This window comes from Streptomyces sp. NPDC102360, assembly GCF_044766085.1.
GTDB lineage: Bacteria > Actinomycetota > Actinomycetes > Streptomycetales > Streptomycetaceae > Streptomyces.
In genome coordinates, this window is record NZ_JBIWLG010000003.1 from 225,689 (window position 1) to 279,580 (window position 53,892).

The window sequence follows — 53,892 nt, forward strand, 5'->3', positions numbered from 1 at the left end:
GTGTACGTCGCCCACCTGCCGTCGATACGGATCGGCGCGGGCGGCCTCAACTCGCGGTGGCGGGACGAGAGCGCCCGCAGGCTCGGCGCGGCGGTCGCCGCCGAGAAGACGGAGACCGTGCTCGTCCTCGGCGACTTCAACGGCACGGTCGACGACCGCGGCCTCGCCCCGCTGACCTCACAACTGGACGTGCCGGACCGCGGGTTCGCCTTCAGCTACCCCGTCGCGTTCCCCGTGGCCCGGATCGACCAGATCATGGCCCGCTCGGCGACCGTCGGCCGCATCCGCACCCTGCCGGACACCGGCAGCGACCACCTTCCCGTACTCGCCAGGATCGTCCTGGACCCGCTCAGCGCCGCACCCGCGGCATCCCCAGGCCGATCCACGAGATGATCTCCCGCTGGATCTCGTTGTTGCCGCCGCCGAAGGTGAAGATGACGGCGGAGCGGTAGCCGCGCTCCAGCTCGCCGTGGAGCACCGTTCCGGCGCTGCCCTCCTTCAACGCGCCCGCCGCGCCCACCACTTCCATCAGCCATGCGTACGCGTCCCGGCGGGCCTCGGAGCCGTAGACCTTCACAGCGGAGGCGTCCTGCGGGAGGAGGGTGCCCTGCTGGACAGCGTTCACCATCTGCCAGTTGAGGAGCTTCATCGCGTCGAGCCTGGTGTGGGTCTGGGCAAGGCGCTTCCTGACCCAGCCGAGGTCGATGACGCGGCGGCCGTCGGAGAGTTTCGTGTCCATGGCCCAGCGCTGCACGTCGTGCAGGGCACGGATCGCCATGGTGCCGTGGGCGGCCAGTGTGACCCGTTCGTGGTTGAGCTGGTTGGTGATCAGGCGCCAGCCCTTGTTCTCGTCGCCGACGCGGCGGGAGACGGGGACGCGGATGTCCTCGTAGTAGCTGGCCGTGGTGTCGTGCGAGGCGAGGGTGTTGATGACGGTGCAGGAGTACCCGGGATCCGTCGTCGGGACGAGGAGCATGGTGATGCCCTTGTGCGGGGGCGCGTCCGGGTCGGTGCGGACGGCGAGCCAGACCCAGTCGGCGGTGTCCCCGTTGGTCGTCCAGATCTTCTGGCCGTTGACGACGTAGTCATCGCCGTCCCTGACCGCACGGGTCTTGAGTGCCGCGAGGTCCGTGCCCGCGTCGGGCTCGCTGTAGCCGATCGCGAAGTCGAGCTCGCCGGAGAGGATCTTCGGGAGGAAGAACTCCTTCTGCTCGTCGGTGCCGAACTGCATGATCGTCGGACCGACGGTGTTCAGCGCCATCAGCGGCAGCGGCACGCCCGCCTGGGCCGCCTCGTCGAAGAAGATGAACTGTTCCATCGGGGAGAGGCCACGGCCGCCGTACTCCTTCGGCCAGCCCACGCCGAGCCACCCGTCGCTGCCGAGCCGGCGCACCGTCTCCCGGTAGAACCGCTTCTGGGCGGCCGGGTCCTCGTAGCGCGCGTACGCGTTCTCGGGTACGAGCTCGGCGAAGTAGGCGCGCAGCTCGGTGCGCAACTGCTGCTGCTCAGGCGTGTATTCGAGGTGCACGGCCCCTCCTGGCGGTCGACTGCGTGGTCTCCGGGAGCCGGCTTGCGCCAGCCTGACGGCGCACACAGTAGAACGCGTTCCAGAAATAGGGAATGCCGTGGACCGCAGGAACTGATGATGCGTCAGCCCGTCGGGCCCGAAGCCGACCGGCCCCTAAGTCGACCGGCCCCGACGTCAGCCGAGGGTCGCGAGGAAGTCCGTGCAGGCACGCGCGCAGGCCCGGCACTGTTCGGCGCAGTCGGCCGCTTCGCGCGTACGGTCGCAGGCGTGCGCGCACTCCAGGGTGACGGCCCGGCACCATTCGACCTGGAGCCGGATCCCGTACTCGTCCTGGTGGGCCTCCTCCGACAGCAGCCGGCAGGTCGCGTCGCACACCTCGACGCTGAGCAGCAGCGCGCGCCGCAGGCCGTGCGGCGCCTCGGCCTGCGGCGGGGCTTCGTTCGGGACCGGGCGCACGGGCCCGTGCATCTGCGGGGCGACGGGGCCCAGGTCGGTGGAGCTCACCAGCAGGGCGCAGGCGCGGGCGCACTCCGTGCACGACTGCGCGCAGGCGAAGCGGTCCTCGAGGAAGCGGACGAGGTCGTCCTTGGGCGGTTCGGTCATCAGGGCACGGTCGGCACCCGTGCGGTCCTCGGCGTATGGGGACGGATACTTCGCCAGGGAGGTCACCGGCCCAGCTCCTTTCAGGGAACGTACGGCTTCGGTGCGAGTAGCCGGATCGGCGGGCGGCAAACCGCATGGCCGGTTACGTCACCCGGTATTCCTCCGCCTCCTCGGTTCTCAGGGTCAGGCCGTTGCCCGGGCCGTTCCGGCCGGGGCGCACCGTTCCGCCCGAGGGGTCAAGGACGCCCGCGAAGAACATCGACTCGATCCGGACGTGGTCGTGGAACCACTCGACGTGGCGGAGGTTCGGGACCGACGCCGCCACGTCCGCGTGGGCGTGCGGGGCGCAGTGGGCCGAGATCTCCAGGCCGTGGGCGTGCGCGAGGGAGGCGGCGCGGAGGAATTCGGTGATGCCCCCGCAGCGGGTCACGTCGACCTGGAGGCAGTCGACGGCGCCCGCGGCGATCATGCGGGCGAAGTACGGGAGGTCGTAGCCGTACTCGCCGGCGGTGACATCGCAGACGAGGGCGTCGCGGACGAGTCGGAGGCCGGTGAGGTCGTCGGAGGAGACGGGTTCCTCGAACCAGCCGACCCCCTGGGCGACGAGCGCCTCCCCCACCCGGATCGCCTGCTTGCGGTTGTAGCCGCCGTTGGCGTCGACGTACAACTCGGCGTCCGTGCCGATGACTTGGCGGGCAGTGCGGACCCTTTGGAGGTCGCGGGGCACGGACCGGCCGCAGGCCTCGCCGATCTTTATCTTGACCTGGGGGATGTGCTGGCCGTGCACCCAGCCACTGAGCTGCGCGGCCAGGTGGCTGTCGTGGTACGTGGTGAAGCCGCCGCTGCCGTAGACGGGGACGGTGTCCCGCGCCGCGCCGAGGAGGCGGACGAGCGGGAGGTCCATGAGGCGGGCCTTGAGGTCCCACAGGGCGAGGTCGACGGCGGAGATCGCGCAGGACGCGATGCCGGGCCTGCCCGCGTTGCGGACGCCCTGGCACTGCGCCGTGTGGGCGGCGGGGATGTCGAAGGCGTCGCGGCCCTCGACGAGCGGGGCGAGTTGGTGGCGGACGACGTCGGCGGCGGCCGGGGGTGCGTAGGTCCAGCCGATGCCGGTGAGTCCGCAGGCCCGGGCCTCGACGAAGACGATCGTCGTGCTGTCCCAGGCGAGGGTGGCGTCGGCTTCGGGGGCGTCGGTGGGCACCGTGTAGGCGCTGGCGTCGAGGCGTTCGACGGGAAGGCAGGTGCTCGAGGACTTCGGGGTGTCGGTCATCATGGTCGTCTGCCGTGCCTCACCGTGCCGAGCCGCTGCTCGCACCGCTGGGTGCGCCGTTCTTGAGCTGCGGCAACACCGTCGTCCGGTAGAAGTCGAAGAACTCCTGCTGGTCCGGGCCGATCTGGTTGACGTAGACACGGTCGAAGCCGGCCCGCGCGAAGGCGTCGAGGGCGCTCACGTGCTCGCCGGCGTCGGGGCCGCAGGGCATCGCGCCGTCGACCATCTGCTCGGTGACCAGGGTCTCGGCCTGCTCGAAGTGGCGGGATGTGGGCAGCACCTGGCCGAGCTCCCCGGGCAGCAGCTGGCTGGCCCACAGCCCGTGCGCCCGGCGCACGGCCGCCGCCCGATCGGGTCCGTAGCAGACCTTGAGGCCGCCCGCGACGGGCTTCGCGCCGCCTCCGCCCTTACGGAACTGGGTGACCAGCTCCTCGTCGGGGCTCATCGTGATGTAGCCGTCGCCGACGCGGGCGGCGAGCGCGGTGGCCTGGGGCCCGAACCCGGAGATGTCGATGGGCACGGGGCCTTCGGGCCGTGTGTGGATGCGGGCGTTCTCCACCGTGTAGTGCTCGCCGCGATGGGTGACCTCGCCGCCGTCGAGGAGCTTGCGGATGACCCCGATGGCCTCTTCGAGCATCTCCATGCGCACGTGCGCGGAGGGCCAGGGGCCGCCGAGGATGTGTTCGTTGAGCGCCTCGCCGGTGCCGACACCGAAGCGGAAGCGGCCCTTCAGCTGCACCGCGCTGGTGGCGACGGCCTGGGCGAGGACGGCGGGGTGGATACGGACCGTGGGGCAGGTGACCGCGGTCTCGACGGGCAGCGACACCGCCTCGGCGAGCGCGCCGATCACGTTCCAGACGAAGGGGCTCTGGCCCTGGGCGTCGTTCCACGGGTGGTAGTGGTCGGAGATCCACAGGCAGTCGAAGCCCGCCTGTTCCGCCATCCGGGCCTGCTCGACAAGCTCGTGCGGCCCGAATTCCTCCGACGCCAGAAAGTAGCCGTACTCGGGCATGCCGTCCTCCCGGGAGTGTGGGTTGTGCCAGGCCTTCCGGGTATCCCCGGCCCACTCCAGGAAACCCGCCGTGCCACGACACAAGTGCCGTCCAGGCCGGTATTCCGCGGATCATTCCCGCCGGCCTGGACGGCACTTCAAAGGTTTCGTGCCGGGGTTTATCGGTACCTGGTTCGGTTACTCACCACCGGTACCATCGCGACCTCGATCCACTCGTCGTGGTACTGCGCATCACGAATCCGAGCAGCCACACGACCAGCACGGCAATAGCCACCCACCACAACAGTTTCACGGCGAATCCCGCGCCGAAAAGAAGCAGCGCGAGCAACAGGACCAGCAGAACAGGAATCACGGTGAATACCTCCTTGAGGCGCCGAGTTCCCGAGAATTCCCTCCGTACTCCACTCACCCCTCTGCGAGTTGACGTGACCGCGAAGAATTCCGAGGAAACCGACCGAAGGACCAGGACCACCGTCCTGGTGGCGCTCGCCGCCAATCTGCTGATCGCCGTGGCCAAGGCCGTCGGCGGTCTCATCGCCGCGTCGCCCGCGCTGCTCTCGGAGGCGGCGCACTCGGTGGCCGACAGCCTCAACGAGGTGTTCCTGCTGGCGGCGCTGCGCCGCAGCCGTCGGCCCGCGGACCGCAGGCATCCGTTCGGGTACGGCAAGGAGCGGTTCTTCTGGTCGCTGCTCGCCGCCGTCGGCATCTTCGTGATGGGCGGCTGCTTCTCGTTCTTCCAGGCGTTCGAGGCGCTGACGTCGGGCGGCCAGGAGGAGTCCCGCAGCGGGTACGTCGCCGGGCTCGTGGTCCTCGGGGTGGCGCTGCTCGCTGAGGGCAGCTCGCTGGCCCGCGCCGTGCACCAGGTGCGCGTGCAGCCGGGCGAGGGCATCGGCTCGGACCCGGCGCTGCGTACGGTCCTCGCCGAGGACGGCACGGCGGTGATCGGCGTGCTCCTCGCGGCGGGCGGGATGGTGCTGCACATGGTGACGGGGCGGGTCGAGTGGGAGGGGGCCGCCTCGTTCTGCATCGGCGTGCTGCTCGTGTACGTGGCGTACCGGCTCGGCAGGAGCGCCCGCGACCAGTTGATCGGCGAGGCCGGCGACCCCGAACTGCACCGCGGCATCCGTGAACTCCTCGCCGCACAGCCCGAGATCGACAATGTGGCGGCGCTCCACACGATGCAGCTGGGAACGGACTCGACGCTGGTCGCGGCCCGGATCGACCTCGCGCCCGGCATCGAGAGCGAACGCCTGGAATTGGTCCTCGAACGCATCAAGCGGGCGGTGCGGGAGCGCTGGCCCGAGGCGGACCAGGTGTTCCTGGACGTGGTGAACGCGCCGAAGCCGGTCCATGAACGCTGATCCCGGCCGGGTCGCATCACCCGGAGCAGATCGGCGGTCGGGTCAGATCACACGGAACAGGTCGGCGGCCGCGTGCACGTCGGTGAAGTCCTCCACCGAGCGCAGGTTGTCGCACAGCGCGTCCAGGACGGAGTCGCTCTCGGCGGCGGGCGGCGCGCCGACGGCCACGCCGAAGACGCGGAAGCCCAGGCGGTGCTTGGCCGCGTTCCAGCCGCGCATCCACTCCTCCGTGACGCCGCAGTCGTCATCGGTGAGGAGCACGATGTCGCCGCGGGCGCGGGCGGCGTCGTCGAACTCCCGCTCAAGGAGGTCGCGGGCGGCGCCGAGCGGCGCCTGATAGCTGGTGCCGCCGCCGAGGAAGGTCTCCGCGAACTCCAGGGTCGCGTCGAGTGCCGCGGGCCGGTCGGCGGGGAAGCGGAAGACGCGGACCTTGTCGGCGGCGGAGAACAGGATGCCGACGAAGTCGCGCCCGGCGGCGCGGGCCTGATCGAGCAGCGCGAGCGCGCACGCCTTCGCCCACACCTCACGGGTGACTCCGCCGGGCCCCGCCTCGTACATGGAGTGCGAGGTGTCGACGCATGCGATGACGGCGCCGCGTCCCGTGGGCTGCTCGCCCCGGCTGTCGTAGAGCATCAGCTCTCCGGCGGCGTACCGGGCGGCGAACACCGCGCGCAGGGCGGGCACGCCGAGTCCGGCGAGTTCGGAGGGGACGAGGCGGGACAGGTCGTCGCCGAGGGTGACGCCGACGAGTTCCCCGGTGGCGTTCTCCACCTTGCGGGCGCGTTCGCCAGCGGCCATCTCCCGGAAGCGGCCGATGAGTTCGGCCCATTCGGCGAGCCGCCCACTGCGCAACCGCTCTGCGAGCCGGGCACGCTCCTCGAACGACATCCGCTCCAACTCACCCGAGCCGACGCCCCAGGCCCGCGTCAGGGCGGCATCCTGCCGTACGGCGCGGGAGGCTTTCGCGGCGGCGCTACGGGCGGCGGCGCGGATGCCGGGGGTGCCCGGGGCGCCTGGGGCGCCTGGGGCGCCTGGAGTGCCGGCGGTCGCCGCGGCGGCACCCTTACCGTCCCGCCGCACCGTCTCACCCGTTCGATCCTGCGCCTCCCGCTCCAGCAGCCCCCGCAGTGCGGACCCCTGAGCCAGCAGAGCCATGGCGGCAGCGTACGGGTCGCCCACGGTGTCCCGGCGAACCTCCGCGAACTCCGGTGACTCCACGAGCGCGCTCACGAACTCGTGGTTGAGCAGCCGCGAGCGCGCCATCTCGGGACGCTCGCGCACCTGCACCCGCGACGTGTACGCGGCCAGGAAGACGTCCGCGAGCAGATCCTCCGCACACTCGTGGCCGGCGGCGAGTTCCGACGCCAACTCCCTTACTCCGGCGGCCTGTTCGTACGTGTCGCGCCACGTCAGCCGGTCGAACCGGTCCGCCGCGACCACCGCGCGGGCGGTTCCGGGCGCGTTCAGGGCCCCTCCCGCACCATGTTGGCGTCCACGCCGAGGGCCTCGGTGAGGATGCGGGCGCGGACGGCGCGCTGACGTCCTGTGACCCGGTCGATGGCGGCGGTGGAGCGGCCCTCACCCGCCGCCTCCTCGCGGAGCTTGTCCAGCCGCTGCCCGGCCGTGGCGAGTTGGTGGTGGGCCTTCTTGATGACCCAGTCGCTCAGCGCCTCGCGGGACTGCCCGGCCATGGAGTCGAGCTGGGTCTCCAGCTCCTCGATGGTGTCGGCCAGGTCGAGCGCTTCCTTGGCGTTCGGGTTGACCAGGTGCAGCACCTCGCGCTCGACGGTCGGGCGCTGGGCCGGCGAGTCCCACAGGACGTGGGTGAGCACCGACAGATCGGTGTCGGCGACCTCGGTCCTGCCGTCGAGGTACGCGGAGGCCTGGAGCAGTCCGACCGCCTGGCGCCAGCGCCGGTCGGAGGCGACGAGTTCCTTGCGGCGCAGCGCGGCCCGCAGTGTGCACACCGCGTCGACGATGGTGTCGGGTACGTCCACGGCGGGAACGGTCTCGGTCACCGCCCTTTGCAGGTCGGCCAGTTGGACCGTGGTCCGGGCCACGGCCCCGGCCCGGCCGCCGACGGCCGAGCGGACGAGGGCGGCGAAGTTCGAGGGGTCCTCCAGGTAGCCGACCTCGATCCGTACGAGGAGCCGGTCGTAGATCGCGGCGGAGTCCTCGCCCTCGGGCAGCTCGTTGCTGGCCGTGATGGCGCCGATCAGCGGGCAGTGGATCGGGGCGCCGCCGTTCTCGGGGTGGTAGATCCGCTCGTTGAGGTAGCCCAGTGTCTCGTTGAGGGCGGCGGTGGAGCACTTGAAGATCTCGTCGATGAACGCGATGTGCGCGGTCGTGGCCCGACCGTCGTAGACCTGCCGGTACTCACCACGGGCCAGCGCGGCGACGTCGATGGGCCCGAACATCCGGGTGGGCGCGGTGAACTTGGACAGCAGGATCTCCCAGTACGCCGCCCCCTCGACGCGGCCGGTGAGCTCGCGGGCCAGCTCGGACTTCGCGGTGCCGGGCGGCCCGAGCACGAGGGAGTGCCGGCCCGCGAGCAGGGCCGTCACCAGCGTGCGTATGACGTCGGCGCGTTCGTAGAAACGCTCCGCCAACTCGTCACAGATGGCACGCAGCCTCTTGGCCGTGTCGTCCCGCTCCCCCAGCGCATCCCGCGCGTCCACTGCCGCTCCCCCTGCCCGCAAGGCCCCACCGATGTCGGATCGGACCCCAAAATACGTCAGTGGCCGCGCTTGCCGACGCCCGGCATGAACTCCTGCACCTTCGCCTTGAAGCCCTGCCTGACCATGTCCGTGCTCTGCGGATCGCCCTCCAGGATCGCCTCCGCCGTGGACTCCATCCGCTCCCACGTCGCGTGCGGGCGTACGGGACGCCGCAGCCCATGGTGGCGAGGGTGCCGGACAGCGAGCCGCGCAGGGTGATGTGTCGGGCGTACCAGTTGGCGGCGGAGTGTGGCGCGGGCGTCGCCGACGAGGTTCACCTCGTACGGGTACCGCATGGCCCGGTGACCGGTCAGGGATCGCGGAAACCCGGTTGGTGCGGCACGCGCGGGGTACTCGGCGCCCCGACGCGCCACGGGGTGCGACGGAGGAGGAGACATGAGCCTGGTGCGGGCGGGAGTGCTGGTCCTGGACTGTGCGGAACCCGAGGAACTGGCCGCGTTCTACCAGTCGTTGCTGGGCGGCGAGATCGAGACACTGCCCGGCAGCAACCGCATCGACGTCGTCGGCGAGCAGGGCATGCGGATGGCCTTCCGCCGCGATCTGAACGCCGCCCCGCCCAGCTGGCCGCGCCCCGACGACTCGCAGCAGGCCCACCTCGACTTCCTGGTGGACCAGGAGGACCTCGACGAGCTGGAGCGCCTCCTCATCGGCCTGGGCGCCCGCCCGCTTGAGACCCGTGGCGCGCGCGGCCCGAACGAGATGCGCCTGTACTCCGACCCGGCCGGGCATCCGTTCGCGACGCACTGCGCCCGGCACCCGGCACCGAAGACCGGGTGAGCCGAAACGCCTTCGAATGTGGCGTCCACAAAACCGTCTACAACCGAACTCGACCGATTCCCACCGGATTTCGGTCGGAGAAGGATCGGATCATGAACACAAAGGAGCGCGCTCCGCACCCCGCTGAGACCAAGCGCGAGGTCAAGGGCAGGATCCGCACCTACAGGGCCGCGCGGCGCGACGGACGCGAGCCCTCCGGTGGCACGAACGACCATGACACGGACTGGAATCTGGTGCGCGGAGAGGACTGAGCGAGCCCTTCCCTCCGGCCGATTCGGGCATATGCTGGCGGTGCCGACGAGGGGAGGCGCTTGGCGATGCCCACCACTGCACGGCCGAGGATCCTCGTCGTCGACGACCGGGACGACACCCTCTTCGCGATGGAGAGCGCGCTGGCCCCGCTCGGCTATCCGATCGACCGGGCCAAGACCGGGGACGACGCACTCAAGGCAGTACTGCGCGGCGGCATCGGCCTGGTCCTGCTCGACGTGCTGATGCCCGACGTCGGCGGCTTCGAGGTCGCGCACTACATGACGCGCCTCGAACAGACGCAGGACATACCGATCATGCTGATCACTGGCGCGGGCCAGGACACCAAGCTCGCCTTCAAGGCCTTCGAGCTCGGCGTCGCCGACTACGTGGTGAAGCCGATCGAGCCGTGGGTGATGCGGACGAAGGTCCGCTATCTGTACGAGACGAGCCTGCGCATGCACGCGCTGCGTGAACGCCTTCGGACGTACGAGAACGGCGGCGACCAAAAGCCCGCGCCACCGGCGCACGCCGTCGCGGGCCACCCGCTGTCCCGCCCCGCCTGACCTGCCGATTCACCGCCGGGTGGCCATGGTCACACCCGTTCAGGGACTTCCGACCCCTCCATGGTTGTAGAGTACAACTGCACCAAGAGTTGTAAAAGCCAACCGAATCGATACGTGGAGGTCCTGCTCATGAGCGGCACGCGCGAACCTGCGCTGCGCCACGTCCTGACGCATCTGCTCACCCCGCTCCTGATGTGCGTCGGCATGGGCCTCGCCTATCTCGGCGCCTTCGCCTCCCCCGAGCCGCACCATCTGCCGATCGCCGTCGTCGGCTCGGGCCCGGAGGCCAAGGTCTTCGCACAGACGGTGAAGGACAAGGCGGGCGACGCGCTCGACGTCCGCACGCTCGCCTCCCGCTCCACTGCGGTCGACCAGCTCGGGACCCGGCACATCGACGGCGCCTACGTACTCGGGGACAAGCCCGAGCTCGTCGTGGCCTCGGCCGGGTCCGACACCACCGTCTCCGCCGTCGAGAAGATCTTCACTCCGGTCGCAGCCCAGCAGGGCGCGCCGCTGAAGGTGACCGACGTGGCCCCGACGGTGGACGACGACCCGACGGGTCAGGGCCTGTTCTTCCTGCTCGTGGCGGTCAGTATCGGCTCGTACGCCTCGGTCGCGGTGATCGGCGGCGCGGGCGGGGTGCTGCGGATGCGCACCCGCGCGGTGCTCGTCGTCGGTGCGTCCGGCGTGGTCAGCCTGATCGGCGCGGCCTTCGCGGGACCCGTCTTCCACCTCGCGCACACCCACCTGTGGGGCCTGTGGGGCATGACGTGGCTCTACTCGGCGGGCGTCCTGCTGGTCGGCGTAGGACTGCACACGTTCCTGAAGAAATGGACGACACTCGGCGTGATGGTGCTGTTCGTGATGCTGAACTTCACCAGTTCCGGCGGGATCTTCCGGCCCGAGCTCCAGAACGGCTTCTTCGCCGGCCTGCACAGCTTCTGGAACGGCGCGGGATACGTCGAAGGCGCCCGCAGCCTCCTGTACTTCGGCCAGTACGGCCTGGCCCGCGACATCTGGACGCTGGTGGCCTGGCTGCTCGCGGGCGCCGCCATGATCACGGTGGCGGGCCTCGCCGAGCGCCGGCGCTCCACCCCGGCCGCCGTCGAGCCGGCCCCCGCGCACAAGCACAAGCGGGAGTCCGTCCGCGACCAGGAACGCAACCAGGAACGCGACCAGGAACAGGAAGAGGAGATGGAGGAGGCCGTGGGCGTCTGACACGCCCACCGCCCTGAGCCACGCGCACCCACCTCGCACACACCGAGGGCCCCGCTGGAGCAGCGGGGCCCTCGGTGTGTGCGAGGTGGGTGCGCTACGCGCGGTCGGCTGCGGTCACATCCCGGCCGGGATGTCCTTCGCCCGCTTGCGCACCGCGAACGACGAGCCGATCTCCACGACGCCGACCACGAGCAGCCAGATGCCGGTGACCAGCGTCAGTACCGCCAGGGTCTCGAACGGCGACACGATCAGGACGACGCCCGCGAGCCCGGTGATGACGCCGAGGAAGACCTGCCAGCCACGGGCGGGCATGGCCGGGTCGGAGGCCGCGGCCACGGTCTGCGTGATGCCGCGGAACAGCCAGCCGATGCCGATCCACAGGGCGAGGAGCAGCGTCGACTCCATCGCGTCGCGGAAGCAGAACAGGCCGAGCAGCACCGACAGGGCGCCGCTGATGAAGCCGATGACACGCATCCCGGCCGTCGCGTGCGTACCGAACGCGGCGACGAGCTGGAAGATGCCGCTCACCAGCAGGTACAAGCCGAACAGGATGCCCGCCACGCGGAGCGAGACACCCGGCCAGACCAGGACGAGCACCCCGAGGATCACCGAGGCGACGCCCATGAGCAGCACGGCCTGCCATGCGGACTGGGCGAGTCTGCCGAGCGGCCCCTGCCCCTGCGGGGTGTCGCCGCCGGGCGTCCGGTGGGGAGTCTGCGGGTCGTACGGTGCTTGGGTCATGCTCGACCTTCGCTACGGAACACCGGGCTCCGCCATCGCGCGTGGGCCGAACGGCTGACACCGGGCGCCCGCCGTCTCACCGACGTGCCGACGACGCTCGGCGGAGGAAGCCAGCACAATGGCTCCATGACCGCACATCATGGCTCCGGCCCCTTCGCCGTCCGCCGTGTCTACGACCCGGCCGACCCGGCCGATGGCACGCGCCTGCTGGTCGACCGGCTCTGGCCGCGCGGCATCTCGAAGGAGCGCGCCGACGTCGACGAGTGGCTCAAGGACATCGCTCCGTCGAAGGAGCTGCGCTCCTGGTACCACGAGGACAAGGAGGGCCGGTACGACACGTTCGCCGAGCGCTACGCGGCGGAGCTGGCCGAACCGGAGCGCGCCGAACTCGTGGACCGGGTGCGCGGTCTTGCCGAGCACGGGCGGGTGACGCTCGTGACGTCGGTGAAGGACATCGAGCACAGCCACGTCCCTGTGCTGCGACGCCACCTCGAAAAGGGCTGAGCCCGGCTCAGGCGGCGAGACAGACCGTCCCCCGCGAGCCGTGGCCGGACGCGGTGACGCCGGTGGTGGAGACCAGCCGGACCGGCCGCACGGCCTGCGCCAACTCCCCCTGCGCGAGGCCGAGTACGTCGACGAGCCCGAGCCCGAGCGCTCCCGCCACGGCGGCCAGCATCTCCGACGACGCCTCCTTGCGACCGCGCTCGACCTCCGACAGGTAGGGCATCGAGATCCCGGCGACATCCGCCACGTCCTGCAACGTCCGCCCCTGCTCCCGCCTGCGCCGCCGCAGCACCTCGCCGACGACATGACGCCACAGGGGCTCCTGGGCCGGAGCGGGCCGGGTGCTGCGGTTCTCCTGCATTCTCATCGGCCCACCGTACGAGCGGGCGCCACGGCCGCGCCCCGCACTTCGCCCACGGCGATATCGCTCAGGTCCGGTCCCGCTCGTGCCGCAGCAGGACGACCCCGTTCCCGAACGTGTGCGTGTCCACGAGGCGCAGCGGGCGCTGGTCGAAAGTCTTTGCCGGGTGGAACATCGGGGTGCCCGCGCCGATCAGGACCGGATGGACGTAGACCCGGAACTCGTCCACGAGGTCGTGCTCCAGGAACGTCGTCGCCAGGTTCGCCCCGTCGATGACCAGGTCGCCGCCGGGCTGTTCCTTGAGCGCGCGGATCGCCTCGGGCACCACCTCCGGCATGACGGTGGTGTGCCACTCGGCGGGCCCCGGCTTCAGCGTCCGCGAGAACACGATCTTCGGGATCTCGCGCCAGATGCCCGCGAAGTCGAGGGCGACCGGCGAGGCCTCGGGATCCTTGTCGACCGTGGGCCAGTGGTCGGCCATGAGCTCGTGCGTGACGCGTCCGCTCAGGATGCCGCCGAGGGGCCGGCACACGTCGTTCATGTGCTGGTGCAGTTCCTCGTCGACCCGGTGCCAGCCGATGTCCCGGCCGGGACCCTCCATATAGCCGTCCAGGGACATGCCCATCATGAAAGAGATCTTGCGCATCGGCGCTCTCGCCTCTCGTCGCTACTCGCGCTCCCAGTCACACGGAGGTGAGGGGCAGGCGTGCGCATCGTGTTCCTTCAGGGCGACGCTCACCAGGCTCAGCAACAGCTGCACATCCGTGTCGCATTCGAGAAGCACGGTAATCCAGGAGGCCCCCGGTTGCACCCTGATGGCAGTGTTGTGTCGCAGTTGGGGCAGCAGTCGCTGCACGGCCGACGACGTCAGGTAGAGATCGGCGCAGTCGTCGGCATGGAAGTGCACAAGATCGTGGCCCGCCGCGCGGAACGCGTGCCCAACCGAGCACTGGGGCGGGCCACTTACCAGGTTCGGCCATGTCCCGAGCTCGGTCATGGCGCGCTGGGCCGCGGTCATGCCGCCATCCTCGCGCACGCTTCACCTGGAGGACCACCCCCATCCATCACGCCGTTACAGCGGGCCCGAGCCGACGAGTTGGCCGCCGTCGACGACGAGGGTCTCGCCGGTGATCCAGCGGGCGCCCGCACCTGCGAGGAAGGCGACCGCCTCGCCGATGTCCTCGGGTTCACCGATCCGGCCGAGCGGTGTCGCGCCCGCGACGGCCTCCTCGTTGTCCTGCCAGAGTGCCTCGGCGAGACGGGTGCGCACGATACCGGGAGCGATGGCGTTCACCCGTACCTTGGGGCCGAGTTCGAGGGCGAGGTGCTTGGTGAGGTGGATGAGGGCGGCCTTCGAGACGTGGTAGATCCCGACGTCCTTGGCGACTGAAAGCCCCCCGATGGAGGCCGTGTTGACGACCGCGCCGCCGTGTTCACCCATCCAGGCCTTCACCGCGAGCGACGTCCACATGATCGGCGCCCACAGGTTGACGTCCATGGTCTTGGCGAAGCGCGCGTGGTCCTGGTCGACGATCGGACCGTACGCCGGGTTCGTACCGGCGTTGTTGACGAGGATGTCGAGGCGGCCGTACGTCTCCACGACGTGCTCGACGCAGGCGCGCGCGGCGTCCTCGTCGGTGGCGTGCGCGCCGAACCCCTCGACGTCGCCGCCGAGTTGGCGCGCAGCCTCTTTGGCCCGTTCCTCGTCGCGCGAGGTGACCACGACGCGGGCGCCCTGGTCGCGCAGGGCGCCGGCCGCCGCGAGGCCGATGCCTCGCGACGCGCCGGTCACCACCGCGACCTTCCCCTCCAGGGAAGAGGTCACTTCTCACCCCATTCCTTCTGCCGGCGGCGCAGCTCGCGCCGGGCGATGGTCCGCTTGTGCACCTCGTCGGGGCCGTCGGCGAGGCGCAGGGTGCGCAGGTGCGCGTACATGCTGGCCAGCGGGAAGTCGTCGGAGACGCCGCCGCCGCCGTGCACCTGGATGGCGCGGTCGACGACCTTGAGCGCGACGTTCGGCGCGGCGACCTTGATCGCGGCGATCTCGGTGCGCGCTTCCTTGTTGCCGACGGTGTCCATCAGGTGGGCGGCCTTGAGCGTGAGCAGTCGCGCCATGTCGATCTCGATGCGGGCCTCGGCGATCCAGTCCTGGATGTTGCCGCGGTCCGCGACCGGGGAGCCGAAGGTCGTCCGCGCCTGCGCCCGGTCGATCATCAGGTCCAGGGCGCGCTCGGCCATGCCGACGGCGCGCATGCAGTGGTGGATGCGGCCTGGACCGAGGCGGGCCTGGCTGATCAGGAACCCGTCACCCTCGCCGGAGAGCAGGGCGGTGGCCGGGACCCGTACGTTCTCGAAGAGGACCTCGGCGTGGCCCTCGCGGTCCTGGTAGCCGAAGACGGGCAGTCCGCGCACGATGGTGACACCGGGGGTGTCGATCGGCACGACCATCATCGACTGCTGGCGGAAGGCGGGCCCGTCGGGGTCCGTCTTGCCCATGACGATGAGGACCTTGCAGTTGGGGTGCAGGGCGTTGGACGTCCACCACTTGCGGCCGTTGAGCACGTAGTCGTCGCCGTCGCGCTCCATCCGCATCTGGATGTTACTGGCGTCCGAACTGGCCACGGCGGGCTCGGTCATGGCGAACGCGGAGGCGATCTCACCGTTGAGCAGCGGCTTCAGCCACTTCTCCTTGTGCTCCTCGGTGCCGAAGAGGGTGAGGACCTCCATGTTGCCAGTGTCCGGTGCGTTGCAGTTCGTGGCCTCGGGGGCCAGGCCCGCGCTGCGGCCCATGATCTCGGCGAGCGGCGCGTACTCGAGGTTGGTGAGTCCGGGGCCCCACTCGGGGTGCGGGTGGAAGAGGTTCCACAGGCCGCGCTTCTTCGCCTCGGTCTTCAGCTCCTCGATGACCGGCGGGTGGAAGTGCGGGTCGCCGGACTCGGCCATCTGCGCGGCGTAGACCGCCTCCGCGGGGTAGATGTGCTCATCCATGAAGGCGAGCAGCTTCTCCTGGTACTCCTTGCCCCTGGCGGACTGTTCGTACACGAGTGGTTCCTCCCAAGTCATTACGTACGGTGTCACACGCGGCTCGACGCACCCAGTAGGCGGTCGAGTTCGGCGGCGGTCGTGGCGGCGTCGCGGTGCACGACGCCTGCGATGCCGATGCGGGCCGCGGACGTGATGTTCTGTTCCAGGTCGTCGACCATGACGGTCTGTTCGGGTGCGACGCCGAGGCGTTCGCAGGCGATGGCGTAGGCGCGCCGCGAGGGTTTGCGGACGCCGATCTCGCCGGAGATGGTGACGGCGTCGAAGAGCGCGGGCAGGTCGAAGCCCGCGTAGCAGTCGTCGCCCAGGGAGTTGGAGAGCAGCCCGACGCGGTGTCCTTCGCCGCGCAGCTTCACGACGAGCGCGACCATGTCCGGGTCTGGGCGCAGCCCCGCCTGCATGCGGGTGACGAGTCCGGCGGCCTCGACGTCCGCGCCGTGGGCACGGAGCCGCGCTGCGAAGCCCTCCTCGAACGCGCGCTGCCCGATGAGCCCCTTCTCGTGCTCGACGAGCAGGGCGCTGCTCTCCTTGTCGTGCGTCAGCAGACGCAGCAACAGGCCGGGCTCGCCGGTGAGTTCACGCCCCAGACCCTCGAACGCGTCGATGAGGCTCGTGGTGAGAACGCCACCGAAGTCGAAGAGGACGGCGCTGCGCGCGGTCATCGCACGGACTTCTGGTAGCGGCGCATGCCGCGCAGCCACCGGTCGTAATCGCTGCCCTTGTGTCGGTAGAAGTCGAGCACCTGCGGATGCGGCAGCACGAGGAAGCGCTCCTCGCCGACGGCGGCGACCACTTCGTCGGCGACGTCGAGCGGCTTGAGCAGGTTCCCGGCGTCGAGCACGGCGCGGGCGGCGGCCTGCTCGGTGGGGTCGGAGGAGCGGGTGCCCGCCATGAGCAGCTCGGTCTCGACACCCTGGGGGCACAGGCAGCTCACGCGCACACCCTCGTCCCCGTACGTGACCGAGAGCCACTCGGAGAAGGCGACGGCGGCGTGCTTGCTGACGGCGTACGTCGCCGAGCCGATCTGCGTGAGCAGGCCCGCGGCCGACGCGGTGGAGAAGAAATAGCCCTCGCCGCGCTCCACCCACCCCGGCACGAGCAGCTTCGCGGCCCGTACGTGAGCCATCACGTTGATGTTCAGCGCGCGGTCCCACTCCTCCTCGCTCGCGTCGAGGCCCTTGCCGCCACTGATTCCAGCGTTGGCGAAGTAGAGGTCGACGGGTCCGAAGTTCTCCTCGGCCGCCGCGATGATGCCGCGCAGGTGCTCGGTGTCACTCGCGTCCCCGGCCCGGCCCGCGACGCGCTCCCCGTGGCTCTCGGCGAGCCGCTGCACGGTGGCGTCCAGGCGGGCCGCGTCGAGGTCGGTGAGCAGCACACCTCGGGCGCCGGCCTCCAGGAGACGCTGGGCCACGGCGGCGCCGATCCCCCCGGCGGCTCCCGTCACGATCGCGACCTTGTCGTTGATCAACATCCCGCTGTCCGCTCCTTCGCTTCCTTCGTCCCACCCGGTGCGTGACGCTCACCGTACTTGAATCCGACGTCAAGTTCTAGAGACGCAGGACGGGTCGATGGCGCGCTTGAGGATCTTTCCGGTGGCCCCCTTCGGCAACTCGTCGACCACGGCGAGCAGATGGGGCACCTTGTAGGCGGACAGCCGCTCCTTGGCCCAGGCCCGCAGCGCCTGTATGTCGAGCGCGGCACCGGGGCGCAGGGCGACGACGGCCGCGACCTCCTCGCCGTAGTGCGCATCGGGCACCCCGATGACGGCGGCCTCGACGATGTCGGGGTGCTCGTACAGCACCTCCTCGACCTCGCGCGGGTAGACGTTGTAGCCACCCCGGATGACGAGGTCCTTCTTGCGGTCGACGATGCGCAGGTCGCCTTCGGCGTCGAGGGAGCCGAGGTCACCGGTGCGCAGCCAGCCGTCGGCGTCGAGGGCCTCGCCTGTCGCATCGGGCCGGTTCCAGTACCCCTTCATCACGACGGGCCCCTTGATGTGCACCTCACCCACCTCCCCCGCCGGCAGCTCGGCGCCCGCATCGTCGCGCACGGCGACCTCGCAGCCCGGCAGGGCGCGCCCCACGGTCCCCGGCTTGGCCGGTTCGCCCGCGAGGTGGCAGGTGCCTGCGCCGGTGGTCTCGGTGAGGCCGTACCCCTCGACGATGGTGCACCCGAACCGCTCCTCGAAGGCCCGCATGACCTCGACGGGCAGTGAGGCCCCACCGGAGGAGGCCAGCCGCAGACCCGCGAAGTCGGCTCCCGCGCCGTCGGTGGCCCGCAGCAGGGCGTTCCACATGGTCGGCACGCCCGCGATGAAGGTGGGCCGGTCGCGCTGGATGAGCGCCGTCATGGCACCGGCATCGAACCGTTCGAGCAGGATGAGGGAGCCACCGGCGCGCATCGTCGTCCCCATCACGCAGGCCTGCCCGAACACGTGGAAGAGCGGGAGTCCGGTGACGGCGCGATCCTCGCTGCCGATGGCATGGATGTCACAGAAGATCGCGGCGCACGATGTGAGATTGCCGTGGGTGAGCCGGGCCCCCTTGGGCTTGCCCGTGGTGCCGGAGGTGTAGAGGAGGGCGGCGGTGTCGTGGACGTCGACGGGGAGCGGATCGGGCGTGGCGCTGACGGGCGCGATTCCGCTCAGCCCCGCATGCAACTCTCGGAACGTCACGCCCAGTTCGTCGGACGTACGACTCGCCACCGGGGCGAGCGCAGTCCACGCCAGCACGAGCCGCACCTCGGCGTCCCGCCCCATGTACGTCAACTCGCGCTCGGTGGCCATGGTGTTGGCGGTGACCGCGATGGCGCCGGCGGCGAGGATCCCGTAGTACGCCATGGCGAACTCGGGCACGGAGGGCGCGACAAGCAACACCCGGTCACCGGGGCGCACGTCGTGCGCGTGGAGCAACTCTCGTACGGCGGCGGCCCGTTCACGCAGTTGCCTGTACGTCCACGCGACCGCTCCCGACCCACGAAGCGCGACACGTTCCGGGTCGGCGGCCGCGTGGGCCCAGACGGATGCGGAGGCATTGGTCATGAGGAACCTTCCCAACTTAAGCCCCTGCGGCGATTGAGCAGGCCTTTCAAGCCCCTGCGGCGATTGAGCAGCGGGGTCCGGGGCAGAGCCCCGATCTTTCGGGCCCCGCCGGCGGTGAGCACTTTCAGCCCCGCCGGCGCTTGAGGCGCGGGGCCCGGGGCAGAGCCCCGCGCCGGGGTGACCGCAACAACCGCTCAGGCCGGCCCCAACGGCCGAAACACCGGCTCCCGCCCCTCCAGATAACTCCGCACACCCTCCCCCGCATCGGCCCGCCCGAACGACTCCTCCATCAACACCTCCGCCTCCCGAGCAGCCGCCTCGAAGTCCATGTCGAACGCCCCGCCGAGCTGCCGCTTCATCACACTCATCGACGTCGGCGACGACCACGTCGCCAGCTCCGTGGCGTAGGCGACCGCCTCGTCGAGCAACGCGTCCCGTTCGACGACCCGGTTCACGAGCCCCATCTCGTACGCCTCCGTGCCGCGCACCACCCGCCCCGAGAACAACAGATCCGCCGCCCGCGCCAGCCCGACGATCCGCGGCAGCAGCCACGCGATCCCGTACTCGGCGATCAGCCCACGCCGCGCGAACGACGTGGTGAACTTGGCGTCCGGCGCGGCGAACCGGATGTCGCAGTACAGGGCCTCGACGAGGCCCAGCCCCGCCGCCGCCCCGTTGATCGCGCCGATCAGCGGCTTGCGCAGGCTCAGCGGGAACCAACGGGGCCGCTCCCTCTTCGGCCGCTCACCACTCCCCGCGTCGGCGGAGCCGATCCGCTCCAGCTCGGCCATGTCGGCGCCCGCGCAGAACCCGCGGCCCGCCCCGGTCACGACGACCGCGCGCACCTCGGGGTCGGCCTCCGCCTCGTCGAGGAGCGCGAAGTAGCGGTCCTCCAGCTCATTGGTCCAGGCGTTGAGCCGGTCCGGGCGGTTGAGTGTCACCACGGTCACGGCGCCGCGCCGCTCGGCGTACACCAGGTCCTGGTCGGTGGTCGTCACGATCGCGCTCCTTCCGCGGCGGCCGGAGCCCCCGGCACCGCTGTCGGGTCCTCGCGCACCTCGCGCGGGTTCGTCTCGCGCAGCACCCAGGCGCAGCCGAAGGTGAGCAGGCCCATCACCCCGATGAACACGGACACCCAGGTGGTGCCTCCGGTGCCGCCGATGATCGCGGTCATGATGAGCGGGGTGCCGCCGCTGATGGTCAGGGCGGCGATCTGGTAGGCGAGCGAGGCCCCGGAGTAGCGCACCCGCGGCTCGAAGAGTTCGCCGATGTAGGCGGCGAGCGGCCCGTACGTGAGGGACTGGCCGAACCCGCCGATCAGCACGGCGACGCCGAGCCACAGCAGCGAACCGGTGTTGACCAGCCAGAAGTAGGGGAACGCCCACAGCACGATGATGGCCGCACCGACCAGAATGGCGGGCCGTCGCCCCACCCGGTCGGACAGCCATCCCGACCAGAGCACGAACAGGGCACCGACCGCGGTCACCGGCATCGCGACCAGGAGGATGGAGTCCTTGTCGAGGCCGAGGTGCTCGGCGGCGTAGCTGATGACACCGGCGATGCTGATGTAGAAGAGGCAGTTGGTGCCGGCGAGGAGTCCGGCCGCGAGCAGCACGGTGCGCCACTTGGTGCGGATCACCTCGACGACGGGGGCCCGCGCCACCTTCTCCTTGTCGCTCTTCGCCGCGGCCTGTTCGGACATCTGCCGGAACTCGGGCGAGTCCTCCACCTTGTTCTGTACATACATCACGACGGGCAGCAGCACGGCGCTCACCAGGAACGGGATGCGCCATCCCCAGCTCATGAACGCCTCGTCCGAGGTGATCGCGCTCGCCAGCAGGAAGACCCCGTTGCCGAGGAACACACCGAGCGAGACACCCATCTGCCCGAAGGTGCCCGCGTACCCCTTGCGTTTCGGTGACGAGGACTCGGTGAGCAGCAGTGCGATGCCGCCCCACTGGGCGCCGCAGGCGAGGCCCTGAAGGAAGCGGAGCAGCACCAGGAGCAGCGGTGCCGCGGCGCCGATGACCCCGGCGCCCGGCAGGCAGCCGATCAGGAACGTACAGGCGCCCATCAGCGCCATGGAGATGACGACCATCGCCTTGCGGCCGTGCCGGTCGCCGAGGTGTCCCGCGACGACGCCGCCGATCGGCCGGGCGAGGAAGCCCGCCCAGAAGGTGCTGAACGACAGCAGGGTGCCGGTGAGCGCCGACGAGTCGGGGAAGAAGACGTGCGGGAAGACCAGCGCGGCGGCGGTCCCGTAGAGAAAGAAGTCGTACCACTCGATGGAACTGCCGATGAGTCCCGCGGCGAGCAGCTTGCCCGAGGCGCGCGCCGGAGGTGTCTCGGCGGCTGTCTGCTCGGCGCCATTTCGGGGCTGTGCGGTGGGCGGATTCACGTGCGGGGCTCCTCCGTCGTCCAAACATGTCACGACCGCTGCGGCCCTGCGGCCGCCCCCTGTATATTTGAACCCAACGTCAACTTCAATACCTTGAACACGCCCTTGAGCAGGGCCTGTTCAAGTTGTCACCCGGTGCCGAGATCGAGGAGTGGCCCACATGAGTACGTCCGCAGCCATGGCCGAGTGGAAGCGCGTGAGTGCGCGACAGCTCGATGTGAACGGGATCTCGCTGCGCGTCTTCGAGCACGGCCCGGCGGAGACCGGCCAGCACGACAAGCCACTGGTGGTGCTCTGCCACGGCTTCCCGGAGCTGGCCTTCTCGTGGCGCCACCAGGTGCTCGCACTCGGCGCGGCGGGGTACCGGGTGCTCGCCCCGGACATGCGCGGGTTCGGCGGCAGCTCGCGGCCCGATGATGCCGACGCGTACGACACGCTCACCGTCTGCGCGGACCTCGTCCGGCTGCTCGATGCCGTGGGCGCGGACGACGCCGTGTTCGTGGGGCACGACTGGGGTTCGATGGTGGTGTGGCAGATGGCCCTGGCGCACCCGGAGCGGGTGCGGGGCGTGGTGGGGATGAGTGTGCCGGCGACTCCGCGCTCCCCCGTGGCGCCCGTGCCCGTCATGCGCCGGCGGCTCGGTGACGCGTTCTACATCGTGTGGTTCCAGGAGCCGGGTGCCGCCGACCGCGCCCTCGCGCAGAACGTGCGCAGGACGCTGGTGACGCGGGAGATCTGGTCGGCCGAGTGGGCCGAGCGCCCGGACGAGAACTTCCCGCCGGCACCATGGCTGAGCGAGGAGGAACTCGCCTACTACGTAACGGAGTTCGAGCGCACCGGCTTCACCGGCGGCCTCAACTACTACCGGAACATGGACCGCACCTGGGAGCTGACGGAGCATCTCGCCGGACGCACCATCGACTGCCCCTCGCTGTTCGTCACCGGATCCGCCGACCCGGTGGCCCGGTTCATGCCCGCCGACCGCCTTGAGGAGGTGCTGACCGATCTGCGCGGGCGGGTCGTGCTCGACGGGGCGGGGCACTGGATCCAGCAGGAGCGGGCCGACGAGGTCAGCGCCGCTCTCCTGGAGTTCCTCGCGGGTGTCGGCTGATACGATCCGCAGCCACCGGTGGGTGCACACCTCCTGACGGATGCTCGTCCACCAGTGGAAACACGAACGAAGGGACCCGCGTTGGCTGCCCAGGCCCCGGCCGCAGACGGCGGACAGAAGCAACCCATCACACCACGCAGCGCCCGCGGCGTCCGCACGCGCAACGCGCTGGTCGTCGCCGCCCGTGAGGTGTTCGAGCGCGACGGGTACCTCGACGCCCGGATCACGGACATCTCCAAAGCCGCGCATGTCGCGTCCGGCTCGTTCTACACGTACTTCAACAGCAAGGAAGAGATCTTCCAGGCGCTCGTCGCGCAGGTGCAGGAGGAAATGCTCCACCCGCATCTGCGCGAGCGCACCGGCATCACGGATCCACGCGAAATGATCGACGCGTCGAACCGCGAGTACCTGCGCGCATACAAGAAGAACGCCCACCTCATGGCGCTCTTCGAGCAGGTCGCCCAGGTCGACGAGACGTTCAAGCAGTTGCGCATCGACCGGGGCAACGCGTTCGCGCGCCGCAACGCCAAGCTGATCCGCTCGCTGCAGGACTCCGGCGCGGCCGACCCGGCCCTCGACCCACTGGTGACCGCGCACGCGCTGTCCGTAATGGTGAGCCGCATGGCGTACCTGGTGTTCGTCCTCGGCCAGCGGATCCCGTACGAGAAGCTGGTGACGACGCTCAACAAGATCTGGGAGAACGGGCTTCAGCTCAAGGAGCCCGAGGCCTCCGGGGAGCCGAAAGCCTGAGCCGCGCGGGCGGCGCGGCGCTCCAGGATCTCCAGGACTCGCCGCCCCCAGCGCAGGTTCTCCTCCTCGAAGGAGATGCCGCGCAGCAGCGTCAGATACGGTCCGACGCGCTCTCCGTCGGCCAGGAAGTCCTCTTCGCCCAGCTCACCGAGCAGATGCCGCCGCACCCGCTCGTAGCGGGCGAGTTTCCCGCGCGCCCAGTCCATGCGCTCCTCGATGTGCGCGCGGACGGCGTCGAGTTCGCCGACGTCGACGGCCTGCACCTTCACCATGAGTTCGTCGCGCAGCGCGAGCGGCTTGGGCTGCTGCCGCGTGAACGCCGCCAGGTCGGCGCGGCCGGCCCCGGACAGCGTGAACATCCGCTTGTTGGGCCTGCGCTCCTGCGGTACCACCCGCGCGTCGATCAGCCCGTCGGCGGTCAGCCGCTCCAGCTCCCGGTAGAGCTGCTGGGGCGTCGCCGCCCAGAAGTTCGACACCGAGACGTCGAAGATCTTCGCCAGGTCGTACCCGGAGGCCTCGCCCTCAAGGAGTGCGGACAGGACGGCGTACTTGAGCGACATGTGGACACCATACAGCGATGCGATTACTGTCACCCGCACCTATTCAACTTGTTGCCTATGTACGCGATGGGCGAGGAACGAGGTGGCACCCATGCATCCCTTCCGTGCAGCCGTGGAAAAGGACGATCTCGACGCCGTCGAGGCCATGCTGGCCGAGGACGTGGTCTTCACCAGCCCCGTCGTGTTCAAGCCGTATCCCGGCAAGGCGATCACTGCGGCCATCCTCCGTGCCGTCACCCGCGTCTTCGAGGACTTCCGCTACGTGCGGGAGATCGGCGACGCCGACGGGCGGGACCACGTCCTCGTCTTCGAGGCGCGGGTCGGCGACCGGAAGATCACCGGCGCCGACTTCCTGCACTTCGACGAAGACGGACTGATCGACGACTTCATGGTGATGGTGCGCCCGCTCTCCGCCGCGCAGGCGCTCGCCGAGGCGATGGGCGCCCAGTTCGACCGGATCGCCGAGGAGGCGGCGCAGACCGACGGCTCCTGAGGCGCAGGCGCACCAAGTGTGACGGTCCTGTGGACCAGCGGCGAGGAACATGCCGTGTCCATGTCGGACGCGCGGGCGACGTGCCAGGCTCCGCCGTGGTGCCGGGCCGATCCTGCCCGAGGGCCTGATCCAAACGACAGGCCCCAGCGCCCGCCCGCGTTCCGGAGGACCGCCCCATGGCCGAGCAGAGTCGCTCACCGCAAGCCGAGGAACCGTCGACATCCGCCGAACCGGGGCGGCGCAGAGTGCTCGCGTATCTGCTGGCCGCGCCGACGCTCGCGGTGGGCGCCCGGTTCGCCGCGGACACCGCGGACCCGGCCGAGGCCGAGGCGTCGGTGCCTTCGCCGCCGCAGCCGGAGGAGCTCTTCGACCTCGGTGACATGCAGAACCTCGCGGCGGCCCCTACCTCGGGCCTGATCACCGTGCGCGTGCACGAGGACGGCAGCGCCTCGTTCGCGGTGCCGCGGGCCGAGGTCGGACAGGGCATGACGACCGCGGTGGCGATGATGATCGCGGAGGAGTTGGACCTGCCGCTCGACTCCGTGCGGGTCTCCCTGGCCGACGCCCGCCCCGAGTTGCTGATGAACCAGCTCACCGGTGGCTCCAACTCGATGCGCAGCATCTACCGGCCCGTGCGCACCGCGGCCGCCCTCGCCCGGCAGCGGCTCATCGCCACGGCGGCCCGGCAGTGGGGCGTCGCGGCCTCGGAACTGAGCACTCACGAGGGCATCGTGTCCCACGGCTCCGGTTCCTCGGCGAAGCGCGCCGCTTACGGCTCCCTCGCGAAGGCGGCGGCGAGTGGGCAATCGCTGGAGGTGGCCGCGGCGCCGCTGAAGGAGCGGTCCGAGTTCAAGGTGCTCGGCACGCCGCAGAACCGTGTCGACGCACTGGAAGCCGTCACCGGGCGCAAGAAGTTCGGCATGGACTACGCGGTACCCGACGCCAAGCCCGCCATGGTGCGCAGGCCGCCGACGCTCGGCGGGACCGTACGGGCCGTGCGCAACGCGGAGGCCGTGCGGCGGATGCCCGGCATCACGGACGTGGCGGAGCTGAAGCACGGCGTCGCGGTGCGCGGCGAGACGTTCGGCCAATGCATCGACGCGCTACGGGAGTTGGACGTCGACTGGGGGCCAGGCGATGTGGACGGCGAGTCCGACGACTCGGTGGAGCGCAAGCTCAAGGCGGCCACTCCCCCGATGATCGTGCCGCCGGTCCTGACGAAGAAACTCGACGCCGAATTCACTTTCGCGTTCGCCAGCAACAGCCCGCTGGAGCCGGACAACGCCATCGCCGACGTGCGCGACGGGCGAGCCGAGATCTGGTCGAGCCTGAAGGTGCCGATCGTCGCCCAGCGCGACATCGCGACCCGGCTCGGCCTGCCGCAGCACGCGGTGACGGTGCATGTGGTGGAGGGTGGCGGCTCGTTCGGCCGGCATCTGTTCCACGACGTCGCGGCCGAGGCGGCGGAGATCTCGCAGAAGATGGGCAAGCCGGTCAAGCTGTCCTGGTCGCGCACCGACAGCTTCCGGCACGGCCGCGCCCATCCGATGTCCGTCTCGCGCGTGCGCGCCACGTACACCGGCAAGGAAGTGCTCAGCTACGAGCAGCGGCACGCCAGTTCGCAGACCGACTTCGGGCACGGGCTCGGCGAGATGATCACGTCGACGGCCGCGAAGCTGCCCGTGGCAGGCAATCTCACCTTCGCCGAGACCATCTTCACGCTCACCCAGACCACCCCGTACGACTTCGGTGTCACCACGCAGCTGCTCAGCGAGGTGCCACTCAAGTTCGCGACGGGCAGCATGCGCAACATCTACTCGCCGAACGTGGCGTGCGCGCGCGAGCTGATGGTCGACGAGCTGGCGCGGAGGATGGACCGGGACCCGGTGGAGTTCCGGCGTTCGTTCCTCAAGGACGAGCGGCTGCGCGCCGTCCTCGACAAGGCGGCCGGGGAGGGCGAGTGGGGCCGGTCGCTGCCCGACGGTGTGGCGCAGGGAATCGCCCTGCACACCGAGTACCGGGGCGCCGTCGCGATCCTCACCGAGATCGACTGCCGCCCGGAGACCGTCGGCCGCGAGGTCAGGGACGGGGTGACCGGGCCGCGGGTCACCAAGGCGCTGATCGTGGTGGACGCCGGGTTCGCGATCAACCCACGGGGCCTGGGCGCGCAGATGATGGGCTGCTTCAACGACGGCCTCGCCATGGCGCTCACCTCCAGCCTTCACATCGAGGACGGCCTTCCGCTGGAGGGCAGCTGGGACAACTACTTCTATACGCGGCAGTGGAACACCCCGCCCGAACTCCGGGTGATCGTGATGCCGAACACCGGCGAAAAGCCTTCAGGTGCCGGGGAGTTGGGCGTCGCTCCCGCCTTCGCCGCCGTCGCGTGCGCCTACGCGCGGGCGACCGGCACGCTGCCGACGCGCTTCCCCATCGACCACGCGCAGCTCGCGTTCGAGCCGCTGCCGCGCGAGCCGTCGACACCGCAGTCGCCGACGGACGGGCTCGACCGGGCGTACTGATCCGGGCACACCGGTTCGGACCCATGAGCCGCTGACCTCCCCCGACTACCGAGGAGACCTGATACCCCGATGCCGCGCCACACTTTCACGCTGAACGGCGAGCGGATCACCGTCGAGGCAGAGGACGACGTACGACTGCTGTGGGTCCTGCGCGATCTGCTCGGCGTCACCGGCCCCAAGTACGGCTGCGGGATCGGCGTCTGCCAGGCCTGCACGTCTCACATCAACGGCAAGGCGTTCAACCCGTGTTCGGTACCCGTGTCGCGGATCGGCCCGGACGACGAGGTGACGACGATCGAGGGACTGCCGGCCACCGTCGGCCGCGAGCTGCACCCGATGCAGGAGGCCTGGCTGGAGCGCGACGTGGCGCAGTGCGGCTACTGCCAGCCGGGCCAGATCATGGCCGCCGTCGCCACCGTGCGCAAGGTACGGGAAGAGGGCCGTGAGATCACCGAGGCGGACCTCGACGCGATCCGCAACGTGTGCCGCTGCGGCACCTACAACCGGATCCGCGAGGCGATCAAGTCGGGGGCGCGGGCCATGTGAGACGGCCCGCGCGGCCGGGGTCGACGCACGTCACGGTCGGCGGTCCCCGGTCAGCGCAGGTCGTAGTCGACGGTGAAGTCGTCCTCGAGCTCGAAGAAGACCTCGCCGGAGTCGGCGGCCGCGTTGGCCACGGGGCGCACGGTGGCGCCGAGCCACACCATGTGCGGAGCGGTGCCCACGATGCGGCAGGGCACGATGAAGTCCTCGGGGAAGCGGACGAGCGCCTCGTTGCGCGCGACTCCGGTGCCGCGGTTCACGACGCGGGACTGGACCACGACGCCGGGGCCCGCGCTGTGCTCGGTCTTCAGCTCGCTCGACGCGCAGACCGGACAGAGCAGCCGCCGGAAGGACGGGGTGCGGCACCAACGGCAGCGCTGGTACGGGAATCCCGCGTCGGCGTCGGCACCGTCCGCGCCACTCTTGGCGCTCCCGACACCCTTCGGCCCCATGACACCGATGCCGCTCGTGAACGTCCCTGACATCACTGACATCCTTCGGCCTCCCGCACTCGCCGGCGCGCGCCGGGCGGCGGTGCCTCGACGCCCCACCAGCGTATGACACTCAGTGCCAGCCAGTAAAGACACTGAGTACCATCAACTTGCTTCGGATTCCGGTCTCAGCCGTCCCGCAGCGCCGATTCCACCCGCTGGATGACCCGCCACATCGGTGCCCCCTTGGTCGCCACCATCACGACGACGTCCTCCGGTTGGGGCTCCGGCGCGGCCACAGCGGCACCACCCTCGCCCCACGTCCGTCGTACGAGCCCGAGCGCGCGGTCCACCGCGTCCTCGGCGTCACCCTCGCCGCCCGAACGCAGCCAGGAACGCAGGCCGTTGTTGTGCGCGGCGACGACGGACGCGGCCACCACCTCGGCGCGCAGCGCACCGTCCGCCGCATCCGCCCAGCGCTGCCGCAGATACCCGGCGAGCATCCGCTCGTAGCGCCGCACGACGGACAGCTCGTACGTCCGGAGTCCCGGCACCTCGCGGGTCAACTTGTAGCGCTGCACGGAGAATTCGGGGTTCGTGGAGTACACGCGCAGCACCAGGCACGCGGCGTCGCACACCACGTCGACGGCATCGCTCTCGTCGCTCGCGGCCTCCAGGAAGGCCGTCATGTCGGCGAGACAGCTCTCGTGGTCCGGGAAGACCGCGTCCTCCTTGGACGGGAAGTAGCGGAAGAACGACCGCCGCCCCACCCCGGCCCGCGCCACGATGTCATCCACGGTCGTCCGCTCGAACCCGCGCTCCAGGAACAGCTGGAACGCCGCTTCGGCCAGCACCTCCCGCATGGGTGCCTTCTTCTGTGACCCGGTGGAACCGGTGACCTCGCGCGCCTCGCTCATGCCGGGAACGTAACACCGGACGAGCCCCTCTGGCACTAGGTACCTTTACAGAGGGAACTGAGTGCCATACGTTGGGGGCAGTAGTTGGACGACTGCAGTACGACAGCAGGGCAGTGGAGGAGTCGGCGTGAGCTTGAGGATCGTTGTCACCGTGAAGTACGTGCCGGACGCCACGGGCGACCGGGGTTTCGCCGATGACCTGACGTTGGACCGTGACGATGTCGATGGTCTGCTGTCGGAGCTCGATGAGTACGCGGTGGAGCAGGCGCTGCAGATCTCGGAGAACTCCGATGACGACGTGGAGATCACCGTGTTGACGGTGGGCCCGGAGGACGCCAAGGACGCGCTGCGCAAGGCGCTGTCGATGGGTGCGGACAAGGCCATCCACGTGGAGGACGACGACCTGCACGGCACGGACGCGATCGGCACCTCGCTGGTGTTGGCGAAGGCGATCGAGAAGGCCGGCTACGACCTGGTGGTCTCGGGCATGGCGTCCACGGACGGCACCGCCGGCATCGTGCCCGCGCTGGTTGCCGAGCGGCTGGGGGTGCCGCAGGTGACGCTGCTCTCCGAGGTCGCCGTCGCCGACGGTGTCGTCAAGGGCCGTCGTGACGGTGACACCGCCTCCGAGCAGCTGGAGGCTTCGCTTCCGGCCGTGGTGTCGGTGACGGACCAGTCCGGTGAGGCGCGTTACCCCTCGTTCAAGGGGATCATGGCGGCGAAGAAGAAGCCGGTCGAGGCGTGGGACCTGGACGACCTGGACCTGGAGGCCGGGCAGGTCGGCCTGGAGGGTGCGTGGACGAAGGTCGCCTCGGCGGATGAGCGTCCGGCGCGGACCGCGGGCACGATCGTCAAGGACGAGGGCGAGGGCGGCAAGCAGCTCGCCGAGTACCTCGCGGGCCAGAAGTTCATCTGAGCTTCCCGCCCACCCATTCCGTCGCCCAAGTTCTTTGTGATTGCAGGAGATTGAAGTCCCATGGCTGAAGTTCTGGTCTTTGTCGACCACGTGGACGGTGCCGTCCGCAAGCCCACCCTGGAGCTGCTCACGCTGGCCCGCCGGATCGGTGACCCGGTCGCCGTCGCGCTGGGCAACGGCGCCGGCGACACCGCCGCCGCGCTGGCCGAGCACGGCGCCGTGAAGGTGCTCACGCATGAGGCCGCCGAGTACGCCGACTACCTGGTCGTGCCGAAGGTGGACGCGCTGCAGGCCGCCTACGAGCAGGTGTCCCCGGCGGCCGTGCTGGTGCCGTCCTCCGCGGAGGGCAAGGAGATCGCCGCGCGTCTGGCGCTGCGTATCAAGTCGGGCATCATCACCGACGCGGTCGACCTGGAGGCCGGCGACGGCGCCCCCATCGCCACCCAGTCGGTGTTCGCCGCCTCGTACACCACCAAGTCGACGGTCACGTCGGGCACGCCGGTGATCACCGTCAAGCCCAACTCCGCCCCGGTGGAGGCCGCCCCGGCCGCCGGCACCGTCGAGGCCCTCACGGTCGCCTTCTCCGCGCAGGCGGCCGGCACGAAGGTCACCTCGCGTACCCCGCGTGAGGCGACGGGGCGTCCGGACCTGACCGAGGCCGCGATCGTGGTCTCCGGTGGCCGCGGCGTCAACGGCGCCGAGAACTTCTCGGTCATCGAGGCGCTCGCCGACTCCCTGGGCGCGGCCGTGGGCGCCTCGCGTGCCGCCGTGGACGCGGGCTGGTACCCGCACTCCAACCAGGTCGGCCAGACCGGCAAGTCCGTCTCCCCGCAGCTGTACATCGCCTCCGGCATCTCGGGTGCGATCCAGCACCGCGCGGGCATGCAGACCTCGAAGACGATCGTCGCGATCAACAAGGACGCCGAAGCCCCGATCTTCGACCTCGTCGACTACGGCGTCGTCGGCGACCTCTTCGACGTCGTCCCCGCCCTCACCGAAGAGGTCAAGACCCGCAAGGGTTAAGGGACTTCGAGACTGCCGCCGCGCCCGGGGTTTTCACGCCTCCCGGGCGCGGCGGCGTGCGTAGTGCCCGGCCGCGACCAGCGCGCCGACGATGAGGACCCCGCCCAGGGCGAGTTGCGCGACGCTCAGCGTGCCCAGCGAGCCGCCGTCCCCGGCCTTGACCCCGCCCAGTTCGGTGCCGCCCCGCCCCGACACCGTGAGCGTCTGCCGCACTTCGGTTCCGCTCTCGCAGGTCACGGTGATCGGGAAGGTGCCGGACCTGGCGCCCGCGGGCACCTTGAACTGGCCCGTGACCGAGCCCTCCTGCGTCGCCGTCTGCAAGGGGAACTCGCCCGCCCCGAGGCTGTCGGCGCTCCCCGTCGCGGTCAGGTCCTCCCCGCAGGCGCTCGTGCTCGCCGTGACGCTCGCGCCCGGCCCCGGGTCGGCCGGCACCAGCTCCAGCGTCCCCGCCGTGTCGGCCACCGGCGGGCTCTCGGTCCACGCGGTGCCGGTGTCCCAGGCGGGGTCGTCGTCCGCCGCCCAGGCCGCGGCCGGGCACATCAGGGCCCCGAAGGCGAGTGCGGCCGCGGCGACGGCGGCGGTCGGCCAGGACGCGGTGCGGCCCATGCGGATCCTCTCGGCGGGCCCGGCGGCCGGACCACGGATGTGCGGGTACTCCGCGACCGATCCCACCGCGTGGACGCGCCCACCGCCTGTCGAGACGTCGAGTCGGGTGACACGAGCGCCCCTTCGGACCCTTCAGAGCCCCGCGGGTACACCCACCCGCGCCTTTCGCCCTCTGGGGCCGCCCGTACGTCAGATCCCCGCGATCCGCCCGTGCGTCCGATGCGCCTCGACCAGCTTGACGCGCGCCGACTCCAGCCGGTGCGCCATCACCTCGGCCACTGCGTGCAACACCGCCACACCCAGCGTCGGTTCCTGCTCGCACAGCACCCGAACGGCCGCGCCGTCGAACTCGTAGGCCCGCACAGGACTGAACGCCTCCGCGCCGAAGTCCCACTCGTACGGCTCGAACAGCCAGGACCAGCCCAGCAGGTCACCGGGGCCGAGCGGGTCGATGGGCAGCACGGTGCGGTCGGAGACGCGGACGTCGAGGGTGACCATCCCGGTACGGATGATCCAGAACCGGTCCGCCCGGTCCCCCTCCTCGAAGATCCGGGTGTCCTGCGCGAACGAGATCTCTTTGGCCAGCGGCATCAATCGGTCCCGGTCCGCGTGCGAGAGCCGGTTCAGGAGTCGTGTCTGGGCCGTCATGGCGGCCACCTCCACCGTCGTGTCATTCCAGCGTACGTACGTCACGTTCGTGGCCCGCCCGGCTCGGCGGGGAGGATCACGGCCGCGCCGATCGGAGCGGCCGTCACCCGAACAGCGTATTTCCGGGTGATAACGCGCGCACCTCCTGGCGCGCGTCCCCCGTGTGCGGAGGCCGTATGGCGTACGTGGAGCGCGGTCGCGCCGTGCAGGTTCTACGTTTCCGGCATGGCGTCATTCTTCCGCTTTCGCCCTGCCCTGAGCAGGGCCGTTGTCATCTGCGGCGTGTGCGCGACGGTGTCGGTCGGCACCGCCGCCGGTCCTGCGGGCGCCGACCCTCCGGTGCCCGACCCGCCCGCGCCGCCGTCCGTCTCCGCCCTGTCGTGGGAGGTCATGGACGCGGGCACCGGTGATGTTCTCGCCGCGAAGGCGCCGCACCGCAGGCTGCCGCCCGCGAGCACGCTCAAGACCCTGTTCGCCCTGACCGTGCTGCCGAAGCTGCGCCAGGACGAGGTCCACCGGGCCACGTACGGGGACCTCTCCGACGTCTCCGAGGGCAGCAGCCTCGTCGGGGTCGACGAAGGCAACCGGTACACGGTCGCCGACCTGTGGCGCGGCGTGTTCCTCAGCTCCGGCAACGACGCCGTGCACACGCTCGCCCACATGAACGGCGGCGTCTCCCGCACCGTCGCGCAGATGCAGGCGACCGCACGCCGGATCGGCGCCCGCGACACCCAGGTCCGCTCCCCCGACGGCTACGACACGCACGGCCAGTTCTCCTCGGCCCACGATCTGGCGCTGATCGCCAGGGCGGGCCTCAAGAACCACGATTTCCGGCGCTACATGGCCACGAAGTCGGCACGCTTCCCGGCGTCCGGCGGTCCGCGGGCGTTCGGCATCGAGAACACCAACCGGCTGCTCGTCGGCTCGCACGGGGTGGCACCCTATCCGGGCCTGATCGGCGTCAAGAACGGCTACACGTCGAAGGCCGGCTGCACCCTGGTCTCCGCCGCGAGCCACAACGGGCGCACGGTCCTGGTGACCGTCATGAACCCGCAGGACGAGGACTTCAACGCCGTCTACGAGGAGAGCCGAGCGCTGCTCGACTGGGGCGCGGAGGCGGCGCCGCTGCATGCACGGCAGACGGCGGTTTCCTGGCGCCCTTCGGCCCCGCGCCAGATGGCCGCGGCCGCCCGGGTTCCGGCTCCCGCCACAGGGGCCGAGGCGGCCGACACGTCGGGCGGGCTCGGCCGGCACCTCGGTGCGGCGGTCGGGCTGTTCGGCCTGGCGTGTGTGCCCGTACTCGTCGGCAGGCGCCTGCGGCGGCGACGACGCGGGGCCGGGGCCGGGGGCCGCTGATGCCTGCGATAGCCGACCCTTCGCCCGCGCTGCGGCGTCGCCGTCCCACGTGGTCCTTCCTCGCGGCGACGCTGCTGGCCGGGGTGCTGCTCGTGCACCACGGGATGTCCGGTGACGGGCCGCCGCAGCCCGAACCGGGCGCCGCGAAGCTCGGTACCGACACGCCGCCCGCCGACCCGCTGCCCGCCGCCGCCCCGCAGCGCATCCGCATCCCCGAGATCGGCGTGAACGCGCCGTTGACGCGCGTCGGCCGGGACGCGGACGGCTGGCTGGACGCGCCACCGCCGGGCAAGGCGAATCTGGCGGGCTGGTTCCCGGGCGCCGTCACACCGGGCGAGCGCGGCACGGCGGTCATCGACGGGCACGTCGACAACGCCGAGGGCCGCGCCGTCTTCTACGGGCTCGGCGCGCTCAAGAAGGGCGAGCACATCGAGATCGATCGCGGCGACGGGAAGACGGCCGTGTTCGAGATCCACGGCATCGACGTCGTCGACAAGAAGCACTTCCCGTCCCGCCGGGTCTACGGCGGCACGGGCCTGCCCGAACTCCGCGTCATCACCTGTGGCGGCACGTACAGCAAGAGCACCGGGTACGCGGGGAACGTCGTCCTGTACGGACTGCTCACCTCGGTTCGCGACCGTACGTGACATGGATACGTAACCCGGAACGGCTCAGTCGTGCGGTGCCTCTCCGGTCACCCGGTGGTCCGCGTGGCTCAGCGCCTCCGTCACCAGGCGACGCAGGTGCCCGTCGGCGAGGCGGTAGTGCATGTGGCGGCCTTCACGGCGCGCCTCGACAAGGCCCGCGAGCCGCAGCTTCGCCAGGTGCTGACTGACGGCCGTGCGCGATGCCGCGACGCGGTCGGCGAGCGAGCCCACGTCCGACTCCTCCAGGGCGAGCAGCCACAGCACGTGCAGCCGGGTCGCGTCCGACAGCAGGGCGAACACCCGTGTCGCCTCGGCGAGTCGGGCGGCGTCGGGCTCGCGCGGGTGCGCGACGGCCGCGGGTGCCGCGGTGGGGGTCGGATCGCTTGCGGGCATGGCCCCAGCCTAGGGCCTGCCGTTTGGAACGCGCCCCGGGTGCCGTTGCCTTGAAGCCCTTGCGTGAACGGTGCATCCGGCGGTTACATACTCTTTATGTGCGCAGGTGCGCACATAAAGAGTATTCTGGCGGCGCAGCCTTCGGGAGGGGCCCGCATGCTCACGGTTCTGCGCCACCGCACGTACCGCCGACTGTTCGGCGCCCAGGTCGTCGCCCTCGTCGGCACCGGTCTCGCGACGGTCGCGCTGGGGCTCCTGGCGTACGACATCGCGGGGGCGGACGCGGGCGCCGTGCTCGGCACCGCGCTCGCCATCAAGATGACGGCGTACGTACTGATCGCCCCGCTGGTGGGGACGTTCACGGAGCGACTGCCGCGACGTGCGGTGATGGTGGGTTCCGACCTGCTGCGGGCCGGTGCGGCCCTGACACTGCCCTTCGTGGACGAGGTGTGGCAGGTCTACGTCCTGGTGTTCGTGCTGCAGTCCGCCTCGGCCGTCTTCACGCCCACCTTCCAGGCGCTGATCCCGGACGTGCTGCCCGACGAACGCAACTACACGCGCGCGTTGTCGCTCGCCCGGCTCGCGTACGACATGGAGAGCCTGTTCAGTCCCGCGCTGGCCGCGCTGCTCCTGTCCGTGCTCTCGTACCACCGCCTGTTCACGGGAACGGTCCTGGGCTTCCTCGCCTCGGCCGCCCTCGTAGCCTCGACGACGCTGCCCGAGCGATTGCCCGCGCCCACGCGCGCGGGTGGTGTGTTCGCCAAGGCGACGGCCGGGACCCGCCTCTTCCTCGCGCTCCCCCAACTGCGCGCCCTGCTGGCGATGAACCTGGCCGTGGCGGCGGCGAGCGCGCTGGTGACCGTCAACTCCGTCGTCTACGTAAGGGACTTCCTGGGCCTGCCGTCCGGCGCGCTGCCGGTGGCACTGGGTGCGTACGGGGCCGGGTCGATGGCGGTGGCGCTCGTGGTGCCGCGGATGCTGGAGCGGGTGGGCGAGCGGACGGTGATGGTGCGCGGGGCGCTGGCGCTGGGTGGCGTGTTCGCCGTCGTCGGGGTCATCACGGCGGCGCACGCCGGGAGTTGGCGGGCGCCTGCGCTGTTCGCCGCCTGGGCCGCGTTCGGTGGCGGGTGCTCGATGGTGGTCACGCCGACCGGCCGGCTGGTCCGGCGGGCCGCACCGGAGCGGGAACGTACGGCGGCGTTCGCCGCGCAGTTCTCCCTGTCGCACGCGTGCTGGCTGCTCACGTACCCGCTGGCGGGGTGGCTGGGCGCACGGGCCGGTCCGGGGGCCGCGGTGGTCGGGCTCGCGGTGGTGGCCGTGGGTGCGGGGGTCGCCGCGGCTCGGTTGTGGCCGGCGGGGGTGGACGGTTCCGTCCCGGTGGAGGAGCACGAGCACGCGGGGCTGGCCGCGGACCATCCGCACGTGCGCGGCGCCGTGCGGGTCGCGGGCGGTTGGCGGCACAGTCACCGGCGGTTCGGCGACGCGCTGCACGCGACCCGCTGAGCCGGTGCCCGCGCACCGACGTCCGGCACCGAACGGGCCGGAACTCGTACAGCTGCTGCCGGACGAGGAGGTCGACGTGGTACTGAACAAAGTGGCCGAAGTGCTGGTGGATGACCGTGCGCGTCGGTCCGCGTGAAGATTCCGGGCACGTTCGCGTTAGGGCGCGCGCCTGCGTGTTACCCCGAGGGTTGGAGCCGTCAATGCTGAGGTGGCGGGTTCGGCAGTGAGCCCGCCCCGCTTCCCGGCGCAGGCCGGGAAGCGGGTCTTCACTGCGGTTCCGGCGCGGCTCCACTTCCGGTCTGCGCGCCGCGCAGGTCCAGTTGATGCTGGAGCTCGGCGCGTATCACCGGATCGAGCTCCTGCGTGCGCGGCCAGGCGACGAGCCGCAGGGCGACCAGGCGCAGCTTGACGTTGCTCCGCATGGAGATCTCCCGCAGCACGTCCCACGCCTCGGCGGGCGAGAGGCCGCCCACCGCGACCACGACTCCGATGGCCTGATCGACTTCGGCGTGCGCGGTGACGGCTTCCGTCAGCTGCTCGACCTGAGCCTCGAGACCCGCGGCGCGCGCTGTCTCCGCGTGTGCCTGAATCGCTGCGCGCCGGCGCGCCGGGAGCATCACCGTGCACCTCCAAGTACTGTGCCGGGCTTGGACATCACCCGACTACTTACCACTGCTGCCCCGCCCCGCGCACGGCAACCGTCGCCCCGGGCATGGGCCGCGCGGATGCCCGGAACGCCCCCTGTACGCACCGAGCCGCCGTCCAGTAGGTTGCCTTTCGGTCTGACCTTTGTCAGGTATGCCACTGTCCCGGAGGTGTACGCACGTGGACTTCCAGCTCACCGAGGACCAGGAGACGATCCGCAAAGCGGTCGCGGGACTGCTCCGCGATTTCGACGACGCGTACTGGAGCGCGAAGGACCAACAGCACGAGTTCCCCGAGGAGTTCTACGCCGCCGTGGCCGGGGGCGGCTGGCTGGGCCTGACGATCCCGGAGGAGTACGGCGGCCACGGCCTCGGGATCACCGAGGCCACGCTGCTCCTCGAGGAGGTGGCGCGCTCGGGCGGCGGCATGAACGCGGCGAGCGCCATCCACCTGAACATCTTCGGGATGCACCCCGTGGTCGTGCACGGTTCGGACGAACTCAAGCGGCGCACCCTCCCCCGCGTCGCCACCGGCGATCTGCACGTCTGCTTCGGCGTCACCGAGCCGGAGGCGGGGCTCGACACCACGCGGATCACCACGTTCGCGCGCCGCGAGGGCGACCATTACGTGGTCGACGGCCGCAAGGTATGGATTTCGAAGGCCATGGAGTCGGAGAAGATCCTGCTCCTGACCCGCACCACGCGCGCGGACGACGTGGCGAAGAAGACGGACGGCATGACGCTGTTCCTCACCGACCTCGACCGCGCGCACGTCGACATCCGCCCCATCGCGAAGATGGGCCGCAACGCCGTGACCTCCAACGAGCTGTTCATCGACGGCCTTCGGGTGCCCGTGGCCGACCGGGTCGGCGAGGAGGGCCAGGGCTTCAAGTACATCCTCGACGGGCTCAATCCGGAGCGGATGCTGATCGCCGCCGAGGCGCTGGGAATCGGCCGTGTGGCGCTGGAGCGCGCGGTGTCGTACGGCAATGAGCGCGAGGTGTTCGGGCGGCCGATCGGCATGAACCAGGGCCTCCAGTTCCCCCTTGCGGACTCCCTCGCCCGGCTCGACGCCGCCGAGCTGATGCTGCGCAAGGCGACGTGGCTGTACGACAACGGACGTCCGTGCGGGCGCGAGGCGAACACCGCCAAGTACCTGTGCGCGGACGCCGGTTTCGACGCCGCCGACCGGGCGTTGCAGACGCACGGCGGCATGGGGTACGCGGAGGAGTACGCGGTCGCCCGGTTCTTCCGGGAGGCCCGCCTGATGAAGATCGCTCCGGTCAGCCAGGAGATGATCCTCAACTATCTGGGCTCGCACACACTCGGCCTGCCGAGGAGCTATTGAGCCGTGGTCACCGGGAAGCCGTTCGCGCCCCTCGCGGTCCCGAAGGCGGCCGATGTCCTGGCCGCCGACATCCGGGAACGCATCCTCTCCGGCGAGCTGCCGGAGGGCTCGATGCTGCCGCCGGAACGGGAGTTGGTGGAGCGGACGGGGCTGAGCCGCGCCACGGTGCGCGAGGCGTTGCGCATTCTCCAGGTGGAGCGACTGCTGCGGATCCGTCCGGGCCGGGGCGGCGGCGCGTTCGTGCACTGTCCCGACCACGCCTCACTGGCAGGCGCAGTCGAGCTGGTGATCCGGGGCCAGCACCTCCGCCTTGACGCGCTGCACGAGACGAGGGAGGCCGTCGAGCCCGCCTGCGCCGCGCTGGCCGCGGTCCGGCGCACGGAGGACGACCTGACCCAATTGGACGCCGCACACAGCGAGTTGACGGCAGCGGGCGACGTCCCCCACTTTCTGCGCGCCAACGTGCACTGGCACACCGCGGTGGCGCGCGCGTCCGGCAACGAACTCCTCATCGGCCTCATGACGGCCCTCGCCGACGCGATCTACGCCGCCACCGACATCGAGCACTTCCTGGACGAGGACATCCGCGGTCTCACCACCCGGGCCCACGCGCGGGTCACCGAGTCGATCCGGGCCCGTGACGAGGCGGGGGCGAAACGGCGGATGGAGCGCCATGTGTGTGCGTTCGCGCGGGCGGCGGGGCGGGTCGACCGGCGGGAGGGTGTCGAGTTGGACGGGTGAAGGGATCCCAGCGGGACAGTTGCAGGGATCCCGGCGGGGCAGGTGCACGGGTCCCGGCGGGGCGGCTCACACGTACATGCTGTGGCCGCCCACAAAGGCCGTCCGTACGCAGTCGGCCGACAGGTCGTCGAGCGCCTCTTGCAGGGGTACGTGGAGCAGGCACAGGTCCGCACGGGTGCCCGGTGCCACTGTGCGCGGGGTGCCGCCGGGCGCGAGGGGCCCGCCCAGGAACAGGCCGAGCGCGGCACGCGGCGTCAGCCCTTCGGGGCCTGCCCGTCCGGCTGCCGCGCGCATCACCGCCCAGGGATCCGCCGTGCCGTACGGGGCGTCCGTGCCTGCGGCGACGGGGACGCCCGCGGCACGGAGCGTGCCGCAGCGGTACAGGTGGGGCCGGTCGTCGGCGGCCACGTCCCGCTCGTACGCGGCCGCCCGCTCCACCGGGAAGTGCGGCTGGGTGACCACGGTGACGCCGAGCCGCCGTAGCCGGTCGACGGCCTCTGCGGGGATCACCGCGCCGTGCTCGACACGGTCGCCGGGCACGCTGCCCACCTCGTCGAGGGCGAGCAGCGTGACGAAGAGCTGGACGCGGGTGACGCAGTGGACGGCGACGGGTCGGGGGCGGGCCCGGGTGATGCGCGCCGCCAGGTCGGTGGGGGTGGGGAGCGTCAGATCGTCGAGGCGGATCTTCGCGGGGGCGGCGGGGTCCAGGCCGAGGATCGTGAGGCGTTGCGGGAGAGGACGCAGGAGTGTGCGGAGGCCGGGGGCGGGGTGCGGGTCGGCGTTGGTGAATCCGGTGATGCCGCTGCCCGCTGCCCGCTGCCCGACTCCCGCCAGATCCAACGGGGTCGGCGGGATCCTGGTGCGCAGGCGTTCGTCCGAGCGCCAGAACCTGCCGTCCCCGGCGTCGTCCAGACCCGCGGCGCGCAGGGCAGCCCCGTTCCACACCCACAGCTCGCCGCTGCGGTGCTGCACCCGCACCGGCGTGTCGGCGACGAGTCGGTCGAGCACCGCGCGGTCCAGGTCGCCCGCGACGCTCTCGTGATAGCCGACGGCCCGCACCCACTCCCCCGGCGCCCCGCCCCGAAGCGCCTTCGCCAGTCCTTCGGGCCCGGCCACATCCGCGGGACCGACCCGCACGGAAGCCGTCTCGGCGGCCAGCGCGGCGAGGTGCACATGGTGGTCGTGCAGTCCCGGCAGCAGCGCGCCGCCCCGCCCGTCGATCCCCCCGCGCCCGCCGAGGCGAGCGCCTACCTCGACCACGCGCCCCGCCGCCACCCGCACGTCCACCCGGCCGAGCGCCTCGACCTCCACGTCCCGGATCAACACGGGCGGTCGCCATCCGCGCCGGCGACGTCCGCCGCGCACGCCGCCATGGCGACGTCCACGAGGTGTCCACCGCCGTCCCGCAGCGAACGGGCCGCGGCGCGGGCCGCGTAGAGACCGGTGACGGGATCGGCCAGGGCGTCACCGAGGAACACGGGTCCTGTGCCCTCCGGGGGCCACGCCACGAGTCCACCCGCCACCGCCGCGTCGTCGCCGAAGGCGATCCGGCCGTCGGCGCGCCCGTATCCGGTGACGCTCACCCACACCCGGCCGGGCCGCCCGGCGAGGAACTCGTGCGCGTCGAGCCCGGCGCGGCGCAGGGCGCGCGGGCGTGACGCCTCGATCACCAGGTCGGCGTCCGCGATCGCGGAGCGCAGCGCGGCGGGGTCGGTGAAGTCGAGGGTGACACCGCGGTGGCCTTCGTGCAGGTGCCGGTAGAAGGCGGGGCTGCCGCGGCGGGCGCCGTCGGGGCGGGTCGTGCTCTCCACCTTCAGCACGTCGGCGCCCGCGAGGCCGAGCAGGCGCGCGCACAACGGGCCCGCCCACAGCGCGGAGAAGTCCACGACGCGTACGCCGCCGGGTGTCCGCGGCTCGCTCGCGGGCCCAAGGCGTTCGCGCAGCACGGGTGGGCGGCGGCCCCGCTCCGACCCGAGGGACGCCGCCGGCACCCCCAGGAGCTGGGCCTGGCGGGCGACCTCCGCCGCTGGGCGCGCGGCCACCGCGTCCGTCAACTCACCCGCACCGCCCAGCAGGTTGAGGAGGGCGGGCAGGGCCGCATGGTCGGCGGGGCGGGCGAGGTTGACGGCCACCCAGCCGTCGGCCGCCCGCAGCAACCGGCAAGAACCACCGGCCGAGATCCACCCCGCGGTCGCGAAGCCCGCGAGCCTGGCCCGCAGGAACAGTTCCGTGTCGAGGTCGACCGGGACGCCGGTGAGTGCGGTGATGTCACGGGCGACCGTGTGAAGTGGACGTAGAGGGCCCGCCAAGAGCCGCACTCCCGTCTCCGTATCGGCCTTCGCGTGCAGATCCGTATTCTCCAAACCCGCAACCACCCTTCTCCCGCATGGATCGACAAATTACACTCGCGCCGACGCGAACGGGAGACACCCGGCAGGAGGGCGGTTCACCGGGACGCATGGACACTCCATGGGAACTCGTCGACCTCGACAGCGACTTCAGCCGCGCCCCGCAGGACCGCCCCGGGTCCGGACGCACCCCCTTCGACACCCGCCCGCGCGTCGTCATCGGCTGCGCCGCGCGGCCCGTAGCCGTCCCGGCGGAGGCGTACGACGTGCTGCTGACCGGGGTGAAGGACGCGCCCCGCCCCTGGGTTTCCTGCGCCGATCCCCGCGAGAGCGCCGACCGGCTGTGCGATTCGGTGACGGCGAGCCCCGACGCGGCGACAGCGCTGGTCCAAGTCCTGCGCCTGGGCCGGAACCTGGCCATTCCGGAGCGTCTTGTCGCGGAGTCCCTCACGTACTCCGCGTTGCAGGGCGGCACGGCCTTCCGGCACTGGCTCGCGAGTACTCCGCACGGCACCGCCCGCCCCGCCGAACGGCCGGTGCGCCTGGCCCGCGAGGGCGATCGGCTCACCATCACCCTCGACCGGCCCTGGGTGCGCAACGCCGTCGACGCGGCGACCAGGGACGCCTTGTGCGAGGCCCTGACGGTGGCCGTCGCCGACACCTCGGTGGCCCGGATCCACCTGCGCGGGAGCGGACCCGCGTTCTGCAGCGGCGGTGACCTCACCGAGTTCGGCACCTCGGACGATCCCGCTCGCGCCCATCGGGTGCGCGTCGAACGCAGCCCGGCGGCCCTGCTCGCACGCTGCGCAGGGCGGGCCACCGCGCACCTGCACGGCGCGTGCGTGGGCGCGGGCATCGAACTGGCCTCGTTCGCCGGACGGATCGTAGCGGCCCCCGACACCCGGATCCAACTGCCGGAAGTCGCCATGGGATTGGTCCCCGGCGCCGGCGGAACGGCCGGGATCCCGCGCCGCATCGGTCGCCACAGGACCGCCCATCTCGCCCTGTCGGGAATGGAGTTGACCGCGCGCGAGGCTTGGAGTTGGGGGCTTGTGGACGAGGTCACCCCGAGCGCCTGAAGCAGTAGGTTTCGCGCAGGCACGCGGCTCCATTCCGGCGGAAGGACCGGCTTCCCGTTCTCCGTGTCCACGAGCGAGATCGTCTCGACCGGGCAGGACTCGGCGATCTCGAGGACTTACACTGGACGAGTGCTTGACCGAGGTGCTGAACGACCGTTTAACACTCGCGCTTCGCGAGCGTCAAGCACAATGACCGCATGACTGCTGCGCCGCGCCGGATGGGCACCGAGACCTCCAAGACCCGCCTGCTGCTGCTCGACACCACGGAGCGGCTGATGCTGGAGGAGGGGTACGCGGCCGTCGGCGTGCGGCGGGTGGCGCGCGAGGCCGAGGTGGCTCCGGCGCTCGTCCTGTACTACTTCCGCACACTCGACGACCTGTTCCTGGCGGCGCTTCGGCGGCGCGCGGAACAGGAGTTGGCGCGCGTGGACCGCGTCCTCGACGGCCCGCAGCCGATACGCACGCTGTGGAAGCTCAGCAGCCACCCCGGCAACACACTGACGACGGAGTTCGCGGCGCTCGCCAACCACCGCAAAGCGATCCGCGCCGAACTCGCGGCGCACGCCGAGCGTTACCGGCAGGCGCAGGTGGCGGCTCTCACACGCAGGCTCACCGAGATGGGCGTGGAGCTGCCCGACGGGCTCTCCCCCACCGTGCTCCTTGTGCTCACCAACGCGCTCGGCCGGATCCTGACCATGGAGAACACGATGGGGATGACAGCGGGGCACGAGGAGGCCGTGAAGTTCGTGGAGGACTTCCTCGACCGGTACGAGGGGACGCCGGCCTCGGACGTGTAGAACCGGCCCCCGCACGGCACCAACGCCCCCGGCCGGACCCCTCCGGCGGGAGGCGTGACACATCTCGGGAAAGTGTCACACCTTTCTCAGTCGTGCTCCCCGAGCCGCGGCGGCGCCCCGTACGACGGCTCGTGCCCGGCGACCCGGATCGGGCTCCCGACCAGCCGGAAGTCACCCGCCTCGATCACCGCGTGCGGCGTGCCCTCCAGTGCCTCGGGCAGCGTACGGACCGCTGCGGCCGGGACGTGCAGGGGCCGTAGCCGCGCCTCCCAGCTCTCGGCCGTGTCCCCGGCCAGTGCCTTCGTGACGGCCGCGATCACATCGTCCCGGTGTGCCGCCCGGCCCGCCATGGTGGCGAATGCGGGCTCGTCGACGCCCGCCTCGGTGGCGAAGGACCGCCAGAAGCCGTCGTGCGTGACGAACAGCGCCAAGTGGCCTTCTGCCGTGGGGAACAGCTGGGCCGGAACGTAGTAGGCGTGGGCGCCGCCCGGTGTGCGGCGGGGGACGGTGCCCTCGTTGAGGTAGGCGGCGGCTCGGTAGTTGAGCTGGGAGAGCATGACGTCGCGCAGGCTCACGTCGACCTGCCCGCCGCGCCCCGACACGATGTGCGCGAGCAGCCCCAACGCGGCGGCCATTCCTGACGAGTTGTCGGCGGACGAGTAGCCGGGCAGCATCGGCGGGCCTTCCGGGTCGCCGGTCAGAGCGGCGATGCCGGTGGCGGCCTGGACGACGTAGTCGAAAGCGGGGTCGTCGCCCGCGTCCATGCCGTACCCGGTGAGGGCGACGCAGACGAGACGGTCGTTGTACTGCTTCAGGTCGTCGTAGGTCAGTCCGCATCTCCGGATCGCCGACGGCTTGAGGTTCACGAGCAACGCGTCTGCGTCACCCACGAGTTGGTGGAGCCGTTCCTGTCCCCCGTCCGTCGTCAGGTCCACCCGGATGCTGCGTTTTCCGCGGTTGAGGCTCGCGAAGTACGTATCGGACACCTGTCGTGACAGGTCGCCGCCGGGTGGCTCCAGCTTGGTCACCTCCGCACCCAGATCGGCCAGGAGCATCGTCGCGTAGGGGCCCGCGAGGATGTGTCCGACCTCCAGAACGCGGACACCCGCGAGTGGTCCGCCGTTCACCGCAGCTCCGCGGCGATCGCCGCCACTGTTTCGCGGGTGCGGCGCTTGGAGGCGACCAGTTCCGCGCGGCCCTCACCGATCGGCAGGAGCCGTACGGACAGGTCCGTGACGCCCGCGTCGGCGAACCGCTGGAAGCGGGCCCTGATCGCCGCCTCATCCCCGGCCGCACACAGGTCGCCGACGTCGCGGGCGTCGCCGTACTCCAGCAAGCGCTGGTAGTTGGGCGAGATCTCGGCCTCGCCGAGGATGCGGTTGGCGCGCTCGCGCGCGGCGTCCACCTCGTTGGGCCGACACAGGCAGACGGGGATGCCGGCGACGATGCGCGGTGCGGGGCGCCCGGCCTCCTGGGCGGCCTTGGTGATGCGGGGCACGACGTGGTCGGCGACAGAGCGTTCGTCGGCCATCCACAGCACGGTTCCGTCGGCCCGCTCCCCCGCGACGCGCAGCATGACGGGGCCCAGCGCGGCGAGCAGGACGGGCAGAGGAGCGACCGGGGCGAGACCGAGCGGATTGTGGACAGTGAACGTGGCGTTCTCGACGTCTACCGAACTCGCGCCCCTCACCGCGGTGTTGAGGACGTCCAGGTAGTCGCGCGTATAGGCGGCGGGTTTCTCGTAGGGCAGGCCGAGCATGTCGCGCACGATCCAGTGGTGCGAGGCGCCGACCCCGAGCGCGAGCCGACCCTGGGCCGCCGCGTGTACGGAGAGTGCCTGGCGGGCCAGGGCGATGGGGTGCTGGGTGTGCACCGGGACGACGGCCGTGCCCAGTTCGATGCGCGAGGTCACCGAGCCCATCAGCGCGATGGCCGTCAACGCGTCGAAGTCCGTGGGTACTTGAGGCACCCACACCGTGTCGAACCCGGCCTCCTCCGCCCAGCGCACGTCGTCGAGCATGCGGGCGGCCTTGCGTGCGCTGTCGCCCCGCTCGGGGCCTGACATCACTCCGATACGCATACGGGGCTCCTCACGAACGGTCTGCGGTCAGCTTGCGGATGTCGGCCACGATCTGGTCGAGCGGTGTGCCGGTCGGGTAGACGGCGGCGGCCCCCGCCTTCTTCAGGCGGCGGATGTCCGCGGCCGGAATGGAGCCGCCCACGACCACCGCGATGTCCTCGGCGTGCGCGGCCCGCAGCGCCTCGACGATGCGGGCGGTCAGCGCGATGTGGGCGCCGGAGAGGATGCTCAGGCCGACCACGGCCACGTCCTCCTGCACGGCGGTCGCGGCGATGTCGGTGACGCGCTGCCGGATGCCGGTGAACACGACCTCGAATCCGCTGTCCCGCAGCGCCCGCGCGACGATCTTCGCACCGCGGTCGTGCCCGTCGAGTCCGGGCTTGGCGATCAGCACACGGGCGCCGGATTCGGTGGCCATCAGAACACCACCGGCTGCCGGAACTCGCCCCACACCGCGCGCAGCACGTCGGACATCTCGCCCACAGTGCAGTAGGCGGCGGCGCAGTCGACGAGCGGTCCCATGAGGTTGACGTCCGGGACGTCGGCGGCGCGCCTCAACTCCGCCAGCGTGCGCCGCACTTCGGCCGCGCTGCGTTCGCTCTTCACCTGGGCGAGCCGCTTCAGCTGCCGCTCGCGTCCCTCGGCGTCGAGTTCGTACGTGGCCAGGTCGGGCGGCGTCTCGTCGGCGGTGAACCGGTTGACGCCGACGACGGGCCTGGCACCCGACTCGATGTCCTGGTGGGCCCGGTACGCCTCGTCGGCGATGAGCCCTTGGAGGTAGCCGTCCTCGATGGCACGGACCATGCCGCCGTGCCGCTCCAAGTCGTCCATGACCTCGACGACCCGCTCCTCGGTGGCGTCCGTGAGGGCTTCCACGAAGTACGAACCTCCCAGCGGGTCGGCGACCGCCGCGGCCCCCGTCTCGTACGCGAGCACCTGCTGGGTGCGCAGCGCGAGCGTCGCGGACTCCTCGCTGGGCAGCGCGAACGGCTCGTCCCAGGCCGCCGTGAACATGGACTGCACGCCGCCGAGGACGGAGGCGAGCGCCTCGTAGGCGACGCGCACGGTGTTGTTGCGGGCCTGCGGCGCGTACAGCGAGGCACCTCCGGCGACGCAGCCGAAGCGGAACATGCACGCCTTGTCGGTCTCGGCGCCGAAGCGCTCGCGCACGATCGTCGCCCACCGCCTGCGCCCGGCACGGTACTTGGCGATCTCCTCGAAGAAATCGCCGTGCGTGTAGAAGAAGAACGAGATCTGCGGCGCGAACTGATCGATGGTCATGCGGCCGCGCTCGATGACCGTCTCGCAGTACGTGACTCCGTCGGCGAGCGTGAACGCCATCTCCTGGACGGCGTTGGCCCCGGCGTCGCGGAAGTGGGCGCCCGCGACGGAGATGGCGTTGAAGCGCGGTACCTGTTCGGCGCAGAACTCGATGGTGTCGGCGATCAGCCGAAGCGAGGGCTCGGGCGGCCAGATCCACGTGCCGCGCGAGGCGTACTCCTTGAGGATGTCGTTCTGGATCGTGCCGGTGAGCGCGGCGCGCGGGATGCCGCGCTTCTCGGCTGCGGCCACGTACAGCGCGAGCAGGATCGCCGCCGTGCCGTTGATGGTGAAGCTCGTACTGATCCGGTCGAGCGGGAGGCCTTCGAAGAGCAGCTCGACGTCGGCGAGGCTGTCGACCGCGACTCCGACCCGGCCGACCTCGTCGGCGTACTCCGGGTCGTCGGAGTCGTAGCCGCACTGGGTGGGCAGGTCGAGCGCCACGGACAGGCCCGTCGAGCCCTGGTCGAGGAGGTAGCGGTAGCGGCGGTTGGACTCCTCGGCGGTGCCGAAGCCCGAGTACTGGCGGCGGGTCCACAGGCGGCCCCGGTATCCGGTCGGGTAGTTGCCCCGGGTGAAGGGGTACGCACCCGGGTCCGGCGGTGTGCCGGGGGCGTCGGCCGGGGTGTAGACGGGTTTGAGGGGAAGGCCTGACGGGGTGTGCACGGGGTCGTCTGTCATGGGTGTCGCGGCTCCTCCTCGGGCCGTCCTGCGGTCAGCTGGTCCTTGAGGACCTTGCCTGTGGCGCCCAGCGGCAGTGCGTCACGGAACTCGATGTGTCGCGGCACCTTGAACCCAGCCATGCGCTCGCGGCTCCACGCGATGAGGTCCTCGGCGCTCACCTGCTCGCGCGCCACCACGAACGCCTTGCCGACCTGCCCCATGCGCGCGTCGGGCACGCCGATGACGGCTGCCTGGGCGACGGCGGGGTGTTCGAGGAGGAAGCCCTCGACCTCGGCCGGGTAGGCGTTGAAGCCGCCGACGATGAACATGTCCTTCTTGCGTCCGACGATCCTCAGCCGGCCCTCCGCGTCCAGCTCCCCGAGGTCGCCGGTGTGCAGCCAGCCGTCGGGGTCGATGGTCTCCGCGGTGGCGGCGGGGTCGTCGAGATAGCCCTTCATCACGGCGTAGCCGCGCACGAGGACCTCGCCGTCGTCGGCGACACGCACCTCGAAGCCCTCGCAGGGGCGGCCGACGGTGGTGGCGACGGCTTCGTACGGGTCGCCGGGCCGGGAGGCGGTGACGGTGCCCGCCTCGGTCAGCCCGTAACCGGTCATCAGGTGCTGGAAGGGCAGCTCTGTGGTGACGCGCCGCACGAGCTCGACCGGGATGTCGGCGGACCCCGTGACCGCGACGCGCAGCGAGGACAGGTCGCGGCCGGGTGGTGCGGCGAGCAGCGAGTGGTAGAGGGTGGGCGGCCCCGGCAGGACGGTCACCCGCTCGCGCTCGACCAGGTCGAGCACCACGTCCGTGTCGAACACGGGGACCGGCAGCATGGTGGCGCCGCGCAGGAACGAGGCGACCAGGCCCGCCTTGTAGCCGAAGATGTGGAAGTACGGGTTGACCATGAGGTACCGGTCGCCCTGCCGCAGACCTGCCAGGTCGCACCACTCGTCGTACAGGCGCAGCGTCTGCCCGTGGGTGGTCATGACGCCCTTGGAGCGCCCCGTGGTGCCGGACGTGAACACGATGTCGGCGATGTCGTCCTCGCCCACGTCGCACGCGTAAGGGCTGCCCGAGGCGAGGAAGCCGGATGTCACATCGATCACGGGTACACCGTCGGGACCGCTGAACTCCCGGTCCAGGAAGCCGTTCTGGACGAGCAGCGCCTTGGCTCCGCTGCGCCGCACGATGTCGTGTGCCTCGGCGTCCTTGAAGCGGGTGTTCACGGGGACGAGGACACCCCCGGCCGCCGTGAGCCCGAAGGCCGCCACGATCCAGTCGGCGGAGTTCGGGGCCCACAGCGCGACCCGGTCGCCCTTGCGGATGCCGAGTTCGTGGGCGTAGGCGCCCGCGGCGACCCGTATCCGTTCGGCGAGTTCGGCGAACGTGAGGCGCAGGTCCCCGTCAACGACGGCCTCCGCGTCGCCGAACCGGTCGGCGGCGCTGAGCGCCATCTCGGGGATGCTGCGCCACTTCAGAGCGCCGTCGGCACTCATGGGGCCATCAGGCGGGCCAGGTTGCCGCCCATCACCTTGGCCTTGTCGGTCTCGTCGAGCTTGCCGAGGAAGTCCACGTACGAGACCGGGTCGGCGAGGCCCTCCGGGTGCGGGTAGTCGGAGCCGAACAGGACCCGCTCGATGCCGATGAGGTCACCGAGGGCGGCCAGGTCCTCCTCCCAGAACGGGCTGATGTGGATGTGCCGCTTGAAGACCTCGACCGGGTCCTCCTGGAACTCGTGCGGCATCTTCTTGTACACGTCCGCGAGCCGGCCGAGGACGGGCTCCACCCAGGAGGCGCCCTGCTCGATCACCGCGACCTTCAGAGCGGGGAACCGGGAGAGCATGCCGTGGCAGATCATCGACGCCACCGCGTCCTCCACGGGCCGCCACTCCGCCACCTGCCGGAACGCGTTGGGCTTGAAGGGCAGGAACTCGCGGGTGCCGCCCTCCCAGTCGTTGGCGTAGTTGGAGTAGCCGCTGTCGGAGGAGTGGAAGGTGACGAGCACCCCGAGTTCCTGCACGCGCTTCCAGAACGGGTCGAACTCGGGCAGCGCGAAGGAGCGGGTGACACCGCCGGGGCCCGGCACGGGTGCGGGACGTACGAGGATCGCGCGGGCGCCGCGCTCCACCACCCGGTTCAGCTCCTCGATCGCTTTGTCCACGAAGGGCAGGGTGATCACGGGGACGGTGAAGATGCGGTCCTTGTGGACGAAGCCCCAGGTCTCGTGCAGCCAATCGTTGAGCGCGTGGATGACCGCGTGGATCAGCTCCGGGTCGTCCTTCATGCGCTCTTCGATGAGGCTCGCGAGCGTCGGGAACATCAGGGAGCGCTGGATGCCGAGGTCGTCCAGGAGCTCCAGGCGGGGGCCCGGTTCCCGGAACGCCGGGACGGCCCGCATCGGCTCGCCGAAGATCTCCCTGCGGGTCTTGCCGTCGGGGTTGCCGACCCTGAAGTACTCCTCCATCGCACCGGGCCGGGCCACGACGTCGAAGGTCGGGTTCGGGATGTACTCGCTGATCTGCCCGCGGATCGCGATCTTCGTGCGTCCGCGGACGTCGACGTATTCGATGGCACCGTCGTACTGCTTCGGGAGGTACTTGGTGAACGCTTCCCGGGTCTCGTAGAGGTGGTTGTCCGCGTCGAACAGCGGATAGGGCAGGGTGCGCGAAGGCATGGAATCCTCCTTGGCCGAATGTGAGAATAGTATTCTCACCGAACGGGTGAGGCAATGTCCCTCCGGAGGTTCTGGCGGAGCACGAACTTCTTCACCTTGCCGCTCGCCGTGCGCGGGAACTCCTCGACGCCGTGCACCTCCTCCGGCCACTTCTGCCGGGCGATCCCGGCGCGCTCGAAGTACTTCCTCAACTCCGGGAGGTCGGGGACGGGTTGGCCGGGCAGCATGCGCAGCACGGCGGCCGCGTGCTCACCGAGCCGGGCGTCGGGCGCCGCAACCACGGCGGCCTCCGCGACGCCGTCCATGCCGAGCAGCACCTCCTCGACCTCCAGGGCGCTGATGTTCTCGCCGCCCCGGATGATCACGTCCGCCTTGCGGTCGGTGATGGACAGGCAGCCGTCCGCGTCGACCTCCCCGATGTCGCCCGTGCGGTACCAACCCTCGGCGTCGAAGGCCGACTTGGTGAGTTCGGAGTCGGTGTAGCCGAGGCAGAGGTCGGGGCCGCGGGTGAGGATCTCGCCGTCGGCGTCGAGCCGCAGCTCCACACCGTCCAGCGGGGTGCCGTCGGTGTGCAGCCGGACGCGGGCGGGGCCGTCGTGCGGGGCCCAGGTGACGGAGGGGTGCTCGGTGGACCCGTAGGAGCGGAACGCCGTGATGCCCAGGCCCTCCAGACGGGTCGTCACGGCGGAGGGGACGGCGGAACCGCCGAGACCCGCGTACTTGAGGCGGGCGATGTGCGCCGGGGTGCAGTCGGGGTGGTCGAGCAGGCTCGTCATGTAGTACGTCGCTCCCCCGCCGACGACCAGGTTCTCGCGGGCGATGAGGTCGAGCGCCTGCGCCGGGTCCCATACGTCGCCGAGGTTGATCGGTGAGCCGTCGAGCACGGGGATCAGGAACGCGTTGACCATCCCGATGAAGTGGCCGACGGGCGCCACAGTGAGCTGCTTGCCCCGGTCCGGCGGGTAGGCGGCGGAGAGCTGGCGCGTCTCGCACAGCAGCGTTTGATGGCTGTGCACCACACCCTTGGGGTCGCGGGTGGTGCCGGAGGTGAAGGCGATCAGGGCGGGCGCGGCCGGATCCGTGGGCAGGAAGCCGTCCATCGGCTCGTCGGCGAGGAGGTCGTCGAAGTCGCGGCCGACCACGCCCACGATCGGTACGCCGGCGCTGAGTTCGGGCTTGAACTCCTGGCGACCGAAGCGCGCAGCGGCGAAGAAGGCGCTCGGTCGGGTGGAGCGCAGGATGTAGCCGACCTCTTTGGGCCCGTAGAAGTGCACGATCGGGACGACCACCGCGCCGAGCAGCGCCGAGGCCCAGAACACGGCCGCCGCCTCCCTCCAGTTGGGCAGCTGGAACGCGACGACGTCACCGGGGCCGACGCCGCGCTCGCGCAGCCCGGCCGCGAGCCGCCGCGCGGTGCGCTCCACGTCGCCGAAGGTTCCGGACCAGGGGCGTACACGCGAGTGCACTCTGAACTCGGCCTCGGGGGCGGCCCGCAGACGTTCCGTCAGGACCTCGCCGAGGGTGTCGTGGGTCCACCAGCCCTCCGCTTCGTAGCGCCGGGCCAGCTCCGGGGGGATCGTCCTGAGCGCGGTGACCGGGATCGTCGGCATGGAAGAGACCAACCTCCTCGTGGCATACGCCTGTACGCACTGAGCACGCATGAGAATTGAACTCTCTCAGATCGAGAAGCTATGTTCCATACGTCGTACGCGACCACGGTCCGCGCTCATCTCCCCGAAGGGCTTCGCATGGTCGACCTCGAACTGGACGGCGCGCTCGCCGTCGTCACCATCGACCGTCCGCACGCGCGCAACGCGATCGGGCCCGCCACGATGGACCGCCTGGACAAGGTGCTCGACGCCGTCTCCGAGGCGGAGCAGGAGGGCACGACGCACGCGCTCGTCATCAAGGGGGCGGGTGAGAAGGCGTTCGTGTCGGGCGGCGATCTCAAGGAGCTGGCGGCGCTGCGCACCGAGGAGGCCGCGATGGGGATGGCGCTGCGGATGCGTGCGATCTGCGACCGCGTCGCCGCCTTCCCGGGCCCCGTGATCGCCGCGCTGAACGGCCACGCCTTCGGCGGTGGCGCCGAGTTCGCGCTCGCCGCGGACATCCGGGTCGCCGCCGATGACGTACGGATCGCCTTCAACCAGGTGGCGCTGGCGATCATGCCGGCGTGGGGCGGCGCCGAGCGGCTCGCCGCGCTTGTCGGGCCGGGACGGGCGCTGCTGCTCGCCGGCTCGGGGCAGATCCTGAGCGCACGGGAGGCCGAGCGGGAGGGCCTGGTGGACCGGGTGCTGCCGCGGGGCGGGTTCGAGGCGGGGTGGCGGGCGTTGGCGCACTCACTCGCCCACCGCCCGGCGCGGTCGATCAAGCACGTGACGCGACCGGGCGGCTGCTCGCCGCGCGAGGCGGCCCGGGCCTTCGCACGACTGTGGGTCTCCGACGAGCACTGGGCCGCGGCGGAGCGGGTGATGTCCCGGGGGAAGTGAGGACTTCTTCGACCACTCCGCCGCGTGGTCAGGCGCGGGCCGGGGCCTCGTCGGTCACGGGCTCGCGCTCGCCCGCCGGCTCGCCCTCACCCTTGCGCAGCGCCGGGATGAACGTCGCCACGACGGCGGAGAGCACGGCCACACCGCAGCCGATCATCAGGCCGGTGCGGAAGCCGCCCTCGGAGGGGATCGAGACGCCTCCCATGGAGACGGTCATCTGCGCGAGGACGACACCGACGACGGCGGAGCCGATCGTGGTGCCGAGCGAGCGCATCAGGGTGTTGAAGCCGTTGGCCGCGGCCGTCTCCGAGAGCGGCACGGAGCTCATGATCAGCGCGGGCATGGAACCGTAGGCGAGGGCGACACCGCTGTTGATGATGATGCCGGCGAGCATGATGCCCCAGGCCGTCCCCATGAGCGGCAGCGCGGCGCCGTAGCCGAGCGCGATCACGAGGGCGCCGAGGATCAGCGCGAACTTCGGGCCGCGGGCGTTGATCAGCTTTCCGCCGAGCGGCGAGATCAGCATCATCATGACGCCGCCGGGCGCGATCCACAGACCGGCCGCGAGCATCGACTGGCCGAGGCCGAAGCCGGTGGCCTCGGGGAACTGGAGCAGCTGCGGCGCGATCAGCATGAAGGAGTACATGCCGACGCCGATGAGGATCGAGGCGGCGTTGGTGAACAGCACGCGGGGCCTGGCGGTGGTGCGCAGATCGACGAGCGGCTCGCGGGTGCGCAGCTCGTAGCGGCCCCACACGAGCAGGGAGACCACGGCGAGGGCGAACAGGCCGAGCGTGGCGCCCGACCCCCAGCCCCAGTCGGCACCCTTGGACACGGCGAGCAGCAGCGAGACGAGACCGATCGCGAGACCGATCGCACCGGGGGCGTCGAAGCGCTGCCCCTTCGCGGCCGCCGGCACGTCCGGCACGATCGCGTAGATCATCGCGCCGATGGCCACGGCGAGGACGGCCGAACCCCAGAACAGGACGCGCCAGTTCGCGTACTGCGCGACGGCCGCGGCGATCGGCAGGCCGATCGCGCCGCCGATACCCATGGACGCACTCACCAGCGCGATGGACCCGCTGAGCTTCTCGGTCGGCACGACATCGCGCAGCAGCGCGATCCCGAGCGGCACCATGCCCATACCCATCCCCTGGAGCCCGCGCCCGACGATCATCGGGACGACGGACGAGGAGAGCGCGCAGACGACCGAGCCCACGATCAGCGGGACGACGCAGATCAGCATCATGCGTCGCTTGCCGATGAGGTCGCCGAGCCGACCCGAGACCGGCACGCACACACCGGAGACGAGCAGGGTGACCGTGACCACCCACGCCGCGTTCGAGGACGACGTGTCCAGGAGTTGCGGCAGTTCGGCGATGAGCGGCGTCACCAGCGTCTGCATGATCGCGGCGACGGTGCCTGCGAGCGCGAGGGTGGCGACGATGGCGCCCGACCGACCGCTCGACTGGGGCGCATCCATGAAGGACTCCTCAATCTTTCCTATTCAGCGTGTGCAACGCTATGCATCATACACACGATGTGTATCGTGCATATTGCGTGCGTGATGCACATAACACCCTGCGATACGGTCGACCCAGGAGGACGCACGTACATGAACAAGCCATCGCACCTGGTCGAGTTCGAGCACATGGTGCTGGGCCGACATCAGCTCGGCAGCGAGAAGCGCCGCCGCCAGGCCGACCGCCTGGAGCGCAGCGCGTACATCATGCTCAGCCGGATCCAGGCACAGGGTCCGATGTCCATCGGTCAGCTCAGCGAGGCCTTCCTGCTCGACGCCTCCACGCTCAACCGGCAGACGGCGAGCGCGATGCGGGCCGGGCTCCTGGAGCGGATCCCCGACCCGGACGGCGGCATGGCC

Annotated in this window: 59 protein-coding genes (2 of these 59 only partly in view); 23 read left to right on the plus strand and 36 right to left on the minus strand. The window is 70.9% G+C overall.

Going from position 1 to position 53,892, the window contains the following annotated elements:
• On the plus strand, positions 1-393 hold the 3' end of the coding sequence (locus ACIRHA_RS15265; RefSeq protein ID WP_403844968.1) for an endonuclease/exonuclease/phosphatase family protein. 636 nt of this gene lie to the left of the window's left edge; only the last 393 of its 1,029 coding nucleotides appear in the window; the start codon falls outside the window, past its left edge; it ends in the stop codon at positions 391-393.
• On the opposite strand, the gene ACIRHA_RS15270 is transcribed toward ACIRHA_RS15265, so the two are convergent.
• The 5 genes from ACIRHA_RS15270 to ACIRHA_RS15290 form a co-directional block, all read right to left on the minus strand.
• The gene (locus ACIRHA_RS15270; RefSeq protein ID WP_403844971.1) at positions 350-1,528 is read right to left on the minus strand and encodes an acyl-CoA dehydrogenase family protein; all 1,179 of its coding nucleotides are present in this window, start codon (positions 1,526-1,528) and stop codon (positions 350-352) included. The two genes, ACIRHA_RS15265 and ACIRHA_RS15270, sit on opposite strands and share 44 nt — an antisense overlap.
• A gap of 174 nt (positions 1,529-1,702) precedes the next feature.
• Positions 1,703-2,131 (minus strand): ferredoxin, encoded by a 429-nt coding sequence (locus ACIRHA_RS15275; RefSeq protein ID WP_403846474.1) that lies wholly within the window; start codon positions 2,129-2,131, stop codon positions 1,703-1,705.
• Positions 2,132-2,273: 142 nt separating this feature from the next.
• Positions 2,274-3,401 carry an enolase C-terminal domain-like protein gene (locus tag ACIRHA_RS15280; protein WP_403844973.1) on the minus strand — a complete coding sequence of 376 codons (1,128 nt, stop codon included), beginning with the start codon at positions 3,399-3,401 and terminating at the stop codon, positions 2,274-2,276.
• Between the two features lie 19 nt (positions 3,402-3,420).
• Positions 3,421-4,413, minus strand: coding sequence for a TIGR03557 family F420-dependent LLM class oxidoreductase (locus ACIRHA_RS15285; RefSeq protein WP_403844975.1), 993 nt, complete (start codon positions 4,411-4,413; stop codon positions 3,421-3,423).
• A 181-nt stretch (positions 4,414-4,594) separates the two neighbouring features.
• Complete coding sequence (locus tag ACIRHA_RS15290) at positions 4,595-4,765, minus strand: hydrophobic protein (protein ID WP_403844977.1); 171 nt, start codon at positions 4,763-4,765, stop codon at positions 4,595-4,597.
• 73 nt (positions 4,766-4,838) lie between these two features.
• Here ACIRHA_RS15290 and ACIRHA_RS15295 point away from each other — a divergent pair, with 73 nt between their 5' ends.
• Positions 4,839-5,774 carry a cation diffusion facilitator family transporter gene (locus tag ACIRHA_RS15295; protein ID WP_403844980.1) on the plus strand — a complete coding sequence of 312 codons (936 nt, stop codon included), beginning with the start codon at positions 4,839-4,841 and terminating at the stop codon, positions 5,772-5,774.
• A 42-nt stretch (positions 5,775-5,816) separates the two neighbouring features.
• Here ACIRHA_RS15295 and ACIRHA_RS15300 read toward each other — a convergent pair whose 3' ends face one another.
• From ACIRHA_RS15300 to ACIRHA_RS15310, 3 genes are read right to left on the minus strand one after another with little or no spacing between them, the layout of a single operon-like run.
• Complete coding sequence (locus tag ACIRHA_RS15300; protein WP_403846476.1) at positions 5,817-7,241, minus strand: VWA domain-containing protein; 1,425 nt, start codon at positions 7,239-7,241, stop codon at positions 5,817-5,819.
• The gene (locus tag ACIRHA_RS15305; RefSeq protein WP_403844983.1) at positions 7,238-8,452 is read right to left on the minus strand and encodes an AAA family ATPase; all 1,215 of its coding nucleotides are present in this window, start codon (positions 8,450-8,452) and stop codon (positions 7,238-7,240) included. The genes ACIRHA_RS15300 and ACIRHA_RS15305 overlap by 4 nt, the downstream gene beginning before the upstream one ends.
• 56 nt (positions 8,453-8,508) lie before the next feature.
• Positions 8,509-8,787, minus strand: a complete 279-nt coding sequence (locus tag ACIRHA_RS15310) for a hypothetical protein (RefSeq protein WP_403844985.1) — start codon at positions 8,785-8,787, stop codon at positions 8,509-8,511.
• Between the two features lie 100 nt (positions 8,788-8,887).
• On the opposite strand from ACIRHA_RS15310, the gene ACIRHA_RS15315 reads away from it, so the two are divergent.
• The 4 genes from ACIRHA_RS15315 to ACIRHA_RS15330 all read left to right on the plus strand — a co-directional run bounded on the left by ACIRHA_RS15315 (position 8,888) and on the right by ACIRHA_RS15330 (position 11,322).
• The gene (locus ACIRHA_RS15315) at positions 8,888-9,289 is read left to right on the plus strand and encodes a VOC family protein (protein WP_403844987.1); all 402 of its coding nucleotides are present in this window, start codon (positions 8,888-8,890) and stop codon (positions 9,287-9,289) included.
• A gap of 92 nt (positions 9,290-9,381) precedes the next feature.
• Positions 9,382-9,540, plus strand: coding sequence for a hypothetical protein (locus tag ACIRHA_RS15320; protein ID WP_403844990.1), 159 nt, complete (start codon positions 9,382-9,384; stop codon positions 9,538-9,540).
• A 66-nt stretch (positions 9,541-9,606) separates the two neighbouring features.
• On the plus strand, positions 9,607-10,104 hold the full coding sequence (locus ACIRHA_RS15325; protein WP_403844993.1) for a two-component system response regulator: 498 nt from the start codon (positions 9,607-9,609) through the stop codon (positions 10,102-10,104).
• A gap of 129 nt (positions 10,105-10,233) precedes the next feature.
• A complete protein-coding gene (locus tag ACIRHA_RS15330) occupies positions 10,234-11,322 on the plus strand; it encodes a hypothetical protein (RefSeq protein WP_403844995.1) in 1,089 nt (362 codons plus the stop codon).
• A gap of 114 nt (positions 11,323-11,436) precedes the next feature.
• Here ACIRHA_RS15330 and ACIRHA_RS15335 read toward each other — a convergent pair whose 3' ends face one another.
• Positions 11,437-12,063 carry an HdeD family acid-resistance protein gene (locus ACIRHA_RS15335; protein ID WP_403844998.1) on the minus strand — a complete coding sequence of 209 codons (627 nt, stop codon included), beginning with the start codon at positions 12,061-12,063 and terminating at the stop codon, positions 11,437-11,439.
• Between the two features lie 126 nt (positions 12,064-12,189).
• Between ACIRHA_RS15335 and ACIRHA_RS15340 the strand changes: the two genes are divergently transcribed.
• On the plus strand, positions 12,190-12,567 hold the full coding sequence (locus ACIRHA_RS15340; protein WP_403845000.1) for a DUF488 domain-containing protein: 378 nt from the start codon (positions 12,190-12,192) through the stop codon (positions 12,565-12,567).
• Positions 12,568-12,574: 7 nt separating this feature from the next.
• Here ACIRHA_RS15340 and ACIRHA_RS15345 read toward each other — a convergent pair whose 3' ends face one another.
• The 10 genes from ACIRHA_RS15345 to ACIRHA_RS15390 form a co-directional block, all read right to left on the minus strand.
• Positions 12,575-12,934, minus strand: a complete 360-nt coding sequence (locus ACIRHA_RS15345; protein ID WP_403845002.1) for a helix-turn-helix domain-containing protein — start codon at positions 12,932-12,934, stop codon at positions 12,575-12,577.
• Positions 12,935-12,995: 61 nt separating this feature from the next.
• The gene (locus ACIRHA_RS15350) at positions 12,996-13,574 is read right to left on the minus strand and encodes a dihydrofolate reductase family protein (protein WP_403845005.1); all 579 of its coding nucleotides are present in this window, start codon (positions 13,572-13,574) and stop codon (positions 12,996-12,998) included.
• Between the two features lie 21 nt (positions 13,575-13,595).
• A complete protein-coding gene (locus ACIRHA_RS15355) occupies positions 13,596-13,946 on the minus strand; it encodes a luciferase family protein (RefSeq protein ID WP_403845007.1) in 351 nt (116 codons plus the stop codon).
• Positions 13,947-14,000: 54 nt separating this feature from the next.
• A complete protein-coding gene (locus ACIRHA_RS15360; RefSeq protein WP_403845009.1) occupies positions 14,001-14,753 on the minus strand; it encodes an SDR family oxidoreductase in 753 nt (250 codons plus the stop codon).
• Positions 14,750-15,991 (minus strand): acyl-CoA dehydrogenase family protein, encoded by a 1,242-nt coding sequence (locus tag ACIRHA_RS15365; RefSeq protein ID WP_403845012.1) that lies wholly within the window; start codon positions 15,989-15,991, stop codon positions 14,750-14,752. The genes ACIRHA_RS15360 and ACIRHA_RS15365 overlap by 4 nt, the downstream gene beginning before the upstream one ends.
• 11 nt (positions 15,992-16,002) lie before the next feature.
• Positions 16,003-16,632, minus strand: coding sequence for an HAD family hydrolase (locus ACIRHA_RS15370; protein ID WP_403845014.1), 630 nt, complete (start codon positions 16,630-16,632; stop codon positions 16,003-16,005).
• Complete coding sequence (locus tag ACIRHA_RS15375; RefSeq protein WP_403845017.1) at positions 16,629-17,441, minus strand: SDR family oxidoreductase; 813 nt, start codon at positions 17,439-17,441, stop codon at positions 16,629-16,631. The genes ACIRHA_RS15370 and ACIRHA_RS15375 overlap by 4 nt, the downstream gene beginning before the upstream one ends.
• A gap of 69 nt (positions 17,442-17,510) precedes the next feature.
• The gene (locus ACIRHA_RS15380; RefSeq protein ID WP_403845020.1) at positions 17,511-19,010 is read right to left on the minus strand and encodes a long-chain fatty acid--CoA ligase; all 1,500 of its coding nucleotides are present in this window, start codon (positions 19,008-19,010) and stop codon (positions 17,511-17,513) included.
• Between the two features lie 194 nt (positions 19,011-19,204).
• On the minus strand, positions 19,205-20,008 hold the full coding sequence (locus tag ACIRHA_RS15385) for an enoyl-CoA hydratase-related protein (RefSeq protein ID WP_403845023.1): 804 nt from the start codon (positions 20,006-20,008) through the stop codon (positions 19,205-19,207).
• Positions 20,005-21,408: an MFS transporter gene (locus ACIRHA_RS15390; protein ID WP_403845026.1), complete on the minus strand. Its 1,404-nt coding sequence runs from the start codon at positions 21,406-21,408 to the stop codon at positions 20,005-20,007. The genes ACIRHA_RS15385 and ACIRHA_RS15390 overlap by 4 nt, the downstream gene beginning before the upstream one ends.
• 160 nt (positions 21,409-21,568) lie before the next feature.
• Between ACIRHA_RS15390 and ACIRHA_RS15395 the strand changes: the two genes are divergently transcribed.
• Positions 21,569-22,519 (plus strand): alpha/beta fold hydrolase, encoded by a 951-nt coding sequence (locus ACIRHA_RS15395; protein ID WP_403845029.1) that lies wholly within the window; start codon positions 21,569-21,571, stop codon positions 22,517-22,519.
• Between the two features lie 81 nt (positions 22,520-22,600).
• On the plus strand, positions 22,601-23,269 hold the full coding sequence (locus tag ACIRHA_RS15400) for a TetR/AcrR family transcriptional regulator (RefSeq protein ID WP_403845032.1): 669 nt from the start codon (positions 22,601-22,603) through the stop codon (positions 23,267-23,269).
• Here ACIRHA_RS15400 and ACIRHA_RS15405 read toward each other — a convergent pair.
• On the minus strand, positions 23,227-23,829 hold the full coding sequence (locus tag ACIRHA_RS15405; RefSeq protein WP_403845035.1) for a PadR family transcriptional regulator: 603 nt from the start codon (positions 23,827-23,829) through the stop codon (positions 23,227-23,229). The genes ACIRHA_RS15400 and ACIRHA_RS15405 overlap by 43 nt on opposite strands.
• Before the next feature lie 91 nt (positions 23,830-23,920).
• On the opposite strand from ACIRHA_RS15405, the gene ACIRHA_RS15410 reads away from it, so the two are divergent.
• The 3 genes from ACIRHA_RS15410 to ACIRHA_RS15420 all read left to right on the plus strand — a co-directional run bounded on the left by ACIRHA_RS15410 (position 23,921) and on the right by ACIRHA_RS15420 (position 27,390).
• A complete protein-coding gene (locus ACIRHA_RS15410; RefSeq protein ID WP_403845037.1) occupies positions 23,921-24,322 on the plus strand; it encodes a nuclear transport factor 2 family protein in 402 nt (133 codons plus the stop codon).
• Positions 24,323-24,498: 176 nt separating this feature from the next.
• Complete coding sequence (locus ACIRHA_RS15415; RefSeq protein ID WP_403845040.1) at positions 24,499-26,844, plus strand: molybdopterin cofactor-binding domain-containing protein; 2,346 nt, start codon at positions 24,499-24,501, stop codon at positions 26,842-26,844.
• A gap of 69 nt (positions 26,845-26,913) precedes the next feature.
• Positions 26,914-27,390, plus strand: coding sequence for a (2Fe-2S)-binding protein (locus tag ACIRHA_RS15420; RefSeq protein WP_403845042.1), 477 nt, complete (start codon positions 26,914-26,916; stop codon positions 27,388-27,390).
• A gap of 50 nt (positions 27,391-27,440) precedes the next feature.
• Here the strand turns inward: ACIRHA_RS15420 and ACIRHA_RS15425 are convergent, their stop codons facing one another.
• Positions 27,441-27,872, minus strand: coding sequence for a Zn-ribbon domain-containing OB-fold protein (locus tag ACIRHA_RS15425; protein WP_403845045.1), 432 nt, complete (start codon positions 27,870-27,872; stop codon positions 27,441-27,443).
• A 134-nt stretch (positions 27,873-28,006) separates the two neighbouring features.
• Entirely contained in the window at positions 28,007-28,735 is a 729-nt protein-coding gene (locus ACIRHA_RS15430) for a TetR family transcriptional regulator (RefSeq protein WP_403845048.1), read from the minus strand.
• A 127-nt stretch (positions 28,736-28,862) separates the two neighbouring features.
• On the opposite strand from ACIRHA_RS15430, the gene ACIRHA_RS15435 reads away from it, so the two are divergent.
• A complete protein-coding gene (locus tag ACIRHA_RS15435) occupies positions 28,863-29,651 on the plus strand; it encodes an electron transfer flavoprotein subunit beta/FixA family protein (RefSeq protein ID WP_403845050.1) in 789 nt (262 codons plus the stop codon).
• Between the two features lie 60 nt (positions 29,652-29,711).
• Positions 29,712-30,674, plus strand: a complete 963-nt coding sequence (locus tag ACIRHA_RS15440; RefSeq protein ID WP_403845053.1) for an electron transfer flavoprotein subunit alpha/FixB family protein — start codon at positions 29,712-29,714, stop codon at positions 30,672-30,674.
• Between the two features lie 33 nt (positions 30,675-30,707).
• Here the strand turns inward: ACIRHA_RS15440 and ACIRHA_RS15445 are convergent, their stop codons facing one another.
• Together ACIRHA_RS15445 and ACIRHA_RS15450 are read right to left on the minus strand one after the other, a co-directional pair.
• Positions 30,708-31,280 (minus strand): hypothetical protein, encoded by a 573-nt coding sequence (locus ACIRHA_RS15445; RefSeq protein ID WP_403845055.1) that lies wholly within the window; start codon positions 31,278-31,280, stop codon positions 30,708-30,710.
• A gap of 189 nt (positions 31,281-31,469) precedes the next feature.
• Positions 31,470-31,928, minus strand: a complete 459-nt coding sequence (locus ACIRHA_RS15450; protein WP_403845058.1) for a cyclic nucleotide-binding domain-containing protein — start codon at positions 31,926-31,928, stop codon at positions 31,470-31,472.
• Positions 31,929-32,153: 225 nt separating this feature from the next.
• Here ACIRHA_RS15450 and ACIRHA_RS15455 point away from each other — a divergent pair, with 225 nt between their 5' ends.
• Together ACIRHA_RS15455 and ACIRHA_RS15460 are read left to right on the plus strand one after the other, a co-directional pair.
• Positions 32,154-33,284, plus strand: coding sequence for a D-alanyl-D-alanine carboxypeptidase family protein (locus ACIRHA_RS15455; RefSeq protein WP_403845060.1), 1,131 nt, complete (start codon positions 32,154-32,156; stop codon positions 33,282-33,284).
• A complete protein-coding gene (locus tag ACIRHA_RS15460; protein WP_403845062.1) occupies positions 33,284-33,931 on the plus strand; it encodes a class F sortase in 648 nt (215 codons plus the stop codon). Before ACIRHA_RS15455 ends, ACIRHA_RS15460 begins: the two co-directional genes overlap by 1 nt.
• Positions 33,932-33,955: 24 nt before the next feature.
• On the opposite strand, the gene ACIRHA_RS15465 is transcribed toward ACIRHA_RS15460, so the two are convergent.
• Positions 33,956-34,324, minus strand: a complete 369-nt coding sequence (locus tag ACIRHA_RS15465; RefSeq protein ID WP_403845065.1) for an ArsR/SmtB family transcription factor — start codon at positions 34,322-34,324, stop codon at positions 33,956-33,958.
• A gap of 156 nt (positions 34,325-34,480) precedes the next feature.
• Here ACIRHA_RS15465 and ACIRHA_RS15470 point away from each other — a divergent pair, with 156 nt between their 5' ends.
• On the plus strand, positions 34,481-35,827 hold the full coding sequence (locus ACIRHA_RS15470) for an MFS transporter (RefSeq protein ID WP_403845067.1): 1,347 nt from the start codon (positions 34,481-34,483) through the stop codon (positions 35,825-35,827).
• Positions 35,828-36,093: 266 nt separating this feature from the next.
• Here the strand turns inward: ACIRHA_RS15470 and ACIRHA_RS15475 are convergent, their stop codons facing one another.
• Positions 36,094-36,444, minus strand: a complete 351-nt coding sequence (locus ACIRHA_RS15475; protein WP_403845070.1) for an ANTAR domain-containing protein — start codon at positions 36,442-36,444, stop codon at positions 36,094-36,096.
• Between the two features lie 208 nt (positions 36,445-36,652).
• Here ACIRHA_RS15475 and ACIRHA_RS15480 point away from each other — a divergent pair, with 208 nt between their 5' ends.
• Complete coding sequence (locus ACIRHA_RS15480; RefSeq protein ID WP_403845072.1) at positions 36,653-37,819, plus strand: acyl-CoA dehydrogenase family protein; 1,167 nt, start codon at positions 36,653-36,655, stop codon at positions 37,817-37,819.
• Between the two features lie 3 nt (positions 37,820-37,822).
• The gene (locus tag ACIRHA_RS15485) at positions 37,823-38,560 is read left to right on the plus strand and encodes a FadR/GntR family transcriptional regulator (protein ID WP_403845075.1); all 738 of its coding nucleotides are present in this window, start codon (positions 37,823-37,825) and stop codon (positions 38,558-38,560) included.
• Positions 38,561-38,626: 66 nt separating this feature from the next.
• On the opposite strand, the gene ACIRHA_RS15490 is transcribed toward ACIRHA_RS15485, so the two are convergent.
• Entirely contained in the window at positions 38,627-39,886 is a 1,260-nt protein-coding gene (locus ACIRHA_RS15490) for an amidohydrolase family protein (RefSeq protein WP_403845077.1), read from the minus strand.
• The gene (locus ACIRHA_RS15495; protein ID WP_403845079.1) at positions 39,880-40,923 is read right to left on the minus strand and encodes a CoA transferase; all 1,044 of its coding nucleotides are present in this window, start codon (positions 40,921-40,923) and stop codon (positions 39,880-39,882) included. The genes ACIRHA_RS15490 and ACIRHA_RS15495 overlap by 7 nt, the downstream gene beginning before the upstream one ends.
• A 95-nt stretch (positions 40,924-41,018) precedes the next feature.
• Here ACIRHA_RS15495 and ACIRHA_RS15500 point away from each other — a divergent pair, with 95 nt between their 5' ends.
• Both ACIRHA_RS15500 and ACIRHA_RS15505 read left to right on the plus strand, forming a co-directional pair.
• Entirely contained in the window at positions 41,019-41,987 is a 969-nt protein-coding gene (locus tag ACIRHA_RS15500; protein ID WP_403845081.1) for an enoyl-CoA hydratase/isomerase family protein, read from the plus strand.
• A gap of 197 nt (positions 41,988-42,184) precedes the next feature.
• Positions 42,185-42,784: a TetR/AcrR family transcriptional regulator gene (locus tag ACIRHA_RS15505; RefSeq protein WP_403845083.1), complete on the plus strand. Its 600-nt coding sequence runs from the start codon at positions 42,185-42,187 to the stop codon at positions 42,782-42,784.
• 86 nt (positions 42,785-42,870) lie between these two features.
• On the opposite strand, the gene ACIRHA_RS15510 is transcribed toward ACIRHA_RS15505, so the two are convergent.
• The 7 genes from ACIRHA_RS15510 to ACIRHA_RS15540 are packed head-to-tail and all read right to left on the minus strand — an operon-like array spanning position 42,871 to position 51,131.
• Positions 42,871-43,911: a CaiB/BaiF CoA transferase family protein gene (locus tag ACIRHA_RS15510; RefSeq protein WP_403845086.1), complete on the minus strand. Its 1,041-nt coding sequence runs from the start codon at positions 43,909-43,911 to the stop codon at positions 42,871-42,873.
• Positions 43,908-44,864 (minus strand): LLM class F420-dependent oxidoreductase, encoded by a 957-nt coding sequence (locus ACIRHA_RS15515; RefSeq protein WP_403845088.1) that lies wholly within the window; start codon positions 44,862-44,864, stop codon positions 43,908-43,910. The genes ACIRHA_RS15510 and ACIRHA_RS15515 overlap by 4 nt, the downstream gene beginning before the upstream one ends.
• Positions 44,865-44,874: 10 nt before the next feature.
• Positions 44,875-45,282 (minus strand): cobalamin B12-binding domain-containing protein, encoded by a 408-nt coding sequence (locus tag ACIRHA_RS15520; protein WP_403845090.1) that lies wholly within the window; start codon positions 45,280-45,282, stop codon positions 44,875-44,877.
• Positions 45,282-46,865 (minus strand): methylmalonyl-CoA mutase family protein, encoded by a 1,584-nt coding sequence (locus ACIRHA_RS15525; protein WP_403845092.1) that lies wholly within the window; start codon positions 46,863-46,865, stop codon positions 45,282-45,284. The genes ACIRHA_RS15520 and ACIRHA_RS15525 overlap by 1 nt, the downstream gene beginning before the upstream one ends.
• Positions 46,862-48,343 (minus strand): FadD3 family acyl-CoA ligase, encoded by a 1,482-nt coding sequence (locus ACIRHA_RS15530; protein WP_403845094.1) that lies wholly within the window; start codon positions 48,341-48,343, stop codon positions 46,862-46,864. Before ACIRHA_RS15530 ends, ACIRHA_RS15525 begins: the two co-directional genes overlap by 4 nt.
• Positions 48,340-49,521, minus strand: coding sequence for an amidohydrolase family protein (locus ACIRHA_RS15535; RefSeq protein WP_403845095.1), 1,182 nt, complete (start codon positions 49,519-49,521; stop codon positions 48,340-48,342). Before ACIRHA_RS15535 ends, ACIRHA_RS15530 begins: the two co-directional genes overlap by 4 nt.
• Before the next feature lie 35 nt (positions 49,522-49,556).
• Positions 49,557-51,131 carry an AMP-binding protein gene (locus ACIRHA_RS15540; RefSeq protein WP_403845098.1) on the minus strand — a complete coding sequence of 525 codons (1,575 nt, stop codon included), beginning with the start codon at positions 51,129-51,131 and terminating at the stop codon, positions 49,557-49,559.
• An 81-nt stretch (positions 51,132-51,212) separates the two neighbouring features.
• Here ACIRHA_RS15540 and ACIRHA_RS15545 point away from each other — a divergent pair, with 81 nt between their 5' ends.
• On the plus strand, positions 51,213-52,010 hold the full coding sequence (locus ACIRHA_RS15545; protein WP_403845099.1) for an enoyl-CoA hydratase/isomerase family protein: 798 nt from the start codon (positions 51,213-51,215) through the stop codon (positions 52,008-52,010).
• Positions 52,011-52,038: 28 nt separating this feature from the next.
• On the opposite strand, the gene ACIRHA_RS15550 is transcribed toward ACIRHA_RS15545, so the two are convergent.
• The gene (locus tag ACIRHA_RS15550) at positions 52,039-53,493 is read right to left on the minus strand and encodes an MFS transporter (protein WP_403845101.1); all 1,455 of its coding nucleotides are present in this window, start codon (positions 53,491-53,493) and stop codon (positions 52,039-52,041) included.
• Between the two features lie 132 nt (positions 53,494-53,625).
• Between ACIRHA_RS15550 and ACIRHA_RS15555 the strand changes: the two genes are divergently transcribed.
• A protein-coding gene (locus tag ACIRHA_RS15555) for a MarR family winged helix-turn-helix transcriptional regulator (RefSeq protein WP_403845107.1) crosses the window boundary here: on the plus strand, positions 53,626-53,892 show its 5' portion. Its footprint extends 186 nt past the window's final position; 267 of the gene's 453 nt are visible here — the first part of the coding sequence; the start codon lies at positions 53,626-53,628; the stop codon falls past the right edge of the window.

Coding starts and splice junctions, on each gene's coding strand:
- ACIRHA_RS15285 (WP_403844975.1), bottom strand. CDS start 4,413: ATGCCCGAGTACGGCTACTTTCTGGCGTCGGAGGAATTCGGGCCGCAC.
- ACIRHA_RS15350 (WP_403845005.1), bottom strand. CDS start 13,574: ATGCGCAAGATCTCTTTCATGATGGGCATGTCCCTGGACGGCTATATG.
- ACIRHA_RS15335 (WP_403844998.1), bottom strand. CDS start 12,063: ATGACCCAAGCACCGTACGACCCGCAGACTCCCCACCGGACGCCCGGC.
- ACIRHA_RS15355 (WP_403845007.1), bottom strand. CDS start 13,946: ATGACCGCGGCCCAGCGCGCCATGACCGAGCTCGGGACATGGCCGAAC.
- ACIRHA_RS15345 (WP_403845002.1), bottom strand. CDS start 12,934: ATGAGAATGCAGGAGAACCGCAGCACCCGGCCCGCTCCGGCCCAGGAG.
- ACIRHA_RS15530 (WP_403845094.1), bottom strand. CDS start 48,343: ATGAGTGCCGACGGCGCTCTGAAGTGGCGCAGCATCCCCGAGATGGCG.
- ACIRHA_RS15545 (WP_403845099.1), top strand. CDS start 51,213: ATGTTCCATACGTCGTACGCGACCACGGTCCGCGCTCATCTCCCCGAA.
- ACIRHA_RS15375 (WP_403845017.1), bottom strand. CDS start 17,441: ATGTTGATCAACGACAAGGTCGCGATCGTGACGGGAGCCGCCGGGGGG.
- ACIRHA_RS15330 (WP_403844995.1), top strand. CDS start 10,234: ATGAGCGGCACGCGCGAACCTGCGCTGCGCCACGTCCTGACGCATCTG.
- ACIRHA_RS15460 (WP_403845062.1), top strand. CDS start 33,284: ATGCCTGCGATAGCCGACCCTTCGCCCGCGCTGCGGCGTCGCCGTCCC.
- ACIRHA_RS15370 (WP_403845014.1), bottom strand. CDS start 16,632: ATGACCGCGCGCAGCGCCGTCCTCTTCGACTTCGGTGGCGTTCTCACC.
- ACIRHA_RS15455 (WP_403845060.1), top strand. CDS start 32,154: ATGGCGTCATTCTTCCGCTTTCGCCCTGCCCTGAGCAGGGCCGTTGTC.
- ACIRHA_RS15550 (WP_403845101.1), bottom strand. CDS start 53,493: ATGGATGCGCCCCAGTCGAGCGGTCGGTCGGGCGCCATCGTCGCCACC.
- ACIRHA_RS15465 (WP_403845065.1), bottom strand. CDS start 34,324: ATGCCCGCAAGCGATCCGACCCCCACCGCGGCACCCGCGGCCGTCGCG.
- ACIRHA_RS15320 (WP_403844990.1), top strand. CDS start 9,382: ATGAACACAAAGGAGCGCGCTCCGCACCCCGCTGAGACCAAGCGCGAG.
- ACIRHA_RS15280 (WP_403844973.1), bottom strand. CDS start 3,401: ATGACCGACACCCCGAAGTCCTCGAGCACCTGCCTTCCCGTCGAACGC.
- ACIRHA_RS15440 (WP_403845053.1), top strand. CDS start 29,712: ATGGCTGAAGTTCTGGTCTTTGTCGACCACGTGGACGGTGCCGTCCGC.
- ACIRHA_RS15535 (WP_403845095.1), bottom strand. CDS start 49,521: ATGCCTTCGCGCACCCTGCCCTATCCGCTGTTCGACGCGGACAACCAC.
- ACIRHA_RS15395 (WP_403845029.1), top strand. CDS start 21,569: ATGAGTACGTCCGCAGCCATGGCCGAGTGGAAGCGCGTGAGTGCGCGA.
- ACIRHA_RS15315 (WP_403844987.1), top strand. CDS start 8,888: ATGAGCCTGGTGCGGGCGGGAGTGCTGGTCCTGGACTGTGCGGAACCC.
- ACIRHA_RS15310 (WP_403844985.1), bottom strand. CDS start 8,787: ATGCGGTACCCGTACGAGGTGAACCTCGTCGGCGACGCCCGCGCCACA.
- ACIRHA_RS15475 (WP_403845070.1), bottom strand. CDS start 36,444: ATGCTCCCGGCGCGCCGGCGCGCAGCGATTCAGGCACACGCGGAGACA.
- ACIRHA_RS15515 (WP_403845088.1), bottom strand. CDS start 44,864: ATGCGTATCGGAGTGATGTCAGGCCCCGAGCGGGGCGACAGCGCACGC.
- ACIRHA_RS15445 (WP_403845055.1), bottom strand. CDS start 31,280: ATGGGCCGCACCGCGTCCTGGCCGACCGCCGCCGTCGCCGCGGCCGCA.
- ACIRHA_RS15425 (WP_403845045.1), bottom strand. CDS start 27,872: ATGTCAGGGACGTTCACGAGCGGCATCGGTGTCATGGGGCCGAAGGGT.
- ACIRHA_RS15500 (WP_403845081.1), top strand. CDS start 41,019: ATGGACACTCCATGGGAACTCGTCGACCTCGACAGCGACTTCAGCCGC.
- ACIRHA_RS15520 (WP_403845090.1), bottom strand. CDS start 45,282: ATGGCCACCGAATCCGGCGCCCGTGTGCTGATCGCCAAGCCCGGACTC.
- ACIRHA_RS15380 (WP_403845020.1), bottom strand. CDS start 19,010: ATGACCAATGCCTCCGCATCCGTCTGGGCCCACGCGGCCGCCGACCCG.
- ACIRHA_RS15420 (WP_403845042.1), top strand. CDS start 26,914: ATGCCGCGCCACACTTTCACGCTGAACGGCGAGCGGATCACCGTCGAG.
- ACIRHA_RS15525 (WP_403845092.1), bottom strand. CDS start 46,865: ATGACAGACGACCCCGTGCACACCCCGTCAGGCCTTCCCCTCAAACCC.
- ACIRHA_RS15505 (WP_403845083.1), top strand. CDS start 42,185: ATGACTGCTGCGCCGCGCCGGATGGGCACCGAGACCTCCAAGACCCGC.
- ACIRHA_RS15340 (WP_403845000.1), top strand. CDS start 12,190: ATGACCGCACATCATGGCTCCGGCCCCTTCGCCGTCCGCCGTGTCTAC.
- ACIRHA_RS15410 (WP_403845037.1), top strand. CDS start 23,921: ATGCATCCCTTCCGTGCAGCCGTGGAAAAGGACGATCTCGACGCCGTC.
- ACIRHA_RS15325 (WP_403844993.1), top strand. CDS start 9,607: ATGCCCACCACTGCACGGCCGAGGATCCTCGTCGTCGACGACCGGGAC.
- ACIRHA_RS15275 (WP_403846474.1), bottom strand. CDS start 2,131: ATGACCGAACCGCCCAAGGACGACCTCGTCCGCTTCCTCGAGGACCGC.
- ACIRHA_RS15450 (WP_403845058.1), bottom strand. CDS start 31,928: ATGACGGCCCAGACACGACTCCTGAACCGGCTCTCGCACGCGGACCGG.
- ACIRHA_RS15430 (WP_403845048.1), bottom strand. CDS start 28,735: ATGAGCGAGGCGCGCGAGGTCACCGGTTCCACCGGGTCACAGAAGAAG.
- ACIRHA_RS15405 (WP_403845035.1), bottom strand. CDS start 23,829: ATGTCGCTCAAGTACGCCGTCCTGTCCGCACTCCTTGAGGGCGAGGCC.
- ACIRHA_RS15540 (WP_403845098.1), bottom strand. CDS start 51,131: ATGCCGACGATCCCGGTCACCGCGCTCAGGACGATCCCCCCGGAGCTG.
- ACIRHA_RS15365 (WP_403845012.1), bottom strand. CDS start 15,991: ATGACTTGGGAGGAACCACTCGTGTACGAACAGTCCGCCAGGGGCAAG.
- ACIRHA_RS15470 (WP_403845067.1), top strand. CDS start 34,481: ATGCTCACGGTTCTGCGCCACCGCACGTACCGCCGACTGTTCGGCGCC.
- ACIRHA_RS15415 (WP_403845040.1), top strand. CDS start 24,499: ATGGCCGAGCAGAGTCGCTCACCGCAAGCCGAGGAACCGTCGACATCC.